This is a genomic window from Pseudarthrobacter sp., from assembly GCF_036675385.1.
GTDB lineage: Bacteria > Actinomycetota > Actinomycetes > Actinomycetales > Micrococcaceae > Arthrobacter.
Genome location: NZ_JAKFFD010000165.1, coordinates 1 through 56,241 on the forward strand (window position 1 = coordinate 1; position 56,241 = coordinate 56,241).

The following is a 56,241-nucleotide window of genomic DNA, read 5'->3' on the forward strand; positions in this document are numbered from 1 at the left end:
GGGCCCGCCAAAGCCTCGGCAGCGCTGTTGTAACCGGCGGCCAGCCAGGCCTTCAGGGCGGCACTTTTCGCGTCCAGCCGTGAGATCTCGGCCAGCCCGTCCAGGAAACCATCTGCCACCCGGTGCAACGGATCAGCGTCCCCGGAACAGCCGGACTCGGTCCCGCCCCGGAGCGCAGAAGCAAGCTCAGCGAAAGACACCGAAAGGGCCTCCGCCGTCGCCACAGCTGCTCTGCTATCCATACCCAAATCATCCCCGGAGGGTCTGACAATAACGGCGAGGCTAAACGGCTATGTGCATAACTCCGCCAAGCAACTGTAAGTGCCTGCATCCGTGGGCGGTTTCAAGGTGTCCTCGCAGGGCCTCAACTGTCCGCTCGCGCCAAGGATCCGGCGCCTCAACTGTCTGTGAGAATCCGTTCGCGCCGTCTGCGAGGTGGTCTACCCGCCGGCGAAAGGGGGCAGCACGTCAACCACATCGCCCGGACTTAACACAGTCGTGCGGTCCCGGACGGCCACCTCGTTGAGCAGGAAACTGCTCCGGGACAGGATGCGTTGCAGGGGAGGAGTGCCAGCAGCGGGCTCGGCGCGGTCCACAGCCAGGACCGCTTCCAGCAAATCGGCCACTGTCGCCCCGGGAGGGAGTACGAAGAGCTCTTCTTCGACCCCAGCAGCAGCGCGTGCGGCAGCGAAGTAACGTACGTTCAAGAATTCAGCCTCCGATGGCGCTCATGCTGCGGTCCGGCTGGACAAAGTCCGCCGCGCCGAGACCTGTGTGGTCCATGCCGTGGGCCTTTGGCTTGACCCACATGGCATCCTGCCAGCGTTCGGCCAGGGCCTGATCACTGGCGCCGTCCCGCAGCAGACCCAAGAGATCAAACTCCTCACGGGAGAACAGGCAGCTCATGATCTTGCCCTCGGCTGTGATCCGTGTGCGACGGCAGTCAGAGCAGAACGGCTCAGTGACGGACGCGATGATGCCCACGGTGCCGAGCACCGGCCCTTGGGCTTCCGGCGCCGCCTCCACGCCTTCCGGCCGATGCGCGTTAGCGGCAGACACTAGTCCCTCGGTACCCAGCACGGGACTATCCGGCCCCGCGGTCCGGGCCGCCCGGCGTCGTACTTCAAAACGTTCCGCGGGGGCACCGTCGCGGGCGCGGGGATCGGGACTCAACACAAAGTCGCGCGAGAGCAGAGTGCGGATCTCGGCCGCGGTGATCATGTTCCGGCGGGTCCAGCCGTGGTCTGCGTCGAGCGGCATCTGCTCGATGAAGCGTAGTTCGTAGCCGCGGTCCAGCGCCCAGGCGAGCAGGGACGGCGACTCGGTGTCGTTGATGCCCCGCATCAGGACGGCGTTGAGTTTGACGGGGCCCAGTCCCGCGGCCCAGGCGGCATCGACGCCGGCCAGGACACGGTCCAGGAAGGGGCGCCGGGTCAGCTTGGTGAAGGTTTCTTCGTGCAGCGAATCCAGTGAGACGTTGATGCGGGTCAGGCCCGCAGCCTTGAGCGCGGCGGCCTTCTTGTCCAGGCCCACGCCGTTGGTGGTCATGGAGATGGGCAGTTCCGGATGGTTGCTGCGCAGGGCCGCAATGATGTCAATCAGGTCCGCACGGACCAGTGGCTCCCCGCCGGTCAGGCGCAGTTCGCGAACACCGAGCAGCTCCACGCCGATCCGGACAATCCGCACGATCTCCTCGGCGGACATCACGGCCTGCTTGGAAAGCCATTCAAGCCCCTCGGCCGGCATGCAGTAGGTGCAGCGCAGGTTGCATTTGTCCGTCAGCGACAGCCGCATGTCCGTTGCCCGGCGGCCGTACTGGTCCAGCAGCCCCGGCGCCGTGCCGGCCGGCCGGGCAGGCGGCAGCCCCGGCCCTGCATCCTCCCGGGGTTGTGGCATGCCTAGCTGAACACTCATGAATTCAGGCTACGCCACGTTTACCCCCGGGATCACGCCTATGACGTCCGGGATCCGGTCCATCGCCGGAAGTCCCTCCAAACGGTGGCGAAGTCCTGCGCCGCCGGGACCCGGCGAACCTATGCTGGAGAGGTGAACAGCTCCCAGCCCCTGCAGGAAGCGGCCGACGACGGCGCCACCTCGCCAGTGCGGTCGGGAACCGATGGTGCCGCCCATGGCAGCCGCCGTTGGGCCGCCGCGTCGGGAGCCGTGGCCGCCGGCGCCGCCGTCGTCATAGGGGAGCTGCTGGCAGGACTGTTCAGTCCGTCCCTCTCGCCCCTGACGGCAGTAGGCGGAGCCGTGATCGATGCTGTTCCGCCGGGTGTGAAGGACTGGGCCATCTCGCTGTTCGGCACCGCCGACAAAGCGGTGTTCGTGGGCGGGATGCTGCTGGTTATTATGGCCGTCGGGTCGTTGGCCGGGATCCTGGAGCAGCGCAGGCGGTTTGCCGGTGGGGCGGTGATTGCTGTTTTTGGGCTCGTCGGGCTCAGTGCGGTCCTTACGCGTGCCCAGATGACCCCGGCTGCGGCTGTAGTGGCACTGGCCGCAGCCCTGTCCGGTGCGCTCCTGCTGGGGTGGCTGATCCGCCGGCTCTACGAAGGGCTCCCGGCCGGCGCAGCTGGGACAGGCGCCGCGGGGACAGCAGCCGGGACAGACGCCGCGACGGCGCAAATTCCCGCGGGTACGGAAAGAACCGCCGGACGGCGCACGTTCCTGCAGGTCCTGGCAGCGAGCGCCGGGGCCACCGCCGTTGGCGGGGTTGTGGCCGCGGTCTGGCGAGGTGCAGCCTCCGGCATCAGCACCGCCCGCGAAAAGCTGCAGCTGCCTGCCGCAGTCTCCGGAGCGCCCGCCATCCCGGCCGGCGCCGAGGTAGGACTGGCCGGAATGCAGCCGCTGGTCACACCGAACCGTGACTTTTACCGGATCGACACCGCCCTGATCGTCCCGTCCCTCGACCCCGAAGCCTGGGTTCTCTGCGTTATAGGGATGGTGGAACAGGAGATTGAGCTGAACCTGGCCGATCTGCTGGCCAAGCCGCTGATCGAACGGCACGTCACCATCGCCTGCGTCTCCAACGAAGTGGGCGGGGACCTGATCGGCAATGCCCGCTGGCTCGGCTGGCCGGTGCGGGAACTCCTGGCCCTTGCCCGGCCGCAATCCGGCGCCGACATGGTGCTGTCCCGGAGCTCCGACGGCTGGACGGCGGGCACACCGCTGGAGGTCCTCACTGATCAGAGGGACGCCCTGCTTGCGGTGGGGATGAACGGCGAACCGTTGCCGCTGGAACACGGCTTCCCGGTCCGGTTGATCGTGCCGGGCCTCTACGGCTACGTTTCCGCGACCAAATGGCTCACGGAACTCCGCGTCACCAGGTTCGCGGACGACGTCGGCTACTGGACGCCGCGCGGCTGGTCCGACCGCGGCCCCATCAAAACGTCCTCGCGGATCGACGTTCCGCGCACCGGCCGGCGGGTGGGTGCTGGAACGGTTATGTTTGGCGGCGTTGCCTGGGCCCAGCACACTGGGATCGGAAAAGTAGAGCTACGCGTCAACCGCGGTCCCTGGCAGGCGGCCCGCCTCGCGCCCGGGATCTCGCTGGACACCTGGTACCAGTGGCAGCTGGGCATCGAGCTGACTCCCGGCCAGTACGAGGTCCAGGTCCGTGCCACAGACCTCAACGGCGACCCGCAGGTGGAGGAACGCCGGCCGGTTGCGCCCGACGGTGCCACAGGCTTCCACACCATTAGAGTTGACGTGAATCCATGACCGCCCGGACCGAAGGCAGGACCATGCACAGCCCTCCGCACCAGCACGGCCACACGCCCCACCAGGCACGGTCCGTCGCCCTGCACCGCGCCGCCGTGATCGAACTGCTGGCGCCCCTGCTCGCCCAGGGCCGGACGGGAACGCTGGCACTTCGCGACGCGCTGGGCAAGGGCCTCGCCCAGGACGTGATGGCCCCCCTGAACCTCCCGCCGTTCGCCAACTCCCAAATGGACGGCTTTGCCGTCAACAGCCTGGACGTGCCCGACGGCGGTGCGGAGCTGCCTGTGGTTGTCCCCGTTCCGGCAGGTGCCGTGCCGGCGGCCCTGGACCGCGGCACTGCCGCCCCCATCATGACGGGAGCCATGATTCCCGCCGGTGCTGACGCCGTCGTGCCCGTGGAACGTGCCGTTCCGGACCGGTTCCCCGCCCCGCGGGAAACGACCACTGTGTGGTTGCCGGCGACGGCGGCCGGCACGTTCGTGCGGTCGGCCGGCAGTGATATTGCGGCGGGGGAGCGGGCGCTGGCGGCGGGAACCTTCCTAGGCCCGGCGCAGCTGGGGCTGCTGGCGGCCCTGGGGATCGCCGAAGTTACTGTGCGCAGGCCGGTGACCGTCCTGCTGGTCACCACGGGCGACGAAGTCGTGGAACCCGGCCGGCCCCTGCCGGCCGGCAAGATCTACGATTCCAACGGAACCCTCCTCGAAAGCGCCATGCGGCAAGCAGGCCTGGCCGTGGTGCGCACGGCCATCGCCTCGGACCATCCTGACGAATTCCGTACACTGCTGCGCAGCCATGCCGGCACTGTGGACCTGATCGTCACCACGGGCGGGGTCAGCAAGGGAGCCTACGAAGTTGTCCGCCAGGCCATGGAGGGCCAGGCCACCGAGTTCCTGCATGTGGCCATGCAGCCGGGCGGACCGCAGGGTATCGGGACGTTCGACGGCGTGCCTTTCCTGGGATTCCCGGGAAATCCGGTCAGCTGCCTCGTCTCCTTCGAAATGTTCCTGCGGCCTGTGTTGGCTGAACTGTTCGGAGCACCGTCACCGCGGATCCCTGTCCGTGCACGGCTGGGCCACAGCCTTTCGTCGCCCGAACACAAGCATCAGGTCCGGCGCGGAACCCTCCAGGGGGACGGAACCGTCCGCCTGGAAGGGGGCGAAAGCTCCCATCTCATGCACGCCCTCGCCGGCTCCAACGCGCTGGTGCACGTACCGGTTGGGGTTTCGGCGCTCGCCGAGGGTGACGAGGTGGAAGTATGGATGCTGTGAATCCAGAACATAGCCCGTCCGCGCTGACCCACCTGCGCCAGGACGGAAGCGCCCAGATGGTGGATGTGTCCGCGAAAGCCGAAACCACCCGGGAAGCCACCGCCACTGCCACCGTCCGCACCACTGACGAGGTGCTGCGCCTCCTCGGATCCGGCGGCCTGCCCAAGGGCGATGCCCTGGCCGTGGCGCGGGTTGCCGGCATCATGGCCGCAAAAAAGACCCCCGACCTCATCCCGCTCTGCCATCCCTTGCCGCTCTCGAAAGTCACCGTGGACTTCGAGCTCGGAACCGATTCCGTGGCCATCCTGGCCACGGTCAAGACCCGTGGGGTCACCGGGGTTGAGATGGAAGCGCTGACGGCGGCCTCCGTGGCTGCCCTCAGCGTGTACGACATGATCAAGGCCGTCGACAAGCACGCCGTGCTGACCGACATCAAAGTGCTGGCGAAAAGCGGCGGCAAGAGCGGGGACTGGACACTATGAGCACCGAGAGCACTTACCCGGCTGAGCCAAACACAGAGCCGCACACTCACCTGCCGGAGCCGCACACGCACGGCGAGGTGCAGGGCCGGAAGGCCGGGGTTGTCATTGCGTCCACCCGTGCCGCCGCAGGCATCTATGAGGATGTAACCGGGCCCGTCATCATCGACTGGCTCACCGAGCATGGCTTTGAGGCGTACCCCGCCATGGTGGTGCCGGACGGTGAGCCGGTCGGTGCGGCGATCCGGGCCCTCCTCACCCAGCATCCCGCCGTCGTAATCACCAGCGGCGGCACCGGGCTCAGCCCGGACGACCGCACACCCGAGGTCACCCTGCCCCTTCTGGACCGGGAAATCCCGGGCATCATGGAGGCCACCCGGCGCGAAGGGGCAGCCAAAACGCCGCTCGCCGCGCTCAGCCGCGGGCATGCCGGCGCTGCGGGGCAGACGTTCATCATTAACCTGCCCGGGTCGCCCAAGGGCGTTATGGACGGACTGGCTGTGCTCGATCCGTTGATCGGGCACCTGTGCGACCAGCTGGAGGGCGGTCATGGGCACTGACGCGGTTTTCGAAGTGGTCCACGCGGTGCTGAGCGCAGAACCCATCTCCGTGGAGCAGGCCATCGCCGCGGTGGAGTCTGACACCGCAGGGGCCGTGGTCAGTTTCAGCGGGGTGGTGCGGAACCACGACGGCGGCAAGGCAGTGGAGCGGCTCAGTTACAGTGCGCACCCCACGGCTCACCAGGTAATGGCCGACGTCGTCGCCCGCCTGGCCGCCGAACATGCCGGCGACGGGGCCGCCACGCAGCCTGTGCGGATCTGGGCTGCCCACCGCATCGGGATGCTCAACATCGGAGATCCGGCGCTGGTCTGTGCGGTCTCGGCTGCGCACCGCGGACAGGCCTTTGCCGTGTGTTCCGAACTCGTGGACCGCATCAAGGAGCAGGTTCCCATCTGGAAGGAACAGTTCTTCGCCGACGGCACGGTGGAGTGGGTGGGCGCAGGCAGCTGAGCACCACGGGCTTCCCTCCGCGTTCCGGCGGTTGCGAGGTAACGCACAGCCTCCGGTTCAATCCCGCACCCGGCCCGACGGTAGGGTTAACGGCATGACCGAACAACTCTCCGTGCCCACCCGCGTGGCTGTCCTGGGCGCCAACGGGCGCATGGGCGCCGAAGCCGTAAAGGCCGTTGAAGCTGCCTCCGACCTGATGCTCGTAGCCGCCCTGGGACGCGGCGACTCGCTGGACCAGCTGGCCACGTCAGGTGCCCACATAGTGGTGGACCTCACCGTCCCCGAAAGCACGGAAGCGAACGTCCGCTACGCCGTCGAGCATGGCATGCACGCCGTCGTGGGAACCACGGGTTGGGATGCCACCAGGCTCGCCGCCCTGGAAGCCCAGCTGGCAGAGAACCCGGAAACCGGAGTGCTGATCGCCCCCAACTTCGCCCTCGGCTCCGTGCTGGCCTCGGCCTTCGCTGCCAAGGCCTCCAAATACTTCGAGTCCGTCGAAATCATCGAACTGCACCACCCGGAAAAGGTTGACGCGCCGTCCGGGACCGCTGTGCGCACCGCCCAGCTCATCGCTGCCGAGCGCAAGGCTGCGGACGTTCCGCCCAGTCCTGACGCGACCACCAGCGAACTCGCCGGCGCGCGGGGTTGCGAGGTTGAAGGAGTCCGCGTTCACAGCGTCCGGCTGCGCGGGCTGGTGGCCCACCAGGAGGTGCTCCTCGGCGGTCCGGGGGAGCAGCTGACCTTCCGCCATGATTCCTTTGACCGTGCTTCCTTTATGCCCGGAGTGCTGCTTGGCGTGCGAAACGTCGCCGCGCATCCGGGACTGACGGTTGGCCTGGACGGCTACCTGGACCTGGGGCTCTAGGCCGTGGGCGAGTTCCTGGCTGCGTTCCGGAAGAACCGCACCAAGATCTGGGTGGGTGCCGTCACGCTCCTGCTGGTCTTCTACCTGGTGGTGTCCTTCCAGCGCTCCGTTCTCCTGCTGCTGGACAGCAACCCCGCCGCCAAGGCCATCGGAGCGGCCTACCTGGTCCTCCCGGCCATCGGCGCCTGGGCCATGATCCGTGAACTGCTGTTCGGTGCGCGCACGGAACAGATGGCCAAGGTCCTCGAGGCCGAAGGCGGGCTCCCGGTGGACGAACTCCCGCGCACACCCGCCGGCCGGATCGTCCGCTCAGCGGCGGATCTGGAATTCGAAAAGTACAAGTCCGAGGCTGAGGCCGCGCCCGGCGACTGGCGTTCGTGGTTCCGGCTCAGCTGCGCCTATGACGCTGCCGGGGACCGCAAGCGCGCCCGCGCCTCCATGCGCGACGCCGTGAAGCTGTTCCGCGGCAACGTTCCGGCGTAGGAGCCTGCTCTCTGCGACTGCTCTCGGCGGCAGGTCAATGGCGGCAGGCTAGCGCAGGCCGGCCCGTCCGCCGCGCCCCAGTTGGTTGGCGGCATGGCCCACCAGTTCCAGTGGCCCCCGCCATTTCAGGAGGACAAACACGATGCCCACGGCGATGGCCGTCACGGCATGTGCCCAGTACATCCCCGCCTCGGTCCAGCCCGCGGGCAGCGGCTTCAGGTAGAACGCCGAAACCACCCACACATGCACTGAGTAGAGCGTGAGCGTCATCGCCCCCGCGCCGCGCAGCGGCAGCAGCAGGTCCAGGTCCAGCCAGTCAGCCAGCCTGCCGAGCAGGAGGAACACACCCACAACGGCGGCCGCCACGCCGCAGGTGTGAAGCAGATCCAGCGTGGTGGCCGAATGCGGTGCCGCGGCCGCCAGCCACCACCACGATCCTTCCTGCCGGATTCCCGTGAGGTTGACCTGGAGGACACTGTCCAGCGGGTATCCGGGAGCGTTCAGGACTGCCTCCAGCGCGGCACGGCCGCCCCAGGTCTCCATTGCGGCGGTGCCCAAAGCCTTGGCCAGTGCGGCCACCGCAGTCCCGCCGGCAAGCAGGAGGACAGGAACCATCGCCTTGGTGAGGGCCAGCCGGCCAATGACCAGGCCCACCAGCAGGTACGACAGCCACTGGAACACCGGGTAGTAACCGGTCAGGAACAGGTCTCCCAGTAGAGGGAAGGGCGTCGAGAGGTCTTCCCAGGACGGGTTGTGCCCCAGATTCAGGGGCGGATTGGCTGCCATAAGCCAGGGGCGGAGGAGATATGCGAGGACCGGGGAAACGACGATCCAGCCGGCGGCCCAGGCGCACAGTGCCTTCAGCTTCAGGCCCAGGAAGGGCAGGATGCACAGGAACAGCAGGGCGTAGTGGACCAGGATGATCGCAAGGTTCACTTCCAGCCCGCCCAATGAGAGCCCGACGGCGGCAATCACCAGGGCGCGCAGTGCGATGCCGCGGCGTGCTGCGTTCAGGGCAACACCTTCCGGAGGTACCTGTTTTCCGGTGGACAGCGCCAGGCCCACGCCAGCCAACACGGCGAAGAGGGCTGCCGCGCGGCCGGAGAAGGTCAGGCCGATCCACGTGGGAGTGAGGTCGGCGTTTGCCTCGAAGGTGGGGAGCAGATGTGTGGCCATCATGCCAAGGAGCGCCAGCCCCCTGGCTGCGTCAATACCGCGGAGGCGGCCCACGGCCTGTGAGGTTCGAGGCACCCGCGAGGGTCTTGCCGGGGCACGGGACGTCATGAGGCGATGTTCTCACACGAACCTTTGTGGCAGCAGTCAAGAGCCAGCCGGAAACACGGTCTTGCAGACCTTGTGTTCGAATATATGTTCGAATAATATGGGCACCATGCAAACCCCATCCCAGCCGCGACCCTTCCCGGAATCCTCAACCGCCGGTGGATCAGTGCGCCCCGCCCGGGACGCCCAGGACCCCGGCTCGGCACAGCCTGTTGGACTGATGAAAGCGATGAGCCCGGGAGTGGTGGACTTCCTCTTCCGCCAGCTCGTGGCAGGTCGGCCCCCTGTGGACATCCAGTGGCAGGACGAAGGCGTCACACTCACCGCCCAGCCGGCGGGTGCAGAGCTGGCCCGCAGGTTGGACGAAACCGACCTCGACGCCTTGACGCCTACGGAACTGTTCCACTACGTCCGGGCGGCCCAGCGGCTCGCGGCCTGGGCTGAGGGGCTGCGGGAGGCAGCGGTGGACCGATACTGCCAGCCAGGGAAGTCGCAGGATGGCGTAGTTCCCTCGGCCAGGCGCGCATCCCTAGGATAGAGGGGTGACTGATGCCCTGACCGTCTCTGCCGTGCAGTACCGGGCGCTGGAAGGCGGGATTATCCCGAACGTGCAAGAACACGTCCGGCTGGTCGAGGATGCCGAATCCCACGGTGCCCGGCTGGTGGTGTTTCCTGAGCTGTCGTTGACGGGGTACAACCTGGCGCTACTGGCTGGTGACGACTCGTGGCTTCAACGCGATGACCCGCGCTTGGCCGATCTCCACGAAATCTGCCGCCGGACGGGGATCACCGCCGTGGCAGGTGCTGCCTATCGGGAACCTGACGGCACGCCGCGGCTCGCCAGCCTCGTGATCCACCCCGACGGCACTACTGGACTCGGGTTCAAAACCCACCTCCACGGCCCGGAGCGGGAGGTCTTCGTCGCGGGCGACGGTGCCGTCGTGATCGAGCTGGATGGCTGGAAGATCGCGCTGGCCATCTGTTTTGACGCCGCGGTTCCGGACCACTCCACCGGGGCAGCCCAGGCCGGCGCGGATATCTATGCCGTTTCGGCTCTGTACACGCAGGCGGAAGAACGGCGGCTTGGCCTGCATCTTGGAGCCAGGGCCATGGACAACAGGATGTTCGCCATCTTGGCGAACCTTGGCGGAGACACGGTGCTGGGCCCCTCCTGCGGCCTCAGCGGGTTCTGGGGACCGGATGGCTTCGAAATGAAAAAGGCTGCCGGAACCGGCACCGAAATAGTCACCGCCATCCTGCAACGGAGTGCCTTGCGGAAATTCCGCTGACTCCGCGGGAGTCGACCTGCGGTGCGTGCTGACCCCATTTCCTGGGGCATCGCGGCCCGCTAGTTGACGCGGATCACGCCGTCCCCATTGTCCTAACCAGCTGCCGACAGGGTAACGTTTTTTCCATGCCTCACAAATCCGCCACCGCTCCTGTCCTTGGTACGCTCCTGACCGCTATGGTCACGCCCTTCACCAAGGATGGCGCCGTGGACTACAAGCAGGCGGCCGAACTGGCCACCAAGCTTGTGGACGATGGCTGCGACGGCCTGGTCGTCACCGGGACCACCGGCGAAACGTCCACCCTCTCGGATGAAGAAAACCTTGGCATGTTCCGCGCTGTCATGGAGGCCGTGGGAGACCGCGCCGCCATCATCGCCGGCACCGGGACGAACGACACCGCACATTCGGTGCGCCTCTCCCAGCAGGCGGCAGCGCTCGGCGTCGACGGCCTGCTGCTCGTCACGCCGTACTACAACAAGCCCAGCCAGGCCGGGGTCCGGGCACACTTCGAAGCTGTCGCGTCCGCCACCGATGTGCCCGTTATGCTCTACGACATTCCGGGCCGCTCCTCCATCGCGATCGAGCCCGAAACCATGATCCGCCTGGCGCAGCACCCGAACATCGTCGCCGTCAAGGATGCCAAAGCCGATTTCATGGCAGCCAGCCGCGTGATGGCAGAGACGGACCTGTACTTCTACTCCGGCGATGACGGACTCACCATTCCGTGGATGTCCTTGGGCGCCGTCGGACTCGTGGGTGTCACAACCCACGTCGCAACGCGCCGCTTCCGCGAGCTGATCGACGCCATCAACGCGAACGACCTCGAAACCGCGCGTAAGATCAACTTCGAGCTGCTGCCCGTCGTGAGGGCAACGATGACCCGCGTCCAGGGAGCCGTTGCAGCCAAACAAATTCTTAAATGGCAGGGAGTCCTGCCCAACTCGATTGTCCGTTTGCCCCTCGTGGAGCCGGACGAAGCCGAGATCGTATCCATCCGCGAGGATTTGGCGGAAGCGGGGCTGGTCTTTCCCTGAGGGCTAAGACCAGCACCCTTCCGCCTGGAAAGTAGTGCACTATGACCCAAACCGCCCTTCCTGGCCTTGTCACGCCTCCACGCCTGCCGCAAGGCACCCTTCGGATCGTTCCGCTGGGCGGACTGGGGGAGATCGGCCGGAACATGGCCGTGTTCGAAATCGACGGAAAACTGCTCATCGTGGACTGTGGTGTCCTCTTCCCGGAGGAGACCCAGCCCGGCGTTGACCTGATCCTGCCCGATTTCTCGTACATCGAGAACCGTCTTGACGACATCGTGGCCGTTGTCCTGACCCACGGCCACGAGGACCACATCGGCGCCGTTCCCTACCTCCTGCGGCTGCGCGCCGACATTCCCCTGGTGGGCTCACAGCTGACCCTGGCGCTCATCGAGGCCAAGCTGCAGGAACACCGGATCCGTCCGTACACGATGACCGTTGAAGAGGGCCAGGTCGAAAAGTTTGGCCCCTTCGAGTGCGAGTTTGTCGCGGTCAACCACTCGATCCCCGATGCTTTGGCTGTGTTCATCCGCACGGCCGGCGGCACTGTCCTGCACACGGGCGACTTCAAGATGGACCAACTGCCCCTGGACGGCCGGATCACCGACCTCCGGCACTTCGCCAAGCTGGGTGAAGAGGGCGTTGACCTCTTTATGTCCGACTCCACCAACGCTGACGTGCCGGGCTTCACCACCGCCGAAAAGGAAATCGGCCCCACGCTGGAACGGCTCTTCGGCCAGGCCACCAAGCGCATCATCGTGGCGTCCTTCTCCTCGCATGTCCACCGCGTCCAGCAGGTGCTGGACGCCGCCGCCAAGCACAACCGCAAGGTGGCCTTCGTGGGCCGCTCCATGGTCCGGAACATGGCCATCGCCGCCAAGCTCGGCTACCTCGACGTTCCCGACGGCCTCCTCGTGGACATCAAGAACATCGACAACATGCCGGACAACCGCGTGGTCCTGATGTCCACAGGTTCCCAGGGCGAACCGATGGCCGCGCTGTCCCGCATGGCCAACGGCGACCACCGCGTAGTAGTGGGCGACGGTGACACCGTGATCCTGGCCTCCAGCCTCATCCCGGGCAACGAAAACGCCGTCTTCCGCATCATCAACGGCCTGCTCAAGCTCGGCGCGGACGTGATCCACAAGGGCAACGCCAAGGTGCACGTCTCCGGACACGCAGCCGCCGGCGAGCTGCTCTACTGCTACAACATCCTTGAGCCGCTCAACGCCATGCCCGTGCACGGCGAGACCCGCCACCTGATCGCCAACGGCAAGATCGCCATTGAGTCCGGCGTCCCCACCGCCAGCGTCATCCTTGCCGACAACGGCACCGTGATCGACCTCAAGGACCACCGCGCAGACGTGGTGGGCCAGGTTGAAGTGGGCTTTGTCTACGTGGACGGCTCCAGCGTCGGCGAAGTCACGGAAGCGGACCTCAAGGACCGCCAGACGCTTGGCGATGAAGGCTTCATCTCCATCATCACCGTCATCAACCGCACCACCGGCAAGGTGGTCTCCGGACCCGAGATCCACGCCCGCGGCGTGGCCGAGGACGATTCCGTCTTCGACGAGATCATCCCCAAGATCAACGCCGCCCTGGAAGAAGCCGTGCTCAACCGCACGGACCACACCACCCACCAGCTCCAGCAGGTTGTCCGCCGAGTTGTCGGCACCTGGGTCAACCGCAAGCTGCGCCGCAAGCCCATGATCATCCCGGTGGTCCTCGAGGCGTAACAGCCCCGAAGGCAAGCGGAATGGCAAAGGCCCGGTTCTTGTAGAACCGGGCCTTTCCCATCCGCAACATGAGGCCGGGAACAGCCGGAAATCCGCGGAAAACCGCGCCAGTTCCGGTACCGTGGCACGTATGGCCACTCGTACCACTCCCGCGCCCCGAGGCACCGCTGGCGGCAAATCCAGCGCCAAATCCGGCAGCCCGGCGGGCCGCGGTGCAGGCGCCACAGCGTCCAGCCGCACCGGCGGCCGGGCTGGCTCTTCGGCCGGCACCGCACGCACGCGCCAGCTTCCCGCCGTCGAACAGCGGCAGCCCTGGCTCCTGCGTATTGTCGGCGGCGCCTGGCTGGCCGTGGGCCATCTGGTCGGCGGCGGTGTCCGCAGGATCGGCTCCGACGTCAGCGACCTGCCGGCGGAGGAGCGCCGCGACGGCGCGGCCCTGTTCAACCTTGCCCTGGGCGTCTTCATCGCCACCTTCGCCTGGTGGGGAATGACCGGCTGGTTCCCCGACGCCGTCTACGGCGTGGTCAACGGCACCTTCGGCTGGATGTCACTGCTATTGCCGCTGATGCTTTTTGTGTGTGCCTTCCGGCTCTTCCGGCAGCCCGACGACGGCCGCGGAAACAACCGGGTAGGGATCGGTTTCCTCATCATGACGTTTGCGGGCTGCGGCCTTGCCCACGTGGTGGGAGGGCAGCCCACCGTTGCCGAAGGCTTCGACGGCCTCCGGCAGGCCGGCGGTATGCTCGGCTTCCTGGCCGCCTCACCCCTTGGGGCCATCCACGCGGCGGTGCCCGTGGTGGTCTACGGCCTGCTGGCCTTCATCTCGCTGCTCATCATTACCGCCACCCCCTTCGGGGCCATTCCACGCCGCCTGCGGGGTGCCTATGAGCATCTGATGGGCCTGGACCTGCAGGAACCCGGCGACGACGGGGACAGCCACGACCGCAGCTACCTCGAGGAATCGAAGGCAACCCCGGCGCCGCGGAAGAAGAAGCGGCGTTTCTTCGGCAAGGACGACGAGTCCGACGCCGGGCTGGAAGGTTATGTGGGCGACGAAGCCTTCGAGCACGCCGTTATCGACGACGACGAGGCCGACGCAAAATCCGGCAGTGGATCGCGCCCCGCTCCCGGTGTGCGCCGCCCCACGAAGGCGGAGATCGCCGTCGAGAAAATCAAAGCCGCCCAGGGCCTCGGCACTGCAGGGAGGGCTCCGGCAGAGGACAACGCCACCGAGGCCATCCCGCTGGTCACACCCGGGATGGTGGCCGCCGGCTCACTCAACGCTGCACCCGCCGCCGTTGCGCAGGTGCCGGCCAAGCCCGTCACACCCATGCCCCTGCCCGCGCCCATTCCGCAGCGGACCGAGCAACTCTCACTGGCGGGCGACGTCACCTACACCCTGCCGCCGTCGGACGTTCTGACCCCGGGCTCCATTCCCAAAGAGCGCACGGAGGCCAACGACGCGATCGTCGCTTCCCTGACCGAGACCCTCAACCAGTTCAACGTGGAAGCACAGGTCACCGGCTTCAGCCGCGGGCCAACCGTCACGCGGTACGAGATTGAGCTGTCCCCGGGCACCAAGGTGGAGCGCGTCACCGCCCTGTCCAAGAACATCTCCTACGCAGTGGCTTCCAGCGACGTCCGAATCCTCAGCCCCATCCCGGGCAAGTCCGCCATTGGTATCGAGATCCCCAATACGGACCGCGAAACCGTCTCCCTCGGTGACGTCCTCCGCAGCCAGAACGCCCGCCGGACCGACCACCCCATGGTGATGGGCGTCGGCAAGGACGTCGAAGGCGGTTATGTCGTGGCGAACCTCGCCAAGATGCCCCACCTGCTCGTCGCAGGTGCCACCGGCGCCGGCAAGTCCTCGTTCGTGAACTCCATGATCACCTCGATCCTCATGCGGGCAACCCCGGACGAGGTCCGCATGGTCATGGTGGATCCCAAACGTGTGGAACTGACCGCCTACGAAGGCGTCCCGCACCTCATCACGCCCATCATCACCAACCCGAAGAAGGCCGCCGAGGCCCTGCAGTGGGTGGTCCGCGAAATGGATGCGCGGTACGACGACCTCGCCAACTACGGGTTCAAGCACATCGATGACTTCAACAAGGCGGTCCGCGCCGGCAAGGTCCAGCCGCCCGTGGACTCCAAGCGCGTCATCCGTCCTTACCCGTACCTGCTGGTGATTGTTGACGAGCTCGCCGACCTGATGATGGTGGCCCCGCGCGACGTCGAAGACTCTATCGTCCGCATCACCCAGCTGGCCCGTGCCGCAGGCATCCACCTGGTCCTGGCCACCCAGCGGCCCTCCGTGGACGTCGTCACCGGCCTGATCAAGGCCAACGTGCCTTCCCGGATGGCCTTCGCCACGTCCTCCGTCACGGACTCCCGCGTGGTCCTTGACCAGCCCGGGGCCGAAAAACTCATCGGCCAGGGCGATGCGCTGTTCCTGCCGATGGGTGCCTCCAAGGCCATGCGTGTCCAGGGCGCCTGGGTCACGGAGTCTGAAATCCACAAGGTCGTGGAACACGTCAAGGGCCAGCTCAAAGTCGACTACCGCCACGATGTCGCCCCCGAAGCGCCAAAAAAGCAGATCGACGACGACATCGGGGACGACCTCGAAGTGCTGCTTTCGGCCACCGAACTGGTGGTCACCACACAGTTCGGTTCGACGTCGATGCTCCAGCGCAAGCTCCGGGTGGGCTTCGCCAAGGCCGGACGGCTAATGGACCTCCTGGAGTCCAGGGGAGTGGTCGGCCCCTCCGAAGGGTCCAAGGCACGCGACGTCCTGGTGAAGCCGGACGACCTCGCGTCGGTGCTGGCAGCCATGAAGGGCCAGGACGCGCCGGCCATTGCTGATTCACAGACGGCAGCGCTCAGCGACAACGCCAACGCGAACATTGCCCAGGGCGGTTATGCGGAGGACCTCGTGCAGGCGGACCTGGACCAGCGCAGCCAGAAGGTTGAGTACTTCGACGGCGCCGACGCCACCTCGGGCGACGACGAGGACGGTTCCGAAGACGCTTGGTCGCTCACCGGACGGTAGCCTAGGAGTGTGACTAGCACCGAAGCAACTGCCGCCGGCTCCAGCAGCCCAGGAATCTGGAATCTTCCCAACATCCTGACCATGCTGCGCATCGCGCTGGTGCCGTTCTTCGTCTGGTTCCTCCTCGCCGACGCCCCCGGGCTGGACAGCGAGTCCGGGCCGTGGCGCTGGGCCGCGGTGGCGGCGTTCGCCGTCGCCATCTACACCGACAAGCTCGACGGCGACATCGCCAGGAGCCGCGGCCTCGTCACCAATTTCGGCAAAATCGCCGACCCCATCGCCGACAAGCTCCTCATCGGCTCAGCCCTGGTGATGCTGTCCATCCTGAATGAACTGCCGTGGTGGGTCACCATCGTCATCCTCGTCAGGGAATGGGGCATCACCGCCCTTCGTTTCTTTGTCATCCGGTACGGTGTCATCCCGGCCTCGCGCGGGGGCAAGCTCAAGACTGTCGTTCAGACAGCAGCGATCTTCCTGTATCTCCTGCCCCTCGGCGCGCTGGCGCCGTGGCTTGTCTGGGTGGCTTTCGCCGTCATGATCGTGGCTGTCCTGATCACGGTATGGACCGGCGTCGAATACGTCATTGAAGCCCTGCGCATCCGGTCACAGGGCAAACGGGCCGGAAAAACTACAGCTGGCAACTAGGGAGCCGATGTGACCAACCTTCACCACCTGGCGGAACAGACAGTCAAAATGGCCCTGGAAACGGGCCGCACCGTCGCGACCGCGGAGTCGCTCACTGCGGGAATGGTCAGCGCCGTCCTCGCCGACACAGCCGGAGCCTCAGGCATGCTCCAAGGCGGTGTGGTGGCCTACCAGAACTCCGTCAAAGTGGACGTCCTGGGTGTTCCGGCAGAGCTGCTGGCCGCCGCCGGATCCGTTGACGGTGCTGTCGCAGCGGCCATGGCGGCAGGGGCCAGGACCGCGCTAGGCGCCGACCTCGGCGTCGCCACCACGGGGGTAGCCGGCCCGGAGGAACATGACGGCAAAGCGGTGGGGACGGTGTTCATCGGGATTGCCACAGCGGCCGGTGCGTCCTACCTCGAGTACGGCTTCACGGGTAACCGGGCAGAGATCCGCGGACAGGCTTGCGGTGCCGCGTTGGAAAGCCTGATCGCGGCCCTATCTTCCTGAAGCTACCGGGCGTAAAGTTGCCGGGAACAAATCCCGGCGTCCATTAGTTATTACATTGTGTCGCTTCCGGATAGCGGAGGCGCCTAGGATGAATAAACCACCACGGTTCGCTCCACGGCGGACCGCACTTATGAGGGAGCAAGGCGATACAGATGGTAAAGCAGCCCGTATCCATAAACGGCGTTGTCCGCTGGAAGGATGTGGGCCTCGCCGATCAGGCCAAGAGCGAACAGAAGGAGCGCAAGATGGTTGTACTTCGTCACGAAATCGGTGATGTCCTGCGCGATGTACGCCAGCGCCAGGGACGCACGCTCCGCGAAGTTTCGCACAGTGCCCGTGTTTCCTTGGGCTACCTCAGCGAAGTAGAGCGCGGCCAGAAGGAAGCTTCATCAGAGCTCCTCTCCTCAATCTGCTCAGCCCTGGACGTGCCGCTGTCCAGCATGCTCAGGGAAGTCAGCGACCGTGTCGCCGTCGCCGAGGGCGTAGCCGTTCCGGACACCGTTCCCCAGGAATTCTCACAGCGCTACGGCCGCGACCTTGATCGTGATCTGAACGCTGAACTCAACAACGAACTGTCCAAGGGCCTGCTTTCCGGCGCACGGTAAGCCGTCCGCAGGAGCCAGACAGGAAGTGCAACAAAGCCTCCGGCCATTGGCCGGAGGCTTTGTTGCGTGTGCTGGCTATTTTGCCGTGTCGCCGGCGGACGGGTCCTTCGCGAAACCGTCGAGTTCAAAGAGGGAGTTGAGCTTTGCCATGTATTCGGCGAGGGTCTGCAGTTCCCCGACCGGCCACTCACCGAGCCGCTCACGGAAATCCTGGCGGCGCGCATCCTGGACCTGATGCATTTTTTCCTCGCCCTTTTCGGTGAGGCGGATCGACTGCGCCCTTCCGTCCAGGGGGTCAGCTTCCTTGAACACCAGCCCGATGCTTTCCAGGAAAGCGATCTGGCGGCTGACGGATGGCTTGCCCACTCCGATGTTCAGGGCAAGGTCTGTCAACCGGATGGGTCCCTCGCGCCGGATGACCGAAAGCAGGCCATAGGCTGCCGGTTCCATGTCCGGGTGCACCTGCCGCGAGAGCTGATGGGACACCGACCGGGCGCGCCGCCAAAAGAGACTGATTTGGTGTTCCACGGTGTTCAGTGCCTCATCGACGGTGTCCTTGTCGGTACCTGTCCCCGCAGGGGACGTTGCCGGAAGGCCGGTTTCGGGAAGGCCTGTCGCAGGAGGGCCGTCGGCAGTGTTGCTCATGGCAACAATTCTAGGGTCCGGGACCGTGAGAGACTCTATTGGTGCGGATCAGTGACTATTGGCGGCTTATGGACGACGAATTCGGGGCTGGCTACTCCCGGGTCTTGAGCAGCACCCTGGTCCTCGCCGGGGCCGGCGGGCGAACCGCCGACCAGGCCCTCGCGGCCGGAATGAGCCCGCGGCAGGTGTGGCTGGCCATCTGCGATGTCCAGGATGTGCCGCCGGAGCGGCGCCTGGGACGCGACGTCAAACCCCTGCGCGACTGACGCCGCCACCAACCGGACAGCGTTCCCCAGGCTCACGTGCGCCCTTTCTGCGCTGACACGCCGCCGGATCTGTTCGAATACCTGTTCGGGTAAAGCTATGCTTTTCGTAGTGGGTTATCCACATAGGCGATGTCATCCGGCCAGAATGTCAGCGGGTGCCATTAGCGTCAGAGATGACCAAGAAATGGCCGCTGAGGCCACTCCAAAGCGAGAAAGCATTAGAGGTGTGAACCATGGCGGCAGCCCCGGATCGTCAAAAGGCGCTCGACGCAGCGCTGGCACAGATTGACAAGCAGTTCGGCAAGGGCTCGGTCATGCGGCTGGGCGATGAAGTCCGTGCCCCCATTGAAGTCATCCCCACCGGATCCATCGCGTTGGACGTGGCCTTGGGAATTGGCGGCCTGCCCCGCGGCCGCGTTGTGGAGATCTACGGCCCGGAATCTTCGGGTAAGACCACCGTGGCACTGCACGCCGTTGCCAGCGCGCAGCGCCTCGGCGGCATTGCCGCCTTCATCGATGCCGAGCACGCCCTCGACCCCGAATACGCCGCCAGACTGGGCGTGGATACGGACGCCCTCCTGGTCTCGCAGCCTGACACAGGCGAGCAGGCCCTGGAAATCATGGACATGCTTATCGGCTCCGGCTCGCTGGACGTCATCGTCATCGACTCCGTTGCTGCCCTCGTGCCGCGCGCGGAAATCGAGGGCGACATGGGCGACAGCCACGTGGGTCTGCAGGCCCGCCTCATGAGCCAAGCGCTGCGTAAGATCACCGGCCGCCTGAGCCAGACCAAAACCACTGCCATCTTCATCAACCAGCTCCGTGAAAAGATCGGCGTGTTCTTCGGCTCCCCGGAGACCACCACCGGCGGTAAGGCCCTGAAGTTCTACGCGTCCATCCGCATCGACGTCCGTCGGATCCAGACGCTCAAGGAAGGTGCCGACTCCGTCGGTAACCGCACCAAGGCCAAGATCGTCAAGAACAAGATGGCCCCGCCCTTCAAGATCGCCGAATTCGACATCATCTATGGCCAGGGCATTTCCCGCGAGGGCGGCATCATCGACATGGGCGTTGAGCACGGCATCATCAAGAAGTCGGGCTCGTGGTTCACGTACGACGGCGACCAACTGGGCCAGGGCATGGAGAACTCCCGCAGGTTCCTGCGCGACAACCCCGAGCTGGCGACCGAACTGGAGCGCCTGATCAAGGAGAAGCTTGGTGTCGGGGTAGTCAAGCCCGCCGAAGCCGATGTCAAAGACACGCCGAAGCTGAAGGCTGTTGACGGCTTCTAGGGACACCGCCGACGTGACGGCCGGGCAGAGCGCCGGATGGCGTGCGGCCGGGCAGGACACCGGATCGGGGCGACGGCAGCGGAGACGGGGCGGACGCCCTGGCTTCGGGCCGGACGGACCCGATCCGGATGCTGCCCTCACCGGAGACGCCGACGCAAACCCAGACGCAGAACCGGATCCAGCGTCCGTGGCGCGGGCCATCGTGCTCCGGCAGTTGACCAGTTCGGCCAAAAGCCGGCTGCAGCTGGCTAGGAAACTGGCCGAGCGGAACATTCCGGAGGATGTGGCGGAAGCCGTCCTGGACCGCTTCCAGGAGGTCCGCCTCATTGACGACGCCGAGTTCGCCGACATGTGGGTGCGCAGCCGGTCGCAGTCTCGGAAGCTCGCCAAAGGGGCCCTCCGGCGCGAACTGGCGGACAAAGGAATTGACGCGGACACCGCTGCCGCCGCACTGGAACAGCTTTCCGACGCGGACGAGGAAGTGTCGGCCCGGCTCCTGGTGGAACGGAAGCTCCGGGCAGGCACGGATTTGTCGGACCGCGCCGAGCGGGACAAGATCACGCGGCGGCTGGCGTCAATGCTTGCCCGCAAGGGCTATCAGCCGTCGCAGGCGTTCCGGATCGTCGGCGAGGTGCTCGACGCACATGCGGAGACCCAAACAGATGCACCGGACAACCTGCCGGATCTGTAGGCCCGGGGAAGCGGCGCTCCCGCCCCTACGGCAACCTGAGCGATCCCGCAACCAGGGCGATCCTGCAACCGTAGCGACCCGGTACCCTTAACAGGTGAGTTTGACCATTCCTTCCCCCGCATCCGGTACCGCCCCGTCAGCCGACCCAGCCCTCCAGCAGCCCCGTACCTATCAGGTGCGCACGTTCGGCTGCCAGATGAACGTGCATGATTCGGAGCGGATGGCCGGCATGCTCGAGGCCGCGGGCTACGTACCGGCCAGCGGCGAGCAGGCCGACGTCGTGGTGTTCAACACCTGCGCGGTCCGCGAAAACGCGGACAACAAGCTCTACGGCAACCTGGGCATGCTGGCGCCCGTCAAGGCCGCCAACCCGGGGATGCAGATCGCCGTGGGAGGCTGCCTGGCCCAGAAGGACCGCGAGACCATCCTGAAGAAGGCTCCCTGGGTGGATGCTGTCTTCGGCACCCACAACGTCGGAGCCCTCCCGGCACTGTTGGACCGGGCCCGGCACAACAACGAAGCCCAGCTGGAGATCCTCGAATCCCTGGACGTCTTCCCCTCCACGCTGCCCACCAAGCGTGACTCGGTCTATTCCGGCTGGGTTTCCATCTCGGTCGGCTGCAACAACACCTGCACGTTCTGCATTGTCCCGGCCCTGCGCGGGAAGGAAAAGGACCGCCGCCCGGGCGACATCCTGGCTGAAATCCAGGCCCTGGTGGATGACGGCGCCATCGAAGTCACCCTCCTGGGTCAGAACGTGAACTCTTACGGTGTGGAGTTCGGCGACCGGCAGGCGTTCTCCAAACTCCTGCGCGCGTGCGGTGAAATCAAAGGCCTGGAACGGGTCCGCTTCACCAGCCCCCACCCCGCCGCCTTCACCGACGACGTCATAGACGCCATGGCCGAAACCCCCAACGTGATGCCGCAGCTGCACATGCCGCTGCAGTCCGGGTCCGACAAAGTCCTGAAGGACATGAAACGGTCCTACCGCTCCACCAAGTTCTTAGGCATCCTGGACAAGGTCCGCGAGAAGATCCCGCACGCCGCCATCTCCACTGACATCATTGTCGGCTTCCCCGGCGAAACCGAGGAAGACTTCCAGGCCACCCTTGACGTTGTGGAGCAGTCGCGCTTCGCCACCGCGTTCACCTTCCAGTACTCGAAGCGTCCGGGTACTCCCGCCGCAGACCTGCCGGACCAGCTTCCCAAGGCCGTGGTCCAGGAGCGGTTTGAACGCCTGACTGCACTGCAGGACAGGATCGCTGCCGAGGAAAACGCCACGCAGCTTGGCCGCCGGGTAGAGGTGATGGTCACCGCCCACTCAGGGCGCAAGTCCGAAGAAACCCACAGGTTGTCGGGCCGGTCCCAGGACCAGCGGCTGGTGCATTTCTCCGTTCCCGAGGGGGCAGAGGTACCGCGTCCGGGGGACCTGGTCACAGTCACCATCACCGAAGCCGCAGCCTTCCACCTCGTGGCCGACCCGTCGTTGCAGGACTACAGCCTGCGGCGTTCCCGCGCGGGGGACGCCTGGGACAGGTCCCAGGCAGATTCGTGCGGCGCTCCCGTGCCGGCTGCCGCAGGCGGCGCCGGACGCACCGGAGTCTCGCTGGGGATGCCCACGCTGCCGGTACGGAGCCGCTGACCGGTGGTCCAGCCTCCGGTGATTGCTGTTGTTGGTCCCACAGGGTCAGGTAAGTCCGATCTGGCCGTGAACCTTGCCCTGGAGCTGGACGGCGAGGTCATCAATGCCGACGCCATGCAGTTCTATCGCGGGATGGACATAGGCACCGCCAAGATCACGCCAGCAGAGCGCAAGGGCGTTCCCCACCACCTTCTGGACATCCTGGACGTCACGGAGGAGGCCAGCGTTTCAGACTTCCAGCAGCAGGCCCGGAGCATCGTCAGCGATATCCACGCGCGCGGCAAGCGAGCCATTCTGGCGGGCGGTTCGGGTCTCTATGTGCGGGCCGCCCTCGACGTCCTCGAATTCCCCGGCACGGATCCTGTCCTCCGGCAGCGGCTCGAGGCTGAGCTCGATGAAGCCGGCCAGGATGCCCTCCTGGCACGGCTCCGGGAGGTGGACCCGGTGTCCGCGGGCCGTGTCTCCGATGCGCGCCGGATCATCAGGGCGCTCGAAGTCCATGAGCTCACCGGCCGGCCCTTCAGTTCCTTTATGCCCCAGCGGGAGTATTTCCAGCCTGCCGTCCAGATCGGCCTGGCCGTGGACCGCGACGTCCTCCGTGAACGGCTGGCACTGCGGGTCCACAACATGGTGGACCAGGGGCTGCTGGGGGAAGTGCGCCGGCTGGACACGGCCGGTCTCCGCGGCGGCAAAACTGCGCCGCGGGCCCTCGGCTATGCCCAGTTCCTGAAAGTGCTCGATGGCGGTTCAACAGTTGCCGAGGCAGCCGAGGACACCATTGTGGCCACCCGGCAGTTCGCCAGGCGCCAGCTCACGTGGTTCCGCGCCGATCCCCGCATCACCTGGCTGGACTGGCAGGCGCCGGACCTTACGGCCCAGGCCGTGGCTCTCAGCCGGTAATCTAGGACCATGGACGCAACTCCCGCAGAGACCACAGAGCCCGTCTTCCACACCTTGGGCGGACTCCGCTTCTCCAAGGGACACGGCACCGGCAACGACTTTGTGCTGGTCGCCGACCCCGACGGCGTCCACACCATCGACGCCGGCCAGGTAGCCGCGCTCTGCGACCGTCACCGCGGGATCGGCGGCGACGGACTGATCCGGGCCGTCCCGTCCCGGTACCTCTCCGAAGGCCGCGAGCTGCTGCTGAGCAGCCCCGAGGCCGAATGGTTCATGGACTACCGCAACGGCGACGGGTCGCTCTCGGAAATGTGCGGCAACGGGGTCCGCGTATTTGTGCACTTCCTGCGTGCCGAGGGCTTGGTTGACCTGCCCGACGGCGGCGCGCTTACCATCGGGACGCGCGGCGGCGTCAAGACCGTGGTCCGGACAGGGGACAGCTATGCGGTGGACATGGGGGCGTGGGAATTCATTTTCCCCGGCGACGCGACCGCGAAAGCCATGGACTCGCTGGTAACCGCAGACGGGCTGGAAGTGCCCCGCCCGGCCCTGTCAGTGAGCATGGGCAACCCGCACACCGTGGTGGCACTGGCTGAACTGTCCGAATTGGAAGCCACCAGGCTCTACACTGCCCCGAAGGTCGATCCGGTGCCGGCCAATGGAACCAACGTTGAATTTGTCGTGCCTGCCGAACCGCTGGTCCACAACGGGATCGGCACCATCACCATGCGCGTCCATGAGCGGGGTGTGGGCGAGACCCAGTCGTGCGGAACGGGCGCGTGCGCCGCCGCAGTGGCCATCCGGCACTGGGCCGGGGCGGAAGCGCCGGACTCCTGGCAGGTCAACGTGCCGGGTGGCGTCGTCGGCGTTAAGTTCTTCTCCGGGGCCGGCGGGCACGAGCACGTCGAGCTCAGCGGGCCTGCCGTAATTGTGGCTACTGGGACGCTTTCCTGACCCGAATGATCCGGAAGGACTTGGACGTGGACTCCCGGCTCACGGCGAAGGATGCATCCAGTTCCGTCGCGAGCCAGCGCTGAAGCGAATCCGAGCCCAGGTTCTTTTGGACCACCAGCCACGCGGAGCCGCCCGGCGCGAGCCGGGGCAGCCACAGCTTCAGGAGGCTGTGGAGTTCATCCTTGCCGATCCGGATGGGCGGATTGGACCAGATCGTGTCAAAGCGCAGGTCCGGGTCCACCGCGTCCGGCGTGCTGGCCAGCACGTTGCCCAGGCCCAGCAGGGCCGCATTCTCCTTGGTCAGCGTGATGCAGCGTTCATTGACGTCCACGGCGTAGACCTTGGCGTGTGGCGCCCGCAATGCGAGGGTCAGGGCAATGGGCCCCCAGCCGCAGCCGATGTCAAGGAGGTTGCCTGTGGGGTCCGGGGCCGGGACCTCGGCCAGGAGCACCGCCGTCCCCTTGTCGATGCCGTCGGGGCTGAAGATGCCGCCGGACGTCTGCAGCGTGCGCGTCTCGCCGGCCAGTTCCACGGTGAGCGGCTTGCGGGTGAACGGCCCGGCGGGCGATGCGCTGAAATAGTGTGCGGACTCCATAACTGGCCAGATTAGTTGGCCGGGGTGGACAATGCGAAACCGCGGGCACCGCTTCTGCTAATCTTGGACCCATGTTCCTGATCTTCGAGTAGCCGGCACGGCCGGTGTCCCTCCCGGACGCCGCCTGTTCCGAAGCCGTGCCCCGCAGCGATGCAGGTATTAACCTTCCGCAAGTGCGCCACATGCCAGGTCTTCCGTGTCTGGTATGCCGCCGGGCAATACTCGAGCGATCTGCCGCCGCCGGTCCTTGCTGTTTGCCCGCGCTTCCACCACTCCACGTATCCCCGGATGCGAAGACTCCCTGCGCTGCCCGGTCCCGGCCGGCGCGCAGCAGACCAGGAGGCCCGGATGACTGCAAGTCAGCCCAGCGCGAATACTTCACCACTGAACAACGATCGGCACTATTCTGAAAATGCCGAAACTTCAAAGGAGACCATGACCAGCCAGCCCAACACCGGTTCAGATCCAGCAGCCCAGGACATGAGTCCCGAGGAGATCCAAGCTGTCATCGACCGGATTCTCGCCAAGGACGTACCGGCCAGGAACGTCACCGCCACAGACGGTGACAAGGGCGTGTTCGGCAGGGCCCAGGCGATCTCCCGCTTGGACGACGAACACACCAGCTACGACGGCGACCAGCAGGACCGGGAGGAACGCCGGGCACTGAAGCGCGTGGCCGGGCTGTCCACCGAACTCGAAGACGTCACCGAGGTCGAATACCGGCAACTGCGGCTCGAACGAGTGGTCCTTGCCGGGCTATGGTCCGAAGGCACTTTGGCGGACGCGGAGAATTCCCTGCGTGAGCTCGCCGCCCTCGCCGAAACAGCAGGCTCGGAAGTCCTGGACGGGATGGTGCAGCGCCGTGCCAAACCGGACCCGGGCACGTTCCTGGGTTCCGGAAAGGCCCTCGAGCTCAAGGAAATCGTGATGGCCACCGGGGCTGACACCGTTGTGGTGGATGCCGAACTGGCACCGTCACAGAGGCGTAGCCTCGAGGACATCGTCAAGGTCAAGGTCATTGACCGCACGGCCCTGATCCTGGACATCTTTGCCCAGCACGCCAAGAGCCGTGAAGGCAAAGCCCAGGTGGAACTGGCGCAGCTCGAATACCTCCTGCCGCGCCTGCGTGGCTGGGGTGAATCGATGTCCCGCCAGGCTGGTGGCCAGGTGGGCGGCGCGGGCGCCGGCATGGGTTCGCGCGGACCGGGTGAAACAAAAATCGAACTGGACCGCCGCCGGATCCGGACCCGCATGGCCAAGCTGCGGCGCGAGATCGCGGCAATGAAGCCGGCACGGGAGACCAAGCGGGCCAACCGCCGTCGTAATTCAGTGCCTTCCGTTGCGATTGCCGGGTACACCAACGCCGGGAAGTCATCGCTGCTGAACAGGCTGACCGACGCCGGCGTGCTGGTGGAGAACGCGCTCTTCGCCACCCTGGATCCCACAGTGCGAAAGGCCGAAACCTCCGATGGCCTCGGCTACACCCTCGCGGACACCGTGGGGTTTGTCCGGTCGTTGCCCACGCAGTTGGTGGAAGCCTTCCGCTCCACGTTGGAGGAAGTGGCTGACGCGGATCTGATCCTGCACGTGGTGGACGTGTCCCACCCGGACCCGGAGGGCCAGATTGCTGCAGTCCGCAAGGTCTTCAGCGAAGTGGATGCCCGCAAGGTGCCAGAGATCATTGTCCTGAACAAGGCCGATGCCGCTGATCCGTTTGTGGTGGAGCGCCTCAAGCAGCGCGAGCCGCGCCACGTGGTGGTCTCGGCCCGCACCGGGCAGGGGATCGCCGAACTGCTGCGGGCCATCAGTGACGGGATTCCGCGGCCCGGCGTGAAGCTGGAGCTCCTGATTCCCTACGACCGCGGTGACCTGATCAGCAAACTGCACGAGACCGATGCCGAGATCCTGAGCCTGGATCACGGCGAGCACGGTACCCGCGCCTTGGTGATGGTGCGCGAGGGCCTTGCGGCTGAACTGGAATCCTTCATCAACCATGACTGAGGTTGCGGCGGGGGGAGTCAAAGGTACGGCTGGCGAGGAATTCGTGATCGAACTGCTCGACCGCGCCGTGGCCGGCATGGGCGGTCAAAGCCGCAGCGGGCAGCACGAAATGGCCAGGCAGGTGGCCAAGGCCATCGAAACCGGCGACCACCTCCTGGTTCAGGCCGGAACGGGGACCGGGAAGTCCCTGGCCTACCTGATTCCGCTCATTGCGCACTCGCTCGTGAGCAACAAACCCACCCTGGTGTCAACGGCCACGCTTGCGCTGCAGACCCAGATTGTGGGCCGCGACCTTCCCCGGCTGCTGAAGACCATCACCCCTGCCCTGGACCGCCCGGTCAAGGTGGCCCTGGTCAAGGGCCGCTCCAACTATGTGTGCCAGCACAAGCTCGAAGGCGGGTTCCCCTCCGAGGAACCCGCCGAGGGCCAGCTGTTCTCCCTCGGCGAAGACACCAGCGTCCCGCATTTCGCCGCTGCCTTGGGCGGGCCGTCGTCCCAACTCGGCAAGGAAGTGGTGCGACTGCGCGAGTGGGCGGAGAAGACCACCACGGGCGACCGTGATGAACTGCTTCCCGGAGTAACAGACCGGGCCTGGCGACAGGTTTCAGTGACGTCCATGGAATGCCTTGGGGCCCAGAAATGCCCCATGGCAGCCGAATGCTTCAGCGAACTGGCGCGCCACGCCGCCGCCGAGGCCGACGTTGTGGTCACCAACCATGCCATGCTCGCCGTCAGCGCCTTTGAAGGCCTGGCAGTTCTTCCCGAGTACGACGTTGTGGTGGTGGACGAGGCCCACGAACTGCAGGACCGGGTCACCGGTGCGGTGTCGGGGCAACTCTCCGTGGCAATGATCCACGCTGCGGCGTCGGGCGCACGGAAACACACGGCCATCACCGTGGATGCCCTCAACGCAGCTGCCGCCAACCTGGAACTCGCCCTGGACGGCGTGCCCAACGGGCTGCTCCCGAATGGCCTCAACGACGAACAGCTGGATTGTGTGGACCAGTTGCGTGAGGCCTGCCGTGCTGCACTGTCCGATTCCAAGGGGGACGGCAGCCAAACGGCCGACGGCGGGCGGCAGCTCGCGCGCTCACGCCTGATGCTGATCCTCGAACTGTGCGAGCGGCTGATCGTGGCCCGTGAAAACCGCGAAGTGGTGTGGTTTTCCCGCGCAAGTTCCTTCGATCCGCAACAGGGCTATGCGCAGCCCGACGAGTCTGCGCCGGTCCTGGTCAACATCGCGCCGCTTAGCGTTGCCGGCAAGCTCCGCGAAGGGCTGTTCGCCGGCCACACGGTTGTCCTGACGTCGGCAACCCTGGCCATCGGCTCAGCCTTTGAACCGACCGCCGGCGGCTTGGGACTGGTGGGGGAGGGCGCGCCCAGCTGGAGCGGGATCGATGTCGGATCGCCCTTTGACTATCCCAAACAGGGGATCCTCTATGTCGCAGGGCACCTCCCCAAGCCAGGCCGCGGGGCGTCGCCGGAGGCCCTCGATGAACTTGAGGCGCTGATCCGCGCGTCCGGCGGCGGCGCCCTGTGTCTGTTTTCGTCCCGCCGAGCCGCCGAGGAGGCCGCTGAAGCGATGCGTCCCCGGCTTGGCCTCAGCATTCTCTGCCAGGGCGACTCCACCATGACGGCCCTCGTGAAGCAGTTCGCGGACGAGCCCGATACCTGCCTGTTCGGCACCATGTCACTGTGGCAGGGTGTTGATGTTCCCGGTGGATCATGCCGGCTGGTGGTGATCGACCGCATTCCGTTCCCACGGCCGGATGACCCGCTGATGACCGCACGATCCCGCGCCGTTGCGCAGGCCGGCGGAAACGGCTTTATGGCGGTATCGGCGACCCACGCGGCCATCCGCCTGGCCCAGGGCGCGGGCAGGCTGATCCGTTCCACCGGAGACAAAGGCGTGGTGGCCGTGCTTGATTCCCGGCTTGCTACAGAACGCTACGCCGGATTCCTGCGCGCCGCTCTGCCGCCATTCTGGCCCACCACGGACCGCAAAACAGCGTTCGCCGCCCTGGAAAGGCTGGCCGGGAAGGGCGCCTGACTGCGCGCAGTCCTAGAGCGACCGGAGGACCGAGACGACCTTGCCCATGATGGTGGCGTGATCGCCCAGGATGGGCTCGTACTGGGTGTTTTGCGGCAACAGCCACGTGTGGCCGTCGCGCTGGCGGAAGGTCTTGACGGTGGCTTCGTCGTCCAGCAGGGCCGCCACAATATCGCCGTTGGAGGCGTCTGCCTGCCGTCGGACCACTACCCAGTCGCCGTCGCAGATGGCAGCATCCACCATGGAGTCGCCGGCCACACGCAGCATAAAGAGCTCGCCCTGGCCCACGAGCTGCCGGGGCAGGGGCATCACATCTTCCACCACCTGGTCAGCAAGGATGGGCCCGCCGGCCGCGATCCGGCCCACCAACGGCACCATCGCGGTGTCCATGGCAGAGGGAAGTTCGGTGACCGTCCCGCCGATGCCGTGCAGGAGTGAGGGCTTGGTTGTCCCGTTCGACTTAGTGGACCCGCCGTCAAGCGTCAACGGCATCAGGACTTCCATGGCGCGCGGACGCTTGGGGTCCCGGCGCAAGTATCCCAGCTTCTCCAGCTGTGAGAGCTGGTGGGTCACGCTCGACAAACTCGCCAGGCCCACGGTGTCACCGATTTCACGCATCGACGGCGGATAGCCATTGTCATTCACCGAGCGCTGGATGGTTTCAAGGATCTTCTTTTGGCGGGCGGTGAGCCCCTTGGGGGTTCGTGGGGGCTGGCGGCGCTGCGGTGTCGCCTTGCCCTCGGCGGCTGGTGCTGCCATGTTCGCCAATGCCTTTCGGTTGCCCGGCTCCGCTCCGGCCGCTGGTGCCTGGAACGCCCCGGGGCTGGTGTCGGAGTTGATTGTCAGACCCTGCTGATCAACTACAGAGGTGGTTGTTCTTTGATCCAAACGTAGGCCAGCCACAGGGCTTTTTCAAACATTTGTTCTAGCGAGTCTCGACAATATTCGTTGATAAGTGCTAAAAATGAAGAAGCAAAGTTCGAACATGTGTTCTACTCGTTGCTTGCGGATTCGAATATTCGAATTTATGGACGGCCCAGGCCGGCACCGGCAAGTGGACGCGGAGGGCGCGCCGGGCAGCACAGTATGGTCCAGGAGGGCTCATTTCATGTCAGCTATATCTGCTTCGCAGGACTCGCGTCCGCAGTTCATTTCCGTGCAGGACCTCACCTCGCGGCAGTGGTCCGCACCCGTTCCGACGTCGGGAGCGGCGCCAAGGCAGCGCATGGAACCGTTGCCGCCGCTGCGCCTGACGCGCAGGGGCCGGATTGTGCTCATCGGCATCCCGCTCGTGATTCTTGCCGCAATCCTGCTTTCCCTGGCAGGTTTCCTCAACGCCCCGGCAAAAGCCGCCGATTCTGCCGCCGACCTGTCGCTAACGCCAACAGTCTCGGTCACGGTGCAGGCCGGCCAGTCACTCTGGGCCATCGCCAGTACCGTTGCGCCCGAGCGTGATCCCCGTGATGTCATCGCGGATATTGCCCAGTTGAACAACCTTTCCGCCGGCGGCGTTGTCCCCGGACAGCAGCTCTTCGTCCCCACCAGGTAAAGAGCCTGCGGGCTCGGGCGTGTGCCGCCGCAGGCCGTCACATTTTCCGGCCGTCTGCTTCGGACCTAAACTGTTCAGGTGAATGACCAGCTAGAGCGTCTGAACAGACTTCCCCTCCGGACCAACCTCCGCGGGCTGACCCCGTACGGTGCCCCGCAGCTGGATGTACCTATCCTGCTGAACGTCAACGAAAACACCCATGGCGTCCCGGCGGACGTCCGGGCCGCGATCAGCGTGGCCGTGACGGAAGCCGCGGCGGGCCTCAACCGCTACCCGGACCGTGAGTTCACCGAACTCCGGGAAGCGCTGGCCGAGTATCTCGGCCACGGTCTTGATGCCACCAACATCTGGGCGGCCAACGGGTCCAACGAGGTCCTCCAGCAGATTCTCCAGGCTTTCGGCGGACCCGGGCGGACGGCCCTGGGTTTCCCGCCCACGTACTCGATGTATCCGCTCCTGGCCAGCGGCACGGACACCGGGTACATCGTCGGGCAGCGGGCCGACGATTACGGGCTCAGTGCCGAGTCGGCCGCGTTGCAGGTCAAAGAGCTTCAGCCCAACATCGTTTTCCTCTGCTCGCCGAACAATCCCACCGGCACGGGGCTGGGCCTGGACGTTGTGGAGGCCGTGTACGAGGCCGGCGAGGCCAGCCAGACGATCGTCATCGTTGACGAGGCCTACCACGAGTTCGCCCACGACGGAACGCCGAGCGCCCTTACGTTGCTGCCCGGCCGGGAGCGCCTCATTGTGTCCCGCACCATGAGCAAGGCGTTCGCCCTCGCGGGCGCCCGCCTGGGCTACATGGCTGCCGCTCCTGAAGTCACGGACGCGCTGCGCCTGGTCCGGCTGCCGTACCACCTTTCGGCCATCACCCAGGCAACAGCCCTCGCCGCCCTGCAGCACCGCACTGCGCTGATGGCCGACGTCGAGGACATCAAGGAACAGCGCGACCGCATCGTCTCGGAACTTACGCGAATGGGACTCAAACCTGCCGCCTCCGATTCGAACTATGTCTTCTTCGGCGGCCTCGACAGCCCGCATGACGTCTGGCAGCGGCTGCTGGACGACGGCGTGCTGATCCGCGACGTCGGCATCCCCGGCCACCTGCGTGTCACGGCGGGAACTGAGACGGAGACCACAGCCTTCCTGACGTCGCTGGAACGCATCCTGGCCAGCCAGGCCAGGCTGCCCGCCTAAACTTGAAGTATCGGCGCCGCCGCGCGCCGGCACATCTCCTTCGCTTTCGCACCACTGACTTCGCCTAAAGGACATATGACCATGAGCTTCACCGGATCGAACGCTGCCGCGCCCCGGACCGCACGCATGGAGCGTGCCACCAGTGAATCGTCAGTGCTCGTGGAGATTAACCTCGACGGCACGGGCGTTTCGGACATCGACACGTCTGTCCCGTTCTACGACCACATGCTGACGGCGCTCTGCAAGCACTCGCTCATTGACATGACGGTCAAAGCCACCGGTGACATCCACATTGACGTCCACCACACGGTGGAGGACGTCGCCATCACGTTCGGTGAAGTCCTGCGCACTGCCTTGGGAAACAAGGCCGGGATCCGCAGGTTCGGCGAGGCCACCGTGCCCCTCGACGAAGCCCTGGCGCACGCCGTCGTCGACGTCTCCGGCCGCCCCTACCTGGTGCACGGCGGAGAACCTGCCGGGCAGGAGTACCACTTGATCGGCGGCCACTTCACGGGGTCATTGACCCGCCACGTGTTTGAGGCCATCACGCTTCATGCCGGCATCTGCCTCCACATGAACGTCATCGCGGGCCGCGACCCGCACCACATTGTGGAAGCGCAGTTCAAGGCCTTCGCCCGCGCCCTGCGTGCTGCGGTCGAGCCCGATCCCCGCGTGGAGGGAATCCCCTCCACCAAGGGTGCCCTGTGAGCGGCCAAATTCTCCGGGACGGCGCCGTCATTGATCCGGCCACCGGCAAGAAGCCTGTGTCGCCCGAAGGCAAGCCCACGGTCACTGTCCTGGATTACGGTTCGGGAAACGTCCGGTCCGCCGTGCGCGCCCTGGAGCGGGCAGGAGCCGAGGTCATCCTCAGCTCCAAGCCGGAGGACGTGCTTAATGCCGACGGCTTGGTAGTACCCGGGGTCGGCGCGTTCGAGACTGTGATGCGCGAGCTCAAGGCCGTGGACGGCATCCGGCTGATCGGCCGGCGCGTGGCCGGGGGCAGGCCGGTCCTGGCAATCTGCGTGGGCCTGCAGGTCCTGTTCGAGGCCGGGGTGGAGCACGGGACAGAAGCTGAAGGCATGGGGGAGTGGCCGGGCAAGGTGGAACTCCTTCCCGCCGAAGTGGTGCCACACATGGGCTGGAACACTGTTGACGTCCCGGAAGGATCCAAACTCTTCGCCGGCGTCGCGGACCAGCGCTTCTACTTCGTTCACTCCTATGGGGTCCAGGACTGGAACTTCGACGTGATCCAGCCGCGGATGACTGCGCCCCTGGTGACCTGGTCAGAGCATGGCGCGCGCTTTATTGCCGCAGTGGAGAACGGACCGCTCTGCGCTACCCAGTTCCACCCGGAAAAATCCGGCGACGCCGGCGCACGGCTGCTGCGCAACTGGGTGGACGGCCTTCGCAAGCCAGCTGCCACGGACGCCGCCTAGATGTGGTCGATTGTCCTGATGGGCCTGGCTGGCCTGTTGGTGGGCGGCGCACTGTCCTTCAGGCAGCAGCACAAACCGCTCTGGACCCAGGTGGGCTTCTACGTCCTGGCCGGGATGGCGCTGCTGGCCGCCTACCTCCTGACGCTTCCTGGAACCTAGCCCACACATTCAACAGTTCCGCTTCCACGAGCAACCCAACACCCAAGAGGATTTGAGATGACCACCGCAACCGATCTGCCGGTTCTTGAACTGCTGCCCGCCGTCGACGTCGTAAACGGACAGGCCGTGCGGCTGGTCCAGGGGGAGGCTGGTAGCGAGACGAGCTACGGCACACCGCTGGAGGCAGCCCTCAACTGGCAGGAGCAGGGCGCCGAATGGGTGCACCTGGTGGACCTTGACGCCGCGTTCGGCCGGGGGTCGAACGCCGAGCTGCTCCGTGAAGTGGTGGGCCGGCTCGACATCAAGGTGGAGCTCTCCGGCGGACTCCGGGACGACGAATCCCTCGAGGCGGCGCTGGCCCTTGGCGTGGCCCGCGTTAACCTCGGCACGGCGGCGCTGGAGAACCCCGAGTGGACCCGCAGTGCCATCGACCGCTTTGGCGACAGGATCGCCGTCGGCCTCGACGTCCGCGGAACCACGCTGGCAGGCCGCGGCTGGACCAAAGAAGGCGGGGACCTCTGGGAGGTCCTGGGCCGGCTCGAAGAAGCCGGGTGCTCCCGGTACGTTGTCACTGACGTTACGAAAGACGGCACATTGCAGGGCCCCAACGTTGAACTCCTGCGCAAGATGGTGGAGAAGACCGGCAAGCCGGTGGTCGCGTCCGGCGGCATCTCCAGCCTGGACGACTTGAAAGTGCTGCGCTCCCTGGTGCCGCTGGGCGTGGAAGGCGCGATTGTTGGCAAGGCGCTGTACGCCGGTGCCTTCACGCTCCCCGAAGCCCTCGACGTCGCCGGCCGCCGCTAGGCAGTTTCCGTGGACAGCACACACAATGCCGATCCGGCAGCGGAATCGCCTCCGCCGCGCCATCTGCCCGGACACATTGCGGCGGCTTTGGCGGGCGCGGGCGGCCGTACTGACTCGGCCGGCCGGCCGTGGGAAGGCCGGAGCCTCGCCGGGGACGACGGCAGGATCCATAACTTCGAGGACGACGACGGAACGGCCGACACCGGCTACCTCGCCGCCGTCGCGGCCCTGCTTGACGGCAACGGCGACGAAGCGGCTGTGGTGGCCTCGCTGGCCACCGCCCGCGTCTTCATCCCGATCATCGCCCAGCTCGGCGAGGAAGCGGCCGGCGTCGACGGCCTGACGTCGGACAAGCAGGCGGACATGGCGCTGGTCACCCTGAAGGCCGCCGACGGCCGGACGGCCATGCCGGCCTTTACCTCGGCCGAGGCCTTGGCTGCCTGGCATCCAGAAGCCCGGCCGGTGGCGGTATACGCCGCCCGGGCTGCCCTCTCGGCCGTGGCCGAGGGGGCCGAGTTACTGGTGCTCGATCCAGGCTCGGAGCTCACGTTCGTGGTCCGGCGGCCCGCCGTCTGGGCGCTGGCCCAGCAACGGGTGTGGATCCCTTCCTACACAGATGCGGCGTTGGCAGCCGAGATGGCGGAGGCAACGGCCGCCTTCCCTGTGGTGCGCAAGCTTGCCCTCCTCCCGGGTTCCGGCGTCGCCGTCCTCACCGGTAGGGGTGCCCGGCTCTCCGGGGGCGGTGCCGGGCCGGAACTTCAGGTGCTGCTCCACCTTGAGGATGGGTTGGACGCTCCGGCAGTCCAGGAGCTGGTGTCCGGCCTCCAACAGGCATGGTCCCGGAATGTATTGTTTGGAGAGCGTGTTGACTCGATCGAAATCAAGTTGCGGCGCGCAGCACAATAGCTGACGGTTGGCGCGGAGATCCCGGGCTGCCGCGGGCAGACCCAAAGGATTTTCCGTGAACTTCGCTCTTTACCGGGAGCTGCTGGCCCACCGGCCCATCCGGCGGCTGCTGCTGGTCGGCATGATCGCCCGCATCCCCCACTCGGCCGCAGGCCTGCTGCTGACCCTGCATATCGTCCTGACCCTGGACCAGGGGTACGCCGCAGCAGGCGCCGCAGCGGCTGTTATGACCATCGGCATTGCCGTCGGCGCACCATGGCGCGGCAGGCGCGTGGACACTGTTGGCCTGCGCCGGGCGCTGATTCCGTCAGTGGTGTCAGAGGCCCTCATCTGGTCCATGGTGCCGCACGTGTCCTACCAGTGGCTGCTTCCGCTGGTGTTCGTCGGCGGCCTGCTGACGTTGCCGATCTTCAGTGTGATCCGCCAGTCCCTGGGCGTCCTCGCGGACGGCGACCAGCGGCGGACCGCTTTTGCGCTGGACTCGATCGCCACGGAGATGGTGTTTATGATCGGGCCTGCCGCCGGAGCCGTTGTGGCCACCAGCGGCTTCACTGTTCTGGGACTCACCGTGGTGGGCGTTTCCACGTCACTGGCCGGATTGTTCCTCATGTGGTTCAACCCGCCTACTCGAAGTGCCACGCAGACTGAGGAGTGCCAGGCAGACCAGCGCCACGCCGCGGCAGTGGCTGTGCTTTCCGCCGCACCGGCACACCTCCAGGAAGCGGCGGCAGACCTCGTCCCGGCAGGGGCAGAACGCGCCCGCAGCGGGCCGGCGGGGCTGCGCGGCAAGGTGGCCCACAACTTCGTCTGGCTCACGGCCACCGTAGCGGCCGTATTCGCCGTGGCGGCTGGAACCGGCATGGTGCTCAGCGGCACGGACGTTGGCATTGTTGCTGCCCTGGAAACAGGCGGGCACCAGGGCGAAATCGGCATTGTGTTCCTCTTTTGGTGCGCCGCATCGGTGGTGGGCGGACTGGTGTACGGGGCCATGCACCGTCCAGTTTCGCCGATCCTGCTGCTGCTGGGGATGGCGGCCCTGACTATCCCGATGGGCTTCGCCCAGGACACCTGGACGCTGGCCCTCGTCTCGATCCTTCCGGGCCTGTTGTGCGCCCCTGTCCTGTCGGCCGCCTCCGAACATGTGGCAGACCTGGTGGCGGAGGACCGCCGCGGCGAGGCGATGGGCTGGTACGGCTCTGCGCTGACTGCCGGGGTGGCGCTCGGGGCGCCCCTTGCCGGGATTTTCATCGATGGGATGGGACCATCCGGCGGATTTGTCTCCGTGGGCGTGGCCGGAGTTCTGCTCTGCCTGGTGGGACTACTGCTCCAGGCCCACCGACGCCGCCGCGCTGCCGTCTGACGCCGGCCTCCGGAGTTCTTATCCAGATATTCCGCCTTTCCAGGTGCGGAAGTCCCGTTATCCGGACAAGAACAAAGTGAAACACGACGGCGGCGGAGGGTCCGTGTGGACCGTCCGCCGCCGTCGTCGTACTTTGTGAAGTTCTTGCTGGTTGGTTCTAGTTGACGGCGCCCGTGTACTTTTCGCCCGGGCCCTTGCCCGGGGCGTCCGGAATGATGGACTCCTCGCGGAACGCGAGCTGCAGGGAACGCAGGCCATCGCGCAACGGGCCGGCGTGCTGCGATCCGATTTCGGGGGCCGCTGAAGTCACGAGTCCGGCAAGGGCGGTGATGAGCTTGCGGGCCTCGTCCAGATCCTTGAGTTCCTCTGCATTGTCCTCGGCGGCGAGGCCCAGCTTGACCGCTGCCGCACTCATCAGGTGCACGGCGGCGGTGGTGATGACCTCGATGGCCGGCACCTCCGAGATATCGCGGATTTGCTGGGTCACGTCAGCCTTGGCGTCCGAGGCCTCGAAAACGTGTGAATTACTGTCTGGGGTGCTCATACTGGTAAGCTTGTCACAGACCGACTGGATGTCGTTATTTTGCTGTGGAAGGTCCCACCAACGCTTAGCTGCGTTAGGCGGGATTTGTTCTGTAGAATGGCATGCAGTTTGCAAGCGGAGTACTCTCCCACCCGCGTCAGCCGTTTTCCCACCGGAAGCAATTCCGCCAGGAACCAAGGTTGCCGGGTACCGGTCGGACAGTTCCATCAGGCGTTGAGCCTGGGGAAGTGCGCACAGCCTTTACGAAGGATCGTGCATCCGACCTTCGAGGCCTTCGATTGCTCCGGCAATTGGGGGCCTTCTCTATTTGCCGGTGGAATGCCACATCAATCACAGGAGCTTTAACATTAGCGAGCCAAGAATCAATGAGCGTATCCGCGTCCCCGAGGTGCGGCTGGTCGGTCCTGCAGGTGAACAAGTAGGAATTGTCCGTATTGACGATGCCCTGCGTTTGGCTGCCGAGTCCGATCTTGATCTCGTTGAAGTTGCACCGCAGGCCAAGCCTCCGGTGTGCAAGCTGATGGACTTCGGCAAGTACAAGTACGAGGCCGCCGTCAAGGCACGTGAAGCACGGAAGAACCAGACCAACACTGTTCTGAAGGAAATCCGCTTCCGCCTCAAGATTGACACCCACGACTACGAGACCAAGCGCGGCCATGCACTGCGCTTCCTCGGTGCCGGTGACAAGGTCAAGGCCATGATCCAGTTCCGCGGCCGTGAGCAGCAGCGTCCGGAAATGGGCATCCGCCTGCTCCAGCGCTTCGCTGACGATGTCGCCGAAGTGGGCGTTGTCGAGTCCAGCCCCCGTATCGATGGCCGCAACATGGTCATGGTTGTGGGCCCGCTGAAGAACAAGGCCGAAGCCAAGGCTGAGGCACGCCGCGCATCACAGCGTGCAGAGGCCAAGGCGCAGAACGAAGCGAAAGCTACGGGTGGCGGCCGCATCGACGTCTCCGGCGACGACCAGGCACCGCTCACGCAGTCGCTGGCTGACCTTCTTCCGGAAGGTTTCGCCATCACCACGGTGCCGGAAACCGAAGCTCCGGCACAGTCTGAAGCACCTGAGGCGCCTGCTGAAGCCGCTCCGGAAGCCGAAGCCCCTGTCAAGGAAGCGCCGGCGAAGGAAGCTCCCGTCAAGGAAGCCGCCGCGAAGGAAGCTCCTGCACAGGAAACCGCCGCCAAGGCAGCACCCGTGAAGGAAGCCGCCGTCCAGGAGGCGCCCAAGCAGGCTGCCCCGAGGGCCGCTGCTCCCAAGCGTGAGGCTCCCAAGGCAGCCCCGGCACCCGTCAAGGCTCCTGTCGCTGCCAAGCCCGCCGAAGTTGCGGCTCCGGCAGCTCCGAGGCCGCCGGTGCCGATGCCTAAGCCGATCGCCCGGCCGGCAGCGCCGAAGCCTGCTGCAAGGCCTGCCCCCAAGGCAGCTCCGAAGCCGGCTGGCAAGAAGACTACCTAGTTCAAAGCTGCGGGAGGTTATCCTCCTGCAGTACGCAACCAGCATGCCGCCTGCAGGGGCGGCTGCTCGAAAGAACTGCAGACAATGTCTGTGGACACGTAAGGAGATCGGTTCCCATGCCGAAGATGAAGACCCACAGTGGTGCTAAGAAGCGCTTCAAGCTGACCGGCAGCGGCAAGCTGCGCCGCCAGCAGGCCAACCGCCGCCACTACCTTGAGCACAAGTCCTCCAGGCTGACTCGTCGCCTCGCCGGCGACAAGATTGTCTTCAAGGGTGACGCTAAGGTCATCCGGAAGATGCTCGGCATCTAAGTTCCAAGTTCTCTGACTGATGCCACCTGGCAGCAGTCAACTACCAAAAAGGCTTCTCAGGCCAGCCGGTTGTTCCGGCAGTAGATGCTTGGGATCAGAATTTTCGAAGGAGTACGCACGTGGCACGTGTGAAGAGGGCGGTCAACGCCCACAAGAAGCGCCGGGTTATCCTTGAACGCGCAAAGGGCTACCGTGGACAGCGTTCACGCCTGTACCGCAAGGCTAAAGAGCAGCTGCTGCACTCGTTTGTGTACAGCTACGGCGACCGCAAGAAGAAGAAGGGCGACTTCCGCCGCCTGTGGATCCAGCGCATCAATGCTGCATCCCGCGCCAACGGCCTGACTTACAACCGTCTGATCCAGGGCCTGAAGGCCGCTGAGGTTGAGGTTGACCGCCGTATGCTTGCTGAGCTGGCCGTTTCGGATGCGAACGCATTCGCCGCGCTGGTGAAGATCGCCAAGGATTCCCTGCCTGCCGACACGTCCGCTCCGGCCGTCGAAGCCGCAGCCCCCAAGGCTGCCAAGGCACCCAAGGCCAAGGCTGCAAAGCCTGCCGCTGACGTGGCTGCCAAGTAGCACCCACGCCAGTTCGGGGACTGGTGGCTGAAGCCACTAAGGTTCTTATATGAACGAAACCGGGCGCCCGCAAGACTTTCCACTCTCCAACCCCCGAGCTGATCGGGTGAGGAAGGTGGCACAGCTTGCCGGGCGCCCGGCCCGTTTAAAGCGCAGCGAGTTTCTGGCGGAGGGTCCCCAAGCTGTCCGTGAGGCCCTCACCCTGCACCAGAAAAGGATTGCAGCGGGCGAGCCCGGCGTCGTCTATGAGGTGTACGCGAGCGAGGCCTGCCTCGACCGGCACCCGGACCTGGAGGCTCTCGCGGAGGGTATTGACGCTTACCTCACTACCGATGAAGTGCTGGCCGCGATGGCGGACACGGTTACCCCGCAGGGCATTCTCGCGGTCTGCGGTTTCCTGGACGTGAGCCTTGAGCAGGTCCTCGACGCCGGCCCTCGGCTGCTTGCAGTGCTGTGTCAGGTCCGGGACCCCGGCAACGCCGGCACTGTACTCCGGGCTGCTGACGCGGCGGGGGCGGACGCCGTCATCCTGACCTCGTCCAGCGTTGACATCTATAACCCCAAGGCCGTCCGTTCCACCGCCGGTTCCCTGTTCCATCTGCCCGTGGTCCTGGGTGCCGATATCGCGGAAGTGGCAGCCGCCTGCCGTTCGCGGGGGATTGGCATACTGGCCGCCGACGGTGACGGTGACGTCAACCTGGATACGCTCCAGGACGAAAACGCCGCCCGCCGGATCGCAGGCCCCGGCGTCGAATCGCTGTTTGCCCTGGAGGGTCCCACAGCGTGGCTGTTCGGAAACGAAGCGCAGGGGCTCGCCGAAGATGAACTGGCCTTGGCAGATCACCGGGTGGCCGTGCCGGTTTACGGTGCCGCGGAAAGCTTGAACCTCGGCACGGCGGCAACGGTGTGCCTTTACGCGAGTGCCAGGTCCCAGAAAGCGTGACTGAAGACGTGACTTAAAAGGCAGGGCCCCGGAAGTTCTCCGGGGCCCTTGCTGTATGAATCAGATGAGGTAGGGGTATCAGGGCGCCCGTGTGCTCTTGCTGCGTCCTGTGATGGCTCCATAGACGCCGGCGACTACCAGGCCGCCTACGATGGCCAGGATCCAGGTACCCAGATCAAAGAAGGCAAGGTCACCCTTGCCGAACAGGAGGCTGCCAATCCAGCCGCCTACAATTGCGCCGACAACGCCGAGCACGAGACTCGTCACCCAGCCGCCGCCGACTTTGCCCGGCATAACGGCTTTAACGATGGCCCCTACGATGAGGCCGAGAATAATCCAAGCAAGAAAACCCATGTCTCCTCCTTCATATTCGTCGGGATTAAACGTCCCGATTAGTGTTCAAGCTAACACACCGCCCCTCTGATGTCAGCAGGCTTAGTGCATGTCAGAAGTGCGTCTTCTGCACCCGAAAAGGTACGGTATTCGTGGGCGGAGCCCACTGCGGCGCCGCGAATATCCCTGCTGTTCTTGAAACCTGTGAAGAGGAGAAGCCTCCGTGGCTGCAAATGGCGGTACCAAGGCGATCGTCGCGGCCCTAGCCGCAAACCTGACCATCGCCGTCCTGAAATTCGTGGCCTTTTTTCTGACGGCTTCCTCGTCGATGCTGGCCGAAGCCATCCACTCGATTGCCGACTCCGGCAATCAACTGCTGCTCCTGATCGGCGGCAAGCGCGCCCGGAAGGCAGCCAGCCCGGAGCACCCGTTCGGGTATGGCCGTGAACGCTACATTTACGCCTTTATCGTCTCGATCGTGCTGTTCAGCGTGGGCGGGCTTTTTGCACTGTTCGAAGCGTGGGAGAAGCTGCAGCACCCGCACGCCATCGAAGGGGACTTCTGGTGGGTTCCACTGGCGGTACTGATCGGCGCCATTGTTGCTGAGTCCTTCTCGTTCCGGACGGCCATCATCGAATCCAACCACATCCGCGGCAAGCAGGGCTGGGTGAGCTTTGTGCGCACGGCCAAGCAGCCGGAACTGCCGGTCATCCTGCTGGAAGACCTCGGGGCGCTTCTTGGCCTTGTGTTCGCGCTCGTGGGTGTGAGCATGACCCTCGTCACCGGCAACGGGATCTGGGACGCAGCGGGTACCGGCATGATCGGCCTGCTGCTCGTGGCCATCGCTGTGGTGCTGGCTATCGAAACCAAGTCGCTGCTGCTGGGCGAGTCCGCCACCCGGGATGACGTGGCCCGCATCAGTGAGGCCATCGAGGCCGGGGGACACAACCGGATCATCCACCTCAAGACCCTTCACCTCGGACCGGAGGAGCTGCTGGTGGCCGCCAAGATCTCCGTGGGTGCCGCAGAAACCGGCCGGGACATCGCCGCCGCGATTGACGGTGCCGAGTCCCGAATCCGCACGGCCGTTCCGATGGCCCGGGTGATCTACCTCGAACCGGATCTGCACCGCGAGGACAGTCGCACGGACGAGGTCTCAGGCGCCGGTCGGGTTCCCAGCGCCGGCCAGACAGCCGCTGATGCCGGGGCTCAGGACCCGCAGGCCTGACGTTCCTTCCTCAGCGCACCGAATGCTTCGGTGAAGCCGCTGCCCGCCCGTTCCCAGGATCAGGCGGCCAGCGGCTTTTTGCGTTCCAGGACGCCGCTGGTCACCGCGATGCCAAAGCCCAGGACTGCCAACCCGGCGCCCACGAGCGCGGGTGCCACGAAGCCCCAGCCCCAGGCGATCACTAGGCCGCCCAGGAAGGCGCCCAGGGCATTGGCAACGTTAAGCGCGGCGTGGTTGAGCGAAGAAGCCAGGGAGGGGGCGTCCGGCGACGCATCCAACAAACGGGTCTGCAGGGCCGGGATCAGCATGGAGCCGGACGCTCCCACCACAAAGACCATCACCAGGGCCGACCAGGGCCAGTGCACAGCCACCGCGTAGACCACCAGCGCGACGGCGATCCCGGGCAGGACCCAGTACAGCGTCCCCATCACTGACTTGTCGGCCAGCCTGCCGCCGACGACTGTTCCGGCCACCATGCCCAGTCCGTAGAGGGCCACCACAATGGGCAACAGCGATCCCGGAATCCCGGCCACCAGGGTCATGGTGTGCGCAATGTAGGTGTAGGTCGCGAAGAAGCCACCAAAACCCACGATGCCGATCAGGATGGCCAGCCACACCTGGAGCCGTTTGAGCGCACCGAGTTCGCGGCGGATGCTCGCGTCAGGATGGGGGGCCTGGTACGGGACATAGCGCCACAGCAGCACCAGTGTCAGCAAGCCAATGCCTCCCACGAGGAGGAACAGCAGCCGCCAGCCGAAGGTCTGGCCCACCCAGGTGGCCGCGGGCACACCGATGACGTTCGAAACGGAGAGGCCCGCCATCACCATGGAGATGGCCCAACCCCGACGCGTGGGGGAAACCAGGGAGGCGGCGATCACAGCCGCGACCCCGAAGAATGCACCGTGCGGCAGTCCGGCCGCAAACCGGGAAACCAGCATGCTCCCGTAATCGGGAGCAACATAGGACGTCAGGTTGGCCAGCGTGAAGAACAGCATGAGGCCCAGTGCGAGGTATTTGCGTGGCAGTTTGGCACCGACTGCGGCGAGCAGCGGCGCGCCCACCACAACCCCGAGGGCGTAGGCGGAAATGAGGTGTCCGGCCTCCGGGGTGCTGATGCCGAGTCCTTGTTCCACCTCTTTCAGCAGGCCCATCATGGTGAACTCCGTGACGCCGATTCCGACGCCGCCCATTGCCAGCGCAAAGATCGCCGCGCCAACATGCGGAGTCTTCGCCTTGGACGCGGTGGAGGTTTGGACGACGCTGCTCATGTGCCTGCTTTTCAAAGGGGATGTTGGGGGAAGGCCCGTAAACCATTCTCCCTCATAGACTGGGGCGGTGAGTGGACTGATACAGGTAGTTGGCGGAGCAATAGTGGACTCGTTGGCGAACCCCGCCCGCATGCTGGTGGCCAGGCGGACTGCTCCCGAGCAGTTCGCTGGGCTCTGGGAATTTCCCGGCGGGAAAGTGGACGCCGGTGAGGAATGCGAGGCTGCGTTGCACCGGGAACTCAGGGAAGAACTGGGCGTAGAGGTCCGTCTGGGGCCGGAACTCCACTCCGGGGCGGCAGCTGGCTGGCGGCTGAACGAGCGGGCCAGCATGCGGGTGTGGTTCGCGGAGATTTCCGACGGCGATCCCCAGCCGCTCGAAGACCATGACCAGCTGAGATGGGTGAGCACCACGAATCGTGATGTAGCTCTCAGTCTTCCGTGGATCCCTGCCGACTTCCCGATTGTCCGGGCACTTCTTGAATCACTGGGCACGCCTGTGGGATCAGCCCCCTTCGCTGAATTTTAGGAGCTGCTGGTGGAAGGCAAGGACAGTGCCTACTACAACGTGCTGGCAGTCAAAGCCGAGATGAAGGACGATCCCCGGGTCCAGAAGCTCTACAAGATCCTGACCTCGCAGGACATGAAGGATTTCCTGCAGGAGAAGTACAAGGGCCTGGCCATTCCGGCCAGCTAGGAATCCGTCCCTAGAACAGGGTGGGCTGCTGACGCGGCCCGGCGGCGGCCGGTTGGGACTCCCCAGCCGGCCGTTCCTGTGTGCCGACGCCGGTAGACGGGATACTCCCCGCCGGATACTGGGCTTCCTCGCCACGGGGATCGTCTTCGAGGTCACGGTGGCTGAAGCCGTGGCCGCTGGTGAAGCCGTGCCGGTGCTTGAAATAGCGCACCTTTGCGGCGAGCCAGGTGCGGTATTCCTTGGACGCGTAGGACCCTGTGCCATAGAGGCGCCGGTAGCGGCCAGCCAGTTCCGGATGGTCCTTGGCAATCCACTGCATGAACCACTCGCGTGTTCCCGGCTTCAGGTAGAGGGCGCCGGCGGTGACGCCCGTGGCACCGGCTGCGGCCAACGAAGCGAACAGGGAATCGAGGGCTTCGTCACTGTCGGACAGCCACGGCAGGATAGGCATCGCCATAACACCGCAGGGGAGCCCGGCATCGCGTAAGCGGGAGACCAGCTTCAGCCGCGCCCGAGGCCCCGGCGTGCCTGGTTCCACGGCTTCCGAGAGCGCCTCATCCGTCATAGCCAGTGAAATACCCACCCCTACCGGCACCTGGGCGGCAGCCCGCTTCAGGAGCGGGATGTCCCGGGCGAGCAGCGTCCCCTTGGTGAGGATGGACAACGGCGTACCTGAGTCAGCCAGCGCCGTGATGATTCCCGGCATCAGCCGGTAGCGGCCCTCGGCCCGCTGGTAGGGGTCCGTGTTGGTGCCAAGCGCCACCTGGTGACGGCCCCAGGACGGTTTGGCCAACTCCTTCCGGAGGACCTCGGCCGCATTGACCTTGACCACCACCTGGCTGTCGAAATCCAGTCCGGCGTCAAAGTCGAGATACGTGTGGCTCTTGCGCGCAAAACAGTAAACACAGGCATGGCTGCAGCCGCGGTATGGGTTCACGGTCCACTCAAACGGCATCCGCGACCCGGCCACCACCTTATTGAGCACCGATTTGGCGGTGACCTCATGGAAGGTGATGCCGGCGAATTCGGGGGTGGTCACAGAACGGACCAACCCGGCAAGGGGAAGCAGGGCGGGTGATGGGCCACTTCCGAGGTCATCGGCGGGCCGGGGCATCAGCGCTTGTGCATCCCATCTCATGTCTTCCATTCGAATGTATGTTCGAACTTAAGTCAAGGACCGGGCGCCGCGGAAGTCCGCGCGCCGCGGGTTCGGCGCCGCCCTGTGGGAACCGTCAGTCCAGCAGTTCCCACACCACGGTGACGCTGGCGTTAATGCTCACGTGGCCCGCCTCCACGCTGATGGCTTCGCTGGCGGCGGCGCGCTGGATCCGGGCCACGGGGATGGGCCCGGGCGCATCCGGGTGCTCGGCAACGGACACCACCGCGCCAAGCCGCGCGGACGCCAGGGATGCAAACTGTTCGGCTTTGGCTGAGGCATCCTGCCACGCAGCGTCCCGGGCGAGTGCGGCGACGGCTGACTCATCCGAGAAGCCAAGTTCCAGTCCGTTCAGGCGCACGTCATCGCCGCCGGCGTCTACTGCGGCGGCAATAACGGCGGATGCCGCGCTGACCTGCCGCAGGCGCACGGTGAGCATGCTGGAGGTCACGTACCCCGTCACCTGCTGGCCCCCGCCGTCGCGCCAGACGAACTCCGGCCGGACGTTCAGTCCGGAGGTCCGGATGTCCGTGTCAGCCAGGCCGTGCCGGCGGAGCGCACCGGATACGGCTGCGGACGCTGTTCCTGCATCCGCATAGGCGGCGCCCACGCTGTCCCGACGGCACTCGACGCCCACGGAAATCGTCAGTAAGTCAGGTGGCGCCTCCGCCGTCCCCGTTCCGGTCACGGTGATGGTCCTGTTGTTGGTCGTGGTGTTGGGTTCGCCCGTCATTGTCAGACCTCGATTCCGCCGGCCCCATGGGGCGCCGGCTTTGGTGTCCTGATGTCAACGTAACCGCCGGCTGCCAGGCCGGCCTGCCGCTCGAAGAAATTTGCCGACGCCGGATTCCCCGTCCGGAGCAGCGACCAGCCGGCGGCCAGGAAATACAGCGGAAGGAAGGGGAGCCCCAAGCAGTAGGCGTACTGGCTGCAGTGCTTTTCCTCATGCACCAGGAGCGCCGGATTGGACGTCAGTTCTTCGGTCCGGATCCGGCAGATGACCACGTTGCCGAGGGTGAAGGCCCCCGCATACGGAACGCGCCACCGGTAGCCGGACGCTATGACCAGCCCGCGGGGGCCTTTGCTGATGGCGGTTCCCGCAGCCGCGGCCACGGCCAGGCCCAGCAGGGTAGTGCCGTTGGCCAGGTTGGCGAGGTGTCGTACCCGCTGCCCCGGAGTCAACAGCTGCGCGGCTGACAGGGCCTGCCCTTGTGTCATGAGGCCATGGTAGCCGGAGCCTTCACTTAGACTGGAGGATAGTGGCCGCCAGTTTGACCGGTGTGCCCTGACCTGGTCATCGAGTGCCTTCACCTTGGGTGAATCCACAACGTGACCTGCCAGTGACGGATGCGCTGCCGGGAAACCGCGCACGGCTGCACCCCTCACCGGCAGCCCCGACTCGTAGCTAAGAACAGTAGATGACTGAAACTTTGCCGGGCGCCGCCATCCCGAACCCTACGGATGAAGCCGCCATCACTGCCGCTGTAGACCAGGCCATCGCCGCCATTGCCGGCGCAGGCACCCTTGACGAACTCAAGGCGGTGAGGCTGGCGCACACCGGTGAGAAGTCACCGCTCAGCCTGGCCAACCGGGAGATCGGCGGACTGCCGAAAGACCAGAAAGCCGTAGCCGGCAAACTCATGGGTTCCTCACGGGGCCGGGTCAACAAGGCGCTCGCGGACCGCACCGCCGAGCTGGAAGCACAAAACGACGCCCGGATCCTGCTGGAAGAGACGGTGGACGTCACTGCCGCACCCCGCCGTCGTCGGGCAGGAGCGCGTCACCCGCTCTCCACGCTGCAGGACCGCGTGGCGGACATCTTTGTGGGCATGGGCTGGGAAATCGCCGAAGGCCCCGAGGTGGAATCCGAATGGTTCAACTTCGACGCCCTGAACTTCAAGCCGGACCACCCCGCCCGCGAAATGCAGGACACGTTTTTCGTGGAGCCGCCGGAGGCCCACCTGGTGATGCGTACGCACACCTCCCCGGTGCAGGTCCGGTCCATGCTGGAACGCGAACTGCCCATCTACGTCCTCTGCCCCGGCAAGGTGTTCCGCACCGATGAACTGGACGCGACGCACACCCCGGTGTTCCACCAGTTCGAGGGCCTGGCCATCGACAAGAACTTGAGCATGGCCGACCTCCTGGGCACGCTGGAGCACTTCACCCGACAGTTGTTCGGCGACGAGGCGTCCGTCCGGCTGCGCCCGAACTACTTCCCCTTCACCGAACCCTCCGCGGAACTGGACATCTGGCACCCGGGCGCCAAGGGCGGCCCGCGCTGGATCGAATGGGGCGGCTGCGGCATGATCAACCCCAACGTCCTCCGCGCCGCGGGCATCGACCCGGATATCTACTCCGGTTTCGCCTTTGGCATGGGCATCGAGCGCGCGCTCATGTTCCGCAATGACGTCGGCGACATGCGCGACATGATCGAAGGCGATGTACGTTTCAGCGAGCACTTCGGGATGGAGATCTAACAGTGCGTATCCCACTTTCCTGGCTGCGTGAATTCGCAGCAGTACCGGCCGGAGCAACGGCCGAAGACCTGATGGCCGAACTGGTCAAGGTTGGCTTTGAAGAGGAAGCGGTCCACCGCCCCACGGACACCCTGCAGGGCCCGGTTGTGGTGGGCCAGGTCCTGAGCATCGTCAAGGAACCCCAGACCAACGGCAAAACCATCAACTGGTGCCAGGTCCGGGTTGTCCCCGAAGGCCAGGAACAGACCCTCACCGGAGACGGCATCGACCCGTCCGGGGTGCAGGGGATCATCTGCGGCGCCCACAACTTCGTTGAAGGCGACAAGGTAGTTGTCACTCTGCCGGGGGCGGTGCTGCCCGGCGACTTCCACATCTCCGCCCGGAAGACGTACGGCCACCTCTCCGCCGGCATGATCGCCTCCGTGCGTGAGCTTGGCATCGGCGAGGACCACGACGGCATCCTGGTGCTGTCCCGGATCGGGCTCGATCCCGAAATCGGCACGGATGCCATGGAACTGCTGGGCCTCTATGACCAGGCAGCCGAGATCAACGTGACCCCGGACCGCGGCTACGCGTTCTCCATCCGTGGTGTGGCCCGCGAATATGCGCACGCAACCGGCACAGGGTTCACGGACCCCGCGTCAAAGGTCCAGGCCCCGGCGGAACTTTCCGGCGGCTACGGCGTCAAGCTCAACGACGACGCGCCCATCTACGGCAAACCCGGCTGCGACCGTTTTGTGGCCCGCACCGTCCGCGGCGTCGACGCCACCAAGCCGACGCCGCCGTGGATGACCTCAAGGCTCCGGCTTGCCGGGATCCGTTCCATCTCCCTGCCCGTGGACATCTCCAACTACGTGATGCTCGAGCTTGGCCAGCCCACGCACTGCTATGACCTGGACAAACTGTCCGGCGACATCGTGGTCCGCCGGGCCGTGGCGGGGGAGAAGATCACCACCCTGGACGACAAGGAGCGCACGCTCGACGTCGAGGACCTCCTCATCACCGACGGATCCGGCGCGATCGGCATTGCCGGCGTGATGGGCGGCGCAGCCACCGAGGTGAGCGATTCGACGTCGAACGTCCTGGTGGAAGCTGCGCACTTCGACGAGGTGTCCATTGGCCGTTCCCGCCGCCGGCACAAGCTGCCGTCCGAGGCGTCCAAGCGCTTCGAGCGCGGCGTCGACTGGCACGTTGCGGACATCGCTGCCCAGCGTGTTGTTGACCTCCTGGTGGACCTCGCCGGCGGGGTTGCTGACGAGGCGGGGACCGACGTCGGGACCGCACCGGATGCCGTGACCATTGCGCTGCCGGCAGCCTTCGCCGCCCAGCGGATCGGCATCGATTTCACCGAAGAGCAGATCACCACCTCGCTGGTGGACCTCGGCGCCGTGGTGGAAAAAGCCGACGGCGGCTGGACCGTTACCGCCCCCAGCTGGCGCAACGACCTGGAAACCAAGGAAGACCTCACCGAGGAAATCGCGCGGCTGGTGGGCTACGACAACATCCCCGCCACCCTTCCGGTGGCCCCTCCGGGACGTGGCCTGACCCGCGTGCAGCAGCAGCGACGTCGGCTCATCCAGTCACTGGCCGACGCCGGTCTGACCGAAGTCCTGGCCTACCCGTTCGTCTCCAAGGCGGCCAACGACACGTTCGGCGTCGCCGAGCAGGGTGCGGCCCGGAGCGCGGTCAAGCTGGCGAACCCGATCAGCGAGGAACACGGCTTCCTGCGCACGTCCATCCTCCCCGGGCTGATCGAGGTGGCCAAGCGGAACTACTCCCGCGGGTTCCGCGACCTGGCGCTCTTCGAGTCGGGCCTCGTTTTCCTGCCGGGCGAGACCTTGGGTACGCCGTCCATCCCGCCGCTGGGCGTTAAGCCTTCCGACGAGGTACTGGATGCACTGTACGACGGCGTTCCGGACCAGCCGCTGCACGTCGCCGCTGTCCTCACCGGCCATGATTCACCCGCTGCCGCCGGCCACACGCCGCGCTTGTGGGACTGGTCCGACGCACTTGACATTGCCCGGCTCGCCGGGGATGTCCTGGGTGTGGAGGTTGTGGTCAGCCAGGGTGCACACCAGGCGTTCCACCCGGGCCGTGCCGCGCAGCTCTCGCTGCGGACCGGCGAAGTAGTGGGTTACGCCGGCGAGCTGCACCCGAAGCTCCTGGCCGCGCACGACATGCCTGCCCGTTCGGTGGCGCTGGAGCTCAACGCGGATGCCCTGTTCGAGGCAGCCGCGGATGTGATTGTGGCCCGCCACATCTCCACGTTCCCGGTGGCCACCCAGGACGTTGCCCTGGTGGTGCCGCAGGAGATTCCCGCGGACCAGGTCCTCGAAGCGCTCCGCGAAGGCGCCGGCGAGCTGCTGGAGGACGTGGCGCTGTTCGACGTCTACGCCGGCAAGGGTATTGAAGAAGGCAAGAAATCGCTCGCCTTCGGCCTGCGTTTCCGGGCAACGGACCGGACGCTGACAGCCGATGAGGCCTCGGCTGCGCGCGAAAGCGCGGTTGCCCTGGCTGCAGAGCGCTTCGGCGCCGTCCAGCGCTAAACGCGGATCCGGATGGCAGGGCTGGTGGGGGCGGTGCCGGTGGCGCCGGTCCTGCGTTCCTGCCCTCCCGGCGTATCCGGAGGGCAGGACCCGACGGCGGGCCACCAGTCGATAGTGCTGGGGCCCGCCGAGCTGGCCCGCGCGGCGGCCCTGGCACCCGGCCCGCGGGCCGTTTTTGTCACCGGCCGGCGTGCCCTGCGAAGGTTCGCAGCAGAACTGCTGGACGTCCCGGCGTCGGACCTCACCACCCACTTCAGCTGCCCCCGGTGCGGCTCCGGCCCCGAGCTATCGCACGGCAGGCCGGGCTATACGCTCAGGGGAGAGCCGGTGCCGCTCGCGCTGAGCCTGTCCCGGAGTTCCGGGTGGATCCTGTTGGGCGCCGTGGTGGATCCACCGGCCGGAGTCACGATGGGCCTGGACCTGGCGGACCCGTCCGGCATGGCCTTTGAGGGGTTCGACGGCGTGGCCCTCACCGCCGCGGAGCGCACGGCCCTCACCGGGCTGGCCGGGCCTCTGCTGCTGCAGGAGCGGGCAAGGCTCTGGGCGCGCAAGGAAGCCTGGCTCAAGATGACGGGCGACGGTCTCGCCACGGCACCGGACAGCCTCGACGTTTTGTCGCGCCCGGAAATCCGGGACCTGGCCGCCGGCGAGGCGGGCCTCCCGCTCAACTTTCGCGCCGCCGTCGCGGTTTCGCGCACCGGCAGCTAGCGACGTTGCCGTCAGCGTTTTGCTGGTCAGCGCACCGGCAGTGGCGGGAGGGCTGCTTCGAGCAGCCACGGGTGCAGCAGCGCCTCGGTGTCCAGGCCGGTAGCCCGGTCCGCGGCGAGAATAAACGCCGCCGTGGACACTGAACCGTGACGGTGGGCATCCGTCCAGTCGTGCAGCAACGCAAAGAATGCCAGGTCACCGCACCGGACCCGCAGGGCATGCAGGGCCAGGGCTCCCCGCTTGTAGACGCGGTCATCAAACATAAGCTCCGGCCCGGGGTCGCCCACGATAATGTCCTGGCTGCCGGCGGCCAGTTTCCGCCAGGCTGCGGCAGCCCGGTTCGCGACAGGCAGGACGCCCGCCTCCTCCGACCAGATCCACTCCGCATAGCAGGCGAAGCCCTCGTGGAGCCAGATATCCGACCATGATGCGGCAGTGAGGGAGTTCCCGAACCACTGGTGTGCGAGCTCGTGGGCGATGAGCCGCTGGGATTCCCACTCCTGCGTCAGATGGTTCCGGCCCAGAATGGAGAGCGTCTGCGCTTCAAGCGGTATTTCCAGCTCGTCTTCGGTCACCACCACGGAGTATTCCGGGAAAGGGTAGGGCCCGAAACAGCTGGCAAAGGTGCGCATCATCTCAGGCTGCCTCGCCAGGCCTTCGCGGGCCGTGTCGACCAGCAGTGCCGGGACGGCGGCGAACTGCGGAACCTGCCCGTCCACGGGGAAGGGGGTCAGGGCGAGGAACTCATAGCGGCCGATCTGGACCGTGGCCAGGTAGGTGGCCATGGGCTCGGCCTGTTCGTAGACCCAGGTCTCGCGGCTGGCCCTGCTGGTGTGGGAGATCAGGGTGCCGTTACACACGGCCCGGTAATTGGCGTCGGTGGTCACGCTGATCCGGTAGCTGGCCTTGTCGCCGGGGTGGTCGTTGCACGGGAACCAGGAGGCGGCGCCGTTCGGCTGGCCGGCCACAAGGACCCCGTCGGTGAGTTCCTCCCAGCCCACCTCGCCCCAGAACCCGCGCCGGGGACCAGGGTTGCCTTCGTAGCGGATGTCGAGGGTAAATTCCTCGCCCGCCGGCAGCGCGGCCTCGGGCACAATGACCAACTGCCCGGCGCGCTGGCTGAACTTTTTGACCCGGCGCCCGCTGAGCTGGATCTTTGTGGCCCGGAGCCCGGTCAGGTCCAGCACGAGGGCCGCCGTAGCGTACTGTGTGACCGCGTTCAGGACCGCACGCCCGCTCAGGCGGTTACTGCTGAGCTTGTAGTCAATGTCCAGTTCGTAGCGGCGGACCTTGTACGCGTTTGTGCCATGGCCGGGCATATAGGGGTCGGGCGCAGATGCGCCGTGCTCCGAGTTGCGTGCTGGGCCGGTATTCGCGGCCGTGGGGCTCGGTGCGGGGGAACTCATAAGACGGTCTTTCCGATCAGCGTTGGGCGGCAGGACAGCTGGTATTGCGAGGCTAGCGGGGTTTGGGAGCGGACGCTGCGGGACCGCTCCAGGGGCTCACCGGGTTGCCCATCCAATAGGTCGCGGCGGGAACGGATTCGCCCCGCATCACCAGCGAAGCCGGTCCAACAGTTCCGCCGCTGCCGATGCTTGCCTGCGGCAGGATAACGCCGTGGGGCCCCATGGTGGCTCCGTCTTCGAGGGTAACAGTGTCCAGGCTCATGACCCGGTCATGGAACAGGTGCGTCTGGACCACACAGCCACGGTTGACGGTGGAGTTCCGCCCGAGGGTGACCAGGTCCGCTTCGGGGAGCCAGTAGCTTTCGCACCACGTGCCGCGGCCGATCCGGGCACCGAGCGCCCGGAGCCACCAGACCAGGGCCGGGGTCCCGGTGGCTGCCCGCGCGAACCAGGGGGCGCTGACCATTTCGATAAACGTATCGACCACTTCGTTGCGCCAAATGAAGGAGCTCCAGAGCGGGTGCTCGCCGGCCCGGATCCGGCCCACGAGGACCCATTTGGCGACGACGGCGCTGCCCGCGGCCGCCGCGCCCGCCAGCAGCATCACGACTCCGCCCAGGGCTGCGGCAATCCCGTAGTTGTAGGTAGCGGCCAGCCAGTCAAAAGCAAGCATCACGCCGGCGGCGATCGCCACCGTTACCACCACGGGGATGAAGCGGCCCAGTTCCCAGAGGCAGCGGGCAAACTTGAGCCGCAGCGGCGGCTGGTACGTGCGGGTGTCGTCCGAGGCGATGGCGGTGCGCCGGAGCCGTACAGGCGGGCTGCCCAACCAGGAGGTCCCGGACTTGGCCTTGGCCGGTGTGGCCGACAGGACGGCGACGAGTGAGTTCTTGGGGACATTCCGGCCGGCAGCGGTCATGCCCGAGTTGCCCAGGAAGGAGCGCTTGCCGATCTTCGCGGGCGCAATCCGCAGCCACCCGCCGTCGAGCTCGTAGGAGGCCACCATGGTGTCGTCGGCCAGGAAGGCGCCCTCGCCCACAGTGGTCATCTTGGGGATAAGCAGGACCGTGGAGGCTTCGACGTTCTTGCCGATCTTGGCGCCCAGCAGGCGCAGCCAGACCGGTGTGAAAAGACTGGCATAAACGGGGAAGAGCAGGTCGCGGGCCAGGTCCAGCACGCGTTCCGTGGCCCAGACCTGCCAGCCGATCCGGCTGCGGACGCGGTAGTAGCCCTCCGCCAGGCCGATGCCGAGCATCCGGGTGGTGACCAAAATCAGCAGGAGGTTGACGACGAACCACACGAGGGCCGCGGGTGCGAGGGCCTGCAGGAGTTGCGGGACGGCTGCGGAGAGCGATTCGCTGCCTTGGATGAAGGCAAAGACCACCAGGGCCGCGGCGGCGGCAGAGACGTAAGGGATCAGGGCCAGCACGGCTGAAGCCATGGCGAATCCGGCGAACCAGAGCCGGCCAATCAGCCGATGTTCGGCAGGAGTGTCCGGCAGCGAGTGCTTGGCCTTGCCCCGGCGCTCGGCGGGGGAGCCGGCCACGTGGTGGCCGGCCTTTACTTTGCCGAGGACGGCCGAGCCGGGCTCCACTTGGGCTCCGGCGCCGATGGAAGCGCCGGGCATCAGCGTGCTGCGCGCCCCGACGCTGGCTCCTGCCCCGATATGGACGGCCCCGATGTGGACGATGTCCCCGTCGATCCACCAACCGGAAAGATCCACTTCAGGCTCGATGTTGGAGCCGCTGCCGAGGGAAAGCATCCCGGTGACAGGCGGCAGTGAGTGCAGTTGGACGTTGTTGCCGATCTTGGCGCCCAGCGCCCGGGCGTAGTACGGCACCCATGGTGCGCTGGCGAGGCTGATGGCCCCGGCGAGGTCCTGGATCTGTTCGGCCAGCCAGAGGCGCACGTGCACCCGTCCGGAGCGCGGGTACGTTCCCGGCCCCACCTTCCGGAGCAGCATCCGGGCCGCGGCCACGGAAATCAGCATCCGGCCGGCCGGGGAGACGAAGACGAGCCAGGAGGCGGCCACCCACCACCAGGAAACGGTGGGGGCAGCGCTGAAGCCGGCCATCGCGGCCAGTACGTTGTTAGCCGCCATGAGGTAGGTCAGCCAGCGCATCCCCACCAGGATGTGCAAGGGAATACCCATCAGAGTCTGGAACACCTGGGACTTGAACGCGGTGGGGCGTACAGTGCGGGACGGCGCAGGCCCGGTGGCCACTCCGTCGGGAAGGGTCTGGCGGGCCGCATCAATCAGGGCGCCGATCCTGGGTGTGGCATAAATGTCGGCGACCGTGATGGTCGGGTACCGGACCCTGAGGGCGGAGACCAGCTGGGCAGCGGACAGGGAGCCGCCGCCGTAGGCGAAGAAGTCGGCGTCGAGGCTTGTTACGGTGCTGCCAAGGACTGCAGTCCACTGTTCGGCCACCCAGGAGGCATCTTCGGGCAGGTTCAAGGGGGCAGCGTCGGCCTCCGCCGCACCGGTCCCGGTCAGCGGCCAGGGCAGGGCGTGGCGGTCCACCTTGCCGCTGGTCTTGGTGGGCAGGGAGTCGACGACGGTCAGCAGCGGAATGAGGGGCGCGGGGAGGCTCTCTGCCAGGAGCTCGCGGGCGGCCGCCAGATCCAGGTCAGCGTCCGCGGCGGCCAGGTAGCCCACCAGGATCTGGTTGCCCGCAGCGGTTGTCCGTACTGCCGCAGCAGCTCCGGCAACATGCGGGAGCGCCTGCATGGCGGCGTCAATTTCGCCTAGTTCGATCCGGCGTCCACCGAGCTTGACCTGTTCGTCGGCGCGGCCCACAAAGATCAGTCCGGCGGCTTCGTAGCGGACTAGGTCGCCCGAACGGTAGGCGCGGTCCCAGCCGAAGGACGGCATGGGCGCGTACTTCTCCCGGTCCTTGTCCGGGTCAAGGTAACGGGCCAGTCCGACGCCGCCGATGATCAGTTCGCCGATCTCCCCTTCGCCGACGGGCAGTCCTTCAGCATCCACCACGGCCAGGTCCCAGCCGTCCAGGGGCAGTCCGATCCGGACCGGACCGGGGCCACCCAGGGGAGCCGCGCAGGCCACTACCGTGGCCTCCGTGGGGCCGTAGGTGTTCCAGACTTCACGGCCCGGGATGGCAAGCCGCTCGGCCAGCTCGGGCGGGCAGGCCTCGCCGCCGAAAATCAGGAGCCGGACGCTCTCCAGGGACTCGGCTGGCCAGAGGGCAGCCAGCGTTGGAACGGTGGACACTGCGGTGATGCCGTGGCTGATGAGCCACGGGCCGAGGTCCGTTCCGGTCCTGACCAGGGCCCGCGGTGCGGGCACCAGGCAGGCGCCATGACGCCAGGCAAGCCACATTTCCTCACACGAGGCATCAAAGGCGACCGAAAGCCCTGCCAGTACCCTGTCCTGCGGGCCGAGGGGCTCCGCCTGCAGGAAGATCCGGGCTTCGGCGTCAACAAAGGCGGCGGCGGAGCGGTGCTGGACCGCGACGCCCTTGGGCGTGCCGGTGGAACCGGAGGTGAAGATCACCCAGGCGTCATCGCCGGGCTCGGCGGAACGGCTTTCGGCACCACGACGCTCGGCTTCACCGCGTTCACCGCGTTCAGCGGGTTCCGGGGAGTCAGGCACGGAGACCGCGGCGCCACCGGTGAGCACCGCGGCTACGCCAGCCTCACCCGTGAGCACTGCGGCTACGCCAGCCTCACCGAAAACGAGCCGGGCACGTTCCTCAGGGTCGTCGGCGTCCACCGGAACGTAGGCGGCACCGATGTGCAGGATAGCGAGAATCGAGATGTAGAGCTCACAGGTCCCGGACGGAATCCGCACACCTATCCTGTCGCCGGCGCCCAGCCCGGCCGCCTGGAGCTCCCGTCCTTTGGCCCGGACCGCGGCCATCAGGTCGGCATAGCTCAGGGAACGCCGGCCGTCGTCGAGCGCCGAGGCCTCCGGGAAACGTGCCGCCGAGTCCGCCAGGATGGCCATGAGGGTCCGCTCGGGCGGGGCCAGGGGAAAACCGGCCAGCTGGGGGCGGTAGGGATCCTCCGGCAGGGATGCGACGACGTTTGACTGATGCTCACTCACGGACGGATTCTGCCTGAGTAAAGTGAACGCAAGGTGTCCAGAATTAGTTGAAGATTCATGTTCTGTTCACGCATGCTGCCTGTATCCATCAGGGAACCAGCAGGACCTTGCCCGTGGTGCGCCGTCCCTCGA

At 66.1% G+C, this 56,241-nt stretch carries 55 protein-coding genes and 3 pseudogenes (1 of these 58 only partly in view); 41 read left to right on the forward strand and 17 right to left on the reverse strand.

The annotated features are described in order from the left end of the window. The 3 genes and pseudogenes from V6M49_RS14175 to moaA all read right to left on the reverse strand — a co-directional run. Positions 1–242 (reverse strand): annotated as a pseudogene (locus V6M49_RS14175) (HNH endonuclease signature motif containing protein); the annotation flags it as partial. A gap of 198 nt (positions 243–440) precedes the next feature. Continuing rightward, positions 441–707, reverse strand: a complete 267-nt coding sequence (locus tag V6M49_RS14180; RefSeq protein ID WP_141140014.1) for a MoaD/ThiS family protein — start codon at positions 705–707, stop codon at positions 441–443. Positions 708–711: 4 nt separating this feature from the next. After that, complete coding sequence (gene moaA / locus V6M49_RS14185; protein WP_332761543.1) at positions 712–1,914, reverse strand: GTP 3',8-cyclase MoaA; 1,203 nt, start codon at positions 1,912–1,914, stop codon at positions 712–714. 249 nt (positions 1,915–2,163) lie between these two features. On the opposite strand from moaA, the gene V6M49_RS14190 reads away from it, so the two are divergent. The 7 genes from V6M49_RS14190 (at position 2,164) to V6M49_RS14220 (ending at position 7,826) form a co-directional block, all read left to right on the forward strand. Further along, the gene (locus V6M49_RS14190; RefSeq protein ID WP_332761623.1) at positions 2,164–3,720 is read left to right on the forward strand and encodes a molybdopterin-dependent oxidoreductase; all 1,557 of its coding nucleotides are present in this window, start codon (positions 2,164–2,166) and stop codon (positions 3,718–3,720) included. Between the two features lie 23 nt (positions 3,721–3,743). Beyond that, positions 3,744–4,988, forward strand: a complete 1,245-nt coding sequence (locus V6M49_RS14195; RefSeq protein WP_332761625.1) for a molybdopterin molybdotransferase MoeA — start codon at positions 3,744–3,746, stop codon at positions 4,986–4,988. Continuing rightward, on the forward strand, positions 4,976–5,470 hold the full coding sequence (moaC, locus tag V6M49_RS14200) for a cyclic pyranopterin monophosphate synthase MoaC (RefSeq protein ID WP_141140016.1): 495 nt from the start codon (positions 4,976–4,978) through the stop codon (positions 5,468–5,470). Before V6M49_RS14195 ends, moaC begins: the two co-directional genes overlap by 13 nt. Beyond that, entirely contained in the window at positions 5,467–6,027 is a 561-nt protein-coding gene (locus tag V6M49_RS14205; RefSeq protein WP_141140017.1) for a MogA/MoaB family molybdenum cofactor biosynthesis protein, read from the forward strand. The genes moaC and V6M49_RS14205 overlap by 4 nt, the downstream gene beginning before the upstream one ends. Next, the gene (locus V6M49_RS14210; protein ID WP_141140018.1) at positions 6,017–6,478 is read left to right on the forward strand and encodes a molybdenum cofactor biosynthesis protein MoaE; all 462 of its coding nucleotides are present in this window, start codon (positions 6,017–6,019) and stop codon (positions 6,476–6,478) included. The genes V6M49_RS14205 and V6M49_RS14210 overlap by 11 nt, the downstream gene beginning before the upstream one ends. Positions 6,479–6,572: 94 nt before the next feature. After that, complete coding sequence (dapB, locus tag V6M49_RS14215) at positions 6,573–7,343, forward strand: 4-hydroxy-tetrahydrodipicolinate reductase (RefSeq protein WP_141140019.1); 771 nt, start codon at positions 6,573–6,575, stop codon at positions 7,341–7,343. Between the two features lie 3 nt (positions 7,344–7,346). Next, on the forward strand, positions 7,347–7,826 hold the full coding sequence (locus V6M49_RS14220) for a hypothetical protein (RefSeq protein ID WP_141140020.1): 480 nt from the start codon (positions 7,347–7,349) through the stop codon (positions 7,824–7,826). Positions 7,827–7,874: 48 nt separating this feature from the next. On the opposite strand, the gene V6M49_RS14225 is transcribed toward V6M49_RS14220, so the two are convergent. Further along, on the reverse strand, positions 7,875–9,110 hold the full coding sequence (locus V6M49_RS14225; RefSeq protein ID WP_141140021.1) for a heparan-alpha-glucosaminide N-acetyltransferase domain-containing protein: 1,236 nt from the start codon (positions 9,108–9,110) through the stop codon (positions 7,875–7,877). Positions 9,111–9,216: 106 nt separating this feature from the next. On the opposite strand from V6M49_RS14225, the gene V6M49_RS14230 reads away from it, so the two are divergent. The 8 genes from V6M49_RS14230 (at position 9,217) to V6M49_RS14265 (ending at position 17,954) form a co-directional block, all read left to right on the forward strand. Next, positions 9,217–9,645 (forward strand): hypothetical protein, encoded by a 429-nt coding sequence (locus V6M49_RS14230; RefSeq protein WP_332761547.1) that lies wholly within the window; start codon positions 9,217–9,219, stop codon positions 9,643–9,645. A 4-nt stretch (positions 9,646–9,649) separates the two neighbouring features. Beyond that, positions 9,650–10,396 carry a carbon-nitrogen hydrolase family protein gene (locus V6M49_RS14235; RefSeq protein ID WP_332761548.1) on the forward strand — a complete coding sequence of 249 codons (747 nt, stop codon included), beginning with the start codon at positions 9,650–9,652 and terminating at the stop codon, positions 10,394–10,396. 125 nt (positions 10,397–10,521) lie between these two features. Next, positions 10,522–11,430: a 4-hydroxy-tetrahydrodipicolinate synthase gene (dapA, locus tag V6M49_RS14240; RefSeq protein ID WP_141140023.1), complete on the forward strand. Its 909-nt coding sequence runs from the start codon at positions 10,522–10,524 to the stop codon at positions 11,428–11,430. Positions 11,431–11,471: 41 nt separating this feature from the next. Next, positions 11,472–13,163 (forward strand): ribonuclease J, encoded by a 1,692-nt coding sequence (locus V6M49_RS14245; protein ID WP_056342897.1) that lies wholly within the window; start codon positions 11,472–11,474, stop codon positions 13,161–13,163. Positions 13,164–13,293: 130 nt separating this feature from the next. After that, positions 13,294–16,215, forward strand: a complete 2,922-nt coding sequence (locus V6M49_RS14250; protein ID WP_332761550.1) for an FtsK/SpoIIIE family DNA translocase — start codon at positions 13,294–13,296, stop codon at positions 16,213–16,215. A 9-nt stretch (positions 16,216–16,224) separates the two neighbouring features. Beyond that, a complete protein-coding gene (gene pgsA, locus V6M49_RS14255) occupies positions 16,225–16,860 on the forward strand; it encodes a CDP-diacylglycerol--glycerol-3-phosphate 3-phosphatidyltransferase (protein WP_332761552.1) in 636 nt (211 codons plus the stop codon). 9 nt (positions 16,861–16,869) lie between these two features. After that, positions 16,870–17,349, forward strand: coding sequence for a CinA family protein (locus V6M49_RS14260; RefSeq protein WP_056342902.1), 480 nt, complete (start codon positions 16,870–16,872; stop codon positions 17,347–17,349). 152 nt (positions 17,350–17,501) lie between these two features. Further along, entirely contained in the window at positions 17,502–17,954 is a 453-nt protein-coding gene (locus V6M49_RS14265; protein WP_056342905.1) for a helix-turn-helix domain-containing protein, read from the forward strand. A 75-nt stretch (positions 17,955–18,029) separates the two neighbouring features. Here the strand turns inward: V6M49_RS14265 and V6M49_RS14270 are convergent, their stop codons facing one another. Beyond that, positions 18,030–18,599, reverse strand: coding sequence for a MarR family winged helix-turn-helix transcriptional regulator (locus tag V6M49_RS14270; RefSeq protein WP_104063364.1), 570 nt, complete (start codon positions 18,597–18,599; stop codon positions 18,030–18,032). A gap of 41 nt (positions 18,600–18,640) precedes the next feature. Between V6M49_RS14270 and V6M49_RS14275 the strand changes: the two genes are divergently transcribed. The 6 genes from V6M49_RS14275 (at position 18,641) to dapF (ending at position 24,344) form a co-directional block, all read left to right on the forward strand. Beyond that, positions 18,641–18,865 carry a DUF3046 domain-containing protein gene (locus tag V6M49_RS14275; protein WP_056343046.1) on the forward strand — a complete coding sequence of 75 codons (225 nt, stop codon included), beginning with the start codon at positions 18,641–18,643 and terminating at the stop codon, positions 18,863–18,865. A gap of 233 nt (positions 18,866–19,098) precedes the next feature. Then, positions 19,099–20,157, forward strand: a complete 1,059-nt coding sequence (recA, locus tag V6M49_RS14280) for a recombinase RecA (RefSeq protein ID WP_141140027.1) — start codon at positions 19,099–19,101, stop codon at positions 20,155–20,157. A gap of 187 nt (positions 20,158–20,344) precedes the next feature. Beyond that, positions 20,345–20,848, forward strand: coding sequence for a regulatory protein RecX (locus V6M49_RS14285; protein ID WP_141142018.1), 504 nt, complete (start codon positions 20,345–20,347; stop codon positions 20,846–20,848). A 94-nt stretch (positions 20,849–20,942) separates the two neighbouring features. Beyond that, on the forward strand, positions 20,943–22,490 hold the full coding sequence (miaB, locus tag V6M49_RS14290; RefSeq protein WP_332761561.1) for a tRNA (N6-isopentenyl adenosine(37)-C2)-methylthiotransferase MiaB: 1,548 nt from the start codon (positions 20,943–20,945) through the stop codon (positions 22,488–22,490). A 3-nt stretch (positions 22,491–22,493) separates the two neighbouring features. After that, on the forward strand, positions 22,494–23,390 hold the full coding sequence (miaA, locus tag V6M49_RS14295) for a tRNA (adenosine(37)-N6)-dimethylallyltransferase MiaA (protein WP_141140029.1): 897 nt from the start codon (positions 22,494–22,496) through the stop codon (positions 23,388–23,390). A gap of 9 nt (positions 23,391–23,399) precedes the next feature. Continuing rightward, a complete protein-coding gene (gene dapF, locus V6M49_RS14300) occupies positions 23,400–24,344 on the forward strand; it encodes a diaminopimelate epimerase (protein ID WP_332761563.1) in 945 nt (314 codons plus the stop codon). Here dapF and V6M49_RS14305 read toward each other — a convergent pair. Then, positions 24,325–24,939 (reverse strand): class I SAM-dependent methyltransferase, encoded by a 615-nt coding sequence (locus V6M49_RS14305; protein WP_332761565.1) that lies wholly within the window; start codon positions 24,937–24,939, stop codon positions 24,325–24,327. The two genes, dapF and V6M49_RS14305, sit on opposite strands and share 20 nt — an antisense overlap. A gap of 435 nt (positions 24,940–25,374) precedes the next feature. On the opposite strand from V6M49_RS14305, the gene hflX reads away from it, so the two are divergent. Both hflX and V6M49_RS14315 read left to right on the forward strand, forming a co-directional pair. After that, on the forward strand, positions 25,375–26,940 hold the full coding sequence (hflX, locus tag V6M49_RS14310) for a GTPase HflX (RefSeq protein ID WP_332761567.1): 1,566 nt from the start codon (positions 25,375–25,377) through the stop codon (positions 26,938–26,940). Continuing rightward, positions 26,933–28,990 (forward strand): ATP-dependent DNA helicase, encoded by a 2,058-nt coding sequence (locus V6M49_RS14315; RefSeq protein WP_332761569.1) that lies wholly within the window; start codon positions 26,933–26,935, stop codon positions 28,988–28,990. The genes hflX and V6M49_RS14315 overlap by 8 nt, the downstream gene beginning before the upstream one ends. Before the next feature lie 12 nt (positions 28,991–29,002). Here the strand turns inward: V6M49_RS14315 and lexA are convergent, their stop codons facing one another. Further along, entirely contained in the window at positions 29,003–29,749 is a 747-nt protein-coding gene (gene lexA / locus V6M49_RS14320; protein ID WP_104063372.1) for a transcriptional repressor LexA, read from the reverse strand. A gap of 466 nt (positions 29,750–30,215) precedes the next feature. On the opposite strand from lexA, the gene V6M49_RS14325 reads away from it, so the two are divergent. The 8 genes from V6M49_RS14325 to V6M49_RS14360 all read left to right on the forward strand — a co-directional run bounded on the left by V6M49_RS14325 (position 30,216) and on the right by V6M49_RS14360 (position 36,401). Next, positions 30,216–30,539 (forward strand): LysM peptidoglycan-binding domain-containing protein, encoded by a 324-nt coding sequence (locus V6M49_RS14325; protein ID WP_246848791.1) that lies wholly within the window; start codon positions 30,216–30,218, stop codon positions 30,537–30,539. A 78-nt stretch (positions 30,540–30,617) separates the two neighbouring features. Next, the gene (locus tag V6M49_RS14330) at positions 30,618–31,736 is read left to right on the forward strand and encodes a histidinol-phosphate transaminase (RefSeq protein WP_332761572.1); all 1,119 of its coding nucleotides are present in this window, start codon (positions 30,618–30,620) and stop codon (positions 31,734–31,736) included. Between the two features lie 81 nt (positions 31,737–31,817). Next, entirely contained in the window at positions 31,818–32,444 is a 627-nt protein-coding gene (gene hisB / locus V6M49_RS14335) for an imidazoleglycerol-phosphate dehydratase HisB (protein ID WP_104063411.1), read from the forward strand. Then, on the forward strand, positions 32,441–33,172 hold the full coding sequence (hisH, locus tag V6M49_RS14340) for an imidazole glycerol phosphate synthase subunit HisH (RefSeq protein WP_141140036.1): 732 nt from the start codon (positions 32,441–32,443) through the stop codon (positions 33,170–33,172). Before hisB ends, hisH begins: the two co-directional genes overlap by 4 nt. Next, complete coding sequence (locus tag V6M49_RS14345) at positions 33,173–33,331, forward strand: hypothetical protein (RefSeq protein ID WP_167349814.1); 159 nt, start codon at positions 33,173–33,175, stop codon at positions 33,329–33,331. It abuts the gene before it with no gap. A gap of 57 nt (positions 33,332–33,388) precedes the next feature. After that, on the forward strand, positions 33,389–34,135 hold the full coding sequence (gene priA / locus V6M49_RS14350; protein ID WP_332761576.1) for a bifunctional 1-(5-phosphoribosyl)-5-((5-phosphoribosylamino)methylideneamino)imidazole-4-carboxamide isomerase/phosphoribosylanthranilate isomerase PriA: 747 nt from the start codon (positions 33,389–33,391) through the stop codon (positions 34,133–34,135). Positions 34,136–34,144: 9 nt separating this feature from the next. Then, positions 34,145–35,041: an SseB family protein gene (locus V6M49_RS14355; protein WP_332761578.1), complete on the forward strand. Its 897-nt coding sequence runs from the start codon at positions 34,145–34,147 to the stop codon at positions 35,039–35,041. A 55-nt stretch (positions 35,042–35,096) separates the two neighbouring features. Further along, the gene (locus tag V6M49_RS14360) at positions 35,097–36,401 is read left to right on the forward strand and encodes an MFS transporter (RefSeq protein ID WP_332761580.1); all 1,305 of its coding nucleotides are present in this window, start codon (positions 35,097–35,099) and stop codon (positions 36,399–36,401) included. Between the two features lie 157 nt (positions 36,402–36,558). Here V6M49_RS14360 and V6M49_RS14365 read toward each other — a convergent pair whose 3' ends face one another. Beyond that, positions 36,559–36,945: a DUF1844 domain-containing protein gene (locus V6M49_RS14365; RefSeq protein ID WP_141140039.1), complete on the reverse strand. Its 387-nt coding sequence runs from the start codon at positions 36,943–36,945 to the stop codon at positions 36,559–36,561. 388 nt (positions 36,946–37,333) lie between these two features. Here V6M49_RS14365 and infC point away from each other — a divergent pair. Then, positions 37,334–37,735: pseudogene (infC, locus tag V6M49_RS19935) on the forward strand (translation initiation factor IF-3); the annotation flags it as partial. Positions 37,736–38,064: 329 nt separating this feature from the next. Here the strand turns inward: infC and V6M49_RS19940 are convergent. Then, positions 38,065–38,382 (reverse strand): annotated as a pseudogene (locus V6M49_RS19940) (hypothetical protein); the annotation flags it as partial. 129 nt (positions 38,383–38,511) lie between these two features. On the opposite strand from V6M49_RS19940, the gene rpmI reads away from it, so the two are divergent. The 3 genes from rpmI to V6M49_RS14385 all read left to right on the forward strand — a co-directional run bounded on the left by rpmI (position 38,512) and on the right by V6M49_RS14385 (position 40,224). Then, positions 38,512–38,706, forward strand: a complete 195-nt coding sequence (gene rpmI / locus V6M49_RS14375; RefSeq protein ID WP_009358635.1) for a 50S ribosomal protein L35 — start codon at positions 38,512–38,514, stop codon at positions 38,704–38,706. Positions 38,707–38,825: 119 nt separating this feature from the next. Beyond that, positions 38,826–39,281, forward strand: a complete 456-nt coding sequence (gene rplT / locus V6M49_RS14380; protein ID WP_056342954.1) for a 50S ribosomal protein L20 — start codon at positions 38,826–38,828, stop codon at positions 39,279–39,281. A 49-nt stretch (positions 39,282–39,330) separates the two neighbouring features. Next, positions 39,331–40,224, forward strand: coding sequence for a TrmH family RNA methyltransferase (locus V6M49_RS14385; RefSeq protein ID WP_141140040.1), 894 nt, complete (start codon positions 39,331–39,333; stop codon positions 40,222–40,224). Positions 40,225–40,302: 78 nt separating this feature from the next. Here the strand turns inward: V6M49_RS14385 and V6M49_RS14390 are convergent, their stop codons facing one another. Further along, positions 40,303–40,578 (reverse strand): GlsB/YeaQ/YmgE family stress response membrane protein, encoded by a 276-nt coding sequence (locus tag V6M49_RS14390; RefSeq protein WP_056342958.1) that lies wholly within the window; start codon positions 40,576–40,578, stop codon positions 40,303–40,305. Positions 40,579–40,780: 202 nt separating this feature from the next. Here V6M49_RS14390 and V6M49_RS14395 point away from each other — a divergent pair, with 202 nt between their 5' ends. Continuing rightward, positions 40,781–41,785 (forward strand): cation diffusion facilitator family transporter, encoded by a 1,005-nt coding sequence (locus tag V6M49_RS14395; RefSeq protein WP_332761587.1) that lies wholly within the window; start codon positions 40,781–40,783, stop codon positions 41,783–41,785. Positions 41,786–41,844: 59 nt separating this feature from the next. On the opposite strand, the gene V6M49_RS14400 is transcribed toward V6M49_RS14395, so the two are convergent. After that, a complete protein-coding gene (locus tag V6M49_RS14400) occupies positions 41,845–43,053 on the reverse strand; it encodes an MFS transporter (protein WP_104063381.1) in 1,209 nt (402 codons plus the stop codon). Positions 43,054–43,120: 67 nt separating this feature from the next. On the opposite strand from V6M49_RS14400, the gene V6M49_RS14405 reads away from it, so the two are divergent. Both V6M49_RS14405 and V6M49_RS14410 read left to right on the forward strand, forming a co-directional pair. Continuing rightward, complete coding sequence (locus tag V6M49_RS14405; protein WP_332761590.1) at positions 43,121–43,579, forward strand: (deoxy)nucleoside triphosphate pyrophosphohydrolase; 459 nt, start codon at positions 43,121–43,123, stop codon at positions 43,577–43,579. Positions 43,580–43,588: 9 nt separating this feature from the next. After that, complete coding sequence (locus tag V6M49_RS14410) at positions 43,589–43,747, forward strand: MetQ/NlpA family ABC transporter substrate-binding protein (RefSeq protein WP_332761592.1); 159 nt, start codon at positions 43,589–43,591, stop codon at positions 43,745–43,747. A 10-nt stretch (positions 43,748–43,757) separates the two neighbouring features. On the opposite strand, the gene V6M49_RS14415 is transcribed toward V6M49_RS14410, so the two are convergent. The 3 genes from V6M49_RS14415 to V6M49_RS14425 all read right to left on the reverse strand — a co-directional run bounded on the left by V6M49_RS14415 (position 43,758) and on the right by V6M49_RS14425 (position 46,121). Further along, a complete protein-coding gene (locus V6M49_RS14415) occupies positions 43,758–44,885 on the reverse strand; it encodes an Rv2578c family radical SAM protein (protein ID WP_332761594.1) in 1,128 nt (375 codons plus the stop codon). A 94-nt stretch (positions 44,886–44,979) separates the two neighbouring features. Further along, a complete protein-coding gene (locus V6M49_RS14420; RefSeq protein WP_332761596.1) occupies positions 44,980–45,636 on the reverse strand; it encodes an SIMPL domain-containing protein in 657 nt (218 codons plus the stop codon). A 2-nt stretch (positions 45,637–45,638) separates the two neighbouring features. Further along, positions 45,639–46,121 (reverse strand): hypothetical protein, encoded by a 483-nt coding sequence (locus V6M49_RS14425; protein ID WP_332761598.1) that lies wholly within the window; start codon positions 46,119–46,121, stop codon positions 45,639–45,641. A 200-nt stretch (positions 46,122–46,321) separates the two neighbouring features. Between V6M49_RS14425 and pheS the strand changes: the two genes are divergently transcribed. The 3 genes from pheS to V6M49_RS14440 are packed head-to-tail and all read left to right on the forward strand — an operon-like array spanning position 46,322 to position 50,637. Further along, the gene (gene pheS, locus V6M49_RS14430) at positions 46,322–47,383 is read left to right on the forward strand and encodes a phenylalanine--tRNA ligase subunit alpha (protein WP_104063385.1); all 1,062 of its coding nucleotides are present in this window, start codon (positions 46,322–46,324) and stop codon (positions 47,381–47,383) included. Positions 47,384–47,385: 2 nt separating this feature from the next. Next, positions 47,386–49,929: a phenylalanine--tRNA ligase subunit beta gene (pheT, locus tag V6M49_RS14435; protein ID WP_332761600.1), complete on the forward strand. Its 2,544-nt coding sequence runs from the start codon at positions 47,386–47,388 to the stop codon at positions 49,927–49,929. A 12-nt stretch (positions 49,930–49,941) separates the two neighbouring features. Next, positions 49,942–50,637, forward strand: coding sequence for a 4'-phosphopantetheinyl transferase family protein (locus V6M49_RS14440; RefSeq protein ID WP_141140047.1), 696 nt, complete (start codon positions 49,942–49,944; stop codon positions 50,635–50,637). 26 nt (positions 50,638–50,663) lie between these two features. Here the strand turns inward: V6M49_RS14440 and V6M49_RS14445 are convergent, their stop codons facing one another. The 3 genes from V6M49_RS14445 to V6M49_RS14455 form a co-directional block, all read right to left on the reverse strand. After that, complete coding sequence (locus V6M49_RS14445; RefSeq protein WP_332761603.1) at positions 50,664–52,043, reverse strand: M1 family metallopeptidase; 1,380 nt, start codon at positions 52,041–52,043, stop codon at positions 50,664–50,666. A gap of 52 nt (positions 52,044–52,095) precedes the next feature. Then, positions 52,096–56,010 carry a Pls/PosA family non-ribosomal peptide synthetase gene (locus V6M49_RS14450; RefSeq protein WP_332761629.1) on the reverse strand — a complete coding sequence of 1,305 codons (3,915 nt, stop codon included), beginning with the start codon at positions 56,008–56,010 and terminating at the stop codon, positions 52,096–52,098. 187 nt (positions 56,011–56,197) lie between these two features. Then, positions 56,198–56,241, reverse strand: the 3' portion of a protein-coding gene (locus V6M49_RS14455) for a quinone oxidoreductase family protein (RefSeq protein WP_332761605.1). The gene runs 919 nt beyond the window's last position; 44 of the gene's 963 nt are visible here — the last part of the coding sequence; the start codon falls outside the window, past its right edge — the gene reads right to left on this strand; the stop codon is at positions 56,198–56,200.

Coding starts and splice junctions, on each gene's coding strand:
- V6M49_RS14270 (WP_104063364.1), bottom strand. CDS start 18,599: ATGAGCAACACTGCCGACGGCCCTCCTGCGACAGGCCTTCCCGAAACC.
- lexA (WP_104063372.1), bottom strand. CDS start 29,749: ATGGCAGCACCAGCCGCCGAGGGCAAGGCGACACCGCAGCGCCGCCAG.
- V6M49_RS14245 (WP_056342897.1), top strand. CDS start 11,472: ATGACCCAAACCGCCCTTCCTGGCCTTGTCACGCCTCCACGCCTGCCG.
- V6M49_RS14450 (WP_332761629.1), bottom strand. CDS start 56,010: ATGGCCATCCTGGCGGACTCGGCGGCACGTTTCCCGGAGGCCTCGGCG.
- moaC (WP_141140016.1), top strand. CDS start 4,976: ATGGATGCTGTGAATCCAGAACATAGCCCGTCCGCGCTGACCCACCTG.
- V6M49_RS14305 (WP_332761565.1), bottom strand. CDS start 24,939: ATGGAGTCCGCACACTATTTCAGCGCATCGCCCGCCGGGCCGTTCACC.
- V6M49_RS14420 (WP_332761596.1), bottom strand. CDS start 45,636: ATGACGGGCGAACCCAACACCACGACCAACAACAGGACCATCACCGTG.
- V6M49_RS14315 (WP_332761569.1), top strand. CDS start 26,933: ATGACTGAGGTTGCGGCGGGGGGAGTCAAAGGTACGGCTGGCGAGGAA.
- V6M49_RS14440 (WP_141140047.1), top strand. CDS start 49,942: ATGGCAGGGCTGGTGGGGGCGGTGCCGGTGGCGCCGGTCCTGCGTTCC.
- recA (WP_141140027.1), top strand. CDS start 19,099: ATGGCGGCAGCCCCGGATCGTCAAAAGGCGCTCGACGCAGCGCTGGCA.
- V6M49_RS14390 (WP_056342958.1), bottom strand. CDS start 40,578: ATGGGTTTTCTTGCTTGGATTATTCTCGGCCTCATCGTAGGGGCCATC.
- rpmI (WP_009358635.1), top strand. CDS start 38,512: ATGCCGAAGATGAAGACCCACAGTGGTGCTAAGAAGCGCTTCAAGCTG.
- V6M49_RS14230 (WP_332761547.1), top strand. CDS start 9,217: ATGCAAACCCCATCCCAGCCGCGACCCTTCCCGGAATCCTCAACCGCC.
- dapF (WP_332761563.1), top strand. CDS start 23,400: ATGGACGCAACTCCCGCAGAGACCACAGAGCCCGTCTTCCACACCTTG.
- moaA (WP_332761543.1), bottom strand. CDS start 1,914: ATGAGTGTTCAGCTAGGCATGCCACAACCCCGGGAGGATGCAGGGCCG.
- priA (WP_332761576.1), top strand. CDS start 33,389: ATGACCACCGCAACCGATCTGCCGGTTCTTGAACTGCTGCCCGCCGTC.
- V6M49_RS14425 (WP_332761598.1), bottom strand. CDS start 46,121: ATGACACAAGGGCAGGCCCTGTCAGCCGCGCAGCTGTTGACTCCGGGG.
- V6M49_RS14225 (WP_141140021.1), bottom strand. CDS start 9,110: ATGACGTCCCGTGCCCCGGCAAGACCCTCGCGGGTGCCTCGAACCTCA.
- V6M49_RS14345 (WP_167349814.1), top strand. CDS start 33,173: ATGTGGTCGATTGTCCTGATGGGCCTGGCTGGCCTGTTGGTGGGCGGC.
- pheS (WP_104063385.1), top strand. CDS start 46,322: ATGACTGAAACTTTGCCGGGCGCCGCCATCCCGAACCCTACGGATGAA.
- V6M49_RS14415 (WP_332761594.1), bottom strand. CDS start 44,885: ATGAGATGGGATGCACAAGCGCTGATGCCCCGGCCCGCCGATGACCTC.
- V6M49_RS14385 (WP_141140040.1), top strand. CDS start 39,331: ATGAACGAAACCGGGCGCCCGCAAGACTTTCCACTCTCCAACCCCCGA.
- dapA (WP_141140023.1), top strand. CDS start 10,522: ATGCCTCACAAATCCGCCACCGCTCCTGTCCTTGGTACGCTCCTGACC.
- V6M49_RS14210 (WP_141140018.1), top strand. CDS start 6,017: ATGGGCACTGACGCGGTTTTCGAAGTGGTCCACGCGGTGCTGAGCGCA.
- V6M49_RS14250 (WP_332761550.1), top strand. CDS start 13,294: ATGGCCACTCGTACCACTCCCGCGCCCCGAGGCACCGCTGGCGGCAAA.
- V6M49_RS14325 (WP_246848791.1), top strand. CDS start 30,216: ATGGAACCGTTGCCGCCGCTGCGCCTGACGCGCAGGGGCCGGATTGTG.
- hflX (WP_332761567.1), top strand. CDS start 25,375: ATGACCAGCCAGCCCAACACCGGTTCAGATCCAGCAGCCCAGGACATG.
- V6M49_RS14400 (WP_104063381.1), bottom strand. CDS start 43,053: ATGAGCAGCGTCGTCCAAACCTCCACCGCGTCCAAGGCGAAGACTCCG.
- V6M49_RS14195 (WP_332761625.1), top strand. CDS start 3,744: ATGCACAGCCCTCCGCACCAGCACGGCCACACGCCCCACCAGGCACGG.
- V6M49_RS14265 (WP_056342905.1), top strand. CDS start 17,502: ATGGTAAAGCAGCCCGTATCCATAAACGGCGTTGTCCGCTGGAAGGAT.
- V6M49_RS14445 (WP_332761603.1), bottom strand. CDS start 52,043: ATGAGTTCCCCCGCACCGAGCCCCACGGCCGCGAATACCGGCCCAGCA.
- V6M49_RS14365 (WP_141140039.1), bottom strand. CDS start 36,945: ATGAGCACCCCAGACAGTAATTCACACGTTTTCGAGGCCTCGGACGCC.
- hisB (WP_104063411.1), top strand. CDS start 31,818: ATGAGCTTCACCGGATCGAACGCTGCCGCGCCCCGGACCGCACGCATG.
- dapB (WP_141140019.1), top strand. CDS start 6,573: ATGACCGAACAACTCTCCGTGCCCACCCGCGTGGCTGTCCTGGGCGCC.
- V6M49_RS14205 (WP_141140017.1), top strand. CDS start 5,467: ATGAGCACCGAGAGCACTTACCCGGCTGAGCCAAACACAGAGCCGCAC.